Raw genomic sequence first — 55,762 nt, 5'->3', positions numbered from 1 at the left:
CCCGCAGCGGCCACGGCAGGGCCGCCGCGCCGCTGCTCCAGCGGGAGTCCTTGTTGCTGGGGAAGGCGCCGGCGTTGAGGCCCGGAACAAAAACGACGTCCCATTCCAGGCCCTTTGACGCATGGACGGTCAGCAGCTGCACAGCCTCGCGGTTGATATCCGACGGCGGAGCTTCGAGGCCGTTTTCCTCGGCTGTGGCAGCTTCAAGCCAGGCAAGGAACGCGAGGATGTCCACCCGGTGCGAGGTCCGCAGGAAGCCGGCCGCCGCGTCCTGGAAGGCATCCAGGTTTCGGCGGGCCTGGTGGATGCTGGTTCCCGGGCGCGCTGCCACTTCGATGTCGAGCAACATGGCGCGTTCCACCTCGCCGAGCAGGGTGGTGAGGTCGTCCCCGAGGTAGCCTCGCAGCTGCCTGAGTTCCGTTGAAAGCCTGCCGAGGCGGTCGCGGGCCAGCTCGGTCAACGTCCGGCCGTGGGAAGAGGTCCAGTCTTCGCGTGGCAGCCAGTCCAACGCTTCAACCAGGCTGGCACCGTCAGTCAGGTCGCTTTCGATGACGGCCTCGTCGGACGCGTCTGTGGGCCCGTCCTCCGGCGTGGCAGCGTCGGCCGGGCGGCCGCGTCGGCGTGCGAGCTGGCTGGACCAGTCGCGGAAGGCCATCAGGTCTGCCGGCCCGATCCGCCAGCGTGCGCCAGCCAGGAGGCGCATCAGGGAGTCCGAGCGTCCGGGATCAGCGAGCACCCGGAGCGTGGCCACCAAGTCAACGATCTCCGGGGTATCGAGCAGCCCGCCGAGCCCAACGATTTCGTAGGCAATCTCCCGCGCCTCGAACTCCCGCCGGATGGTTTCCATCTGGGCACGTCGCCGGCATAGGACGGCCAGTGCCGGCGGCACCGGTGTGCCGTCGGCCTCCCTTTCAAAGTCCGTGACCCGGTACTTCAGGACGTCCCCGGCCAGGGCGGTAGCTTCGTCGAGGTCTGTGCCGAAGCGGCCTAGGACCACCTGCCCCTCCACAGCAAAAGGGCTGGGCTGCAGTGGGGGTACAGTCGCCGCCGCAGTGGCCGTGCCCGCGGGCATCGTGCCTGCCGCGGCGGTGGCTGCAGGGGCGCTGCCGGCAGGGGCCTTGTGCGCCTCCGCGCGCCCCAACGCCTCTGACATGATGTTGGCGGCGGACAGGATGGCCCGGCCGTTGCGCCACGCCGTCGTGAGGTACGACGTAGGGGCGGGTACGAAGCGTCCCGGCCCGTCGTCCCCGTCCACGCGGACAGGGAATTCACGGACAAAGTGGAAGAGCTGACCTGCCGAAGCACCCCGGAAGCCGTAAATCGACTGGTTGGGGTCCCCCACCGCGGTGACCCCGTGGCCCTCGCCGAAAAGCCGCGAAAACAGGACCAACTGGGCATACGACGTGTCCTGGAACTCGTCGAGGAGCACCACTTTGTAGCGCTGGCGTTCCATGTCCGCAGCGAGGGGGATCTCCCGGGCCACACGGGCCGCCAGTGCCACTAGGTCGCCGAAGTCCAATGCCCCCCGTGACTTCTTGGCGGCGACGTAGCGGCCCACCATGTCAGCCACGCTGGCCCTGGTGCGCAGCATCGCAGCCAGCTCACCGGCTGCCTGGGGGGCGTTCTTGTTCGCTCCGGCCACGTAGGGACGTTCTTCAAACTCAGCCAGCCGCGCCAGAAGCCAGGCCTCGACGTCGGCCGGTTCCTGCAGATGCTCTGCGCACTCCCCCGCGAGCTGGATGACTGCCTTGACCAGCGTGGACTTGGCTGCCTTGAAGTGGCTGTAATCGCCGTCGAACGCTTCCACCACTTCGCTGGCGAGCTGCCAGGCGTGGGCTCCGCCGAGCAGCACAACGTCGCGTTCCACGCCAAGCCGCAGACCGTAGTCAGAAACAATGCCGCTGGCAAATGAGTGGTAGGTGGACACTTTGGGCTCAAGGGCGTCGCTGCTGAGCAGTCCTTCGGGGAACACGTCATGCCGTGTGTCCTGGGCAGCGACCCGCTGCAGTGCGGCCAGCTTGGCCCGGATCCGGGTGGCCAGCTCGCCGGCCGCCTTCCTGGTGAAGGTTACGCCCAGGACCTCCTCAGGCCTGACCCAGCCGTTGGCAACGAGCCAGAGGACACGGTCGGCCATGGTGGCGGTCTTGCCGGAGCCCGCTCCCGCGATCACCAGCCGGGGAGCCAGGGGTGAGGAAATGATTGCGGACTGTTCGGGCGTCGGGGTGTTCTTTTCGCCCAGAAGCCTGGACAGCTGCTCGGGGCTGAACAGGGGCTCTGGAAGCTGGGGGTGGCTCATTCGGTGACCTGCTTTCCGCGGACACAGAGCGGACAGACCTCAGGGAGCCTGCAGCCGTGCCCCCCGTGGCTGCTCTTTGCCGGGTCATGCCTGGCTTCGAAGCTGTTGCCGGACATTACCGCAGCCGCATCGGTGACGATGTCCAGCGCCCAGTTGTCCTTGGCCTCCAACGGATCCTGTTGCTGGACGCCGGGACTCTTGGTGCTTGTTCCGAGCTGCGCCAGCACTGCGCCGCCCGGCACTGCTGAGCCCGGCACTGCTGAGCCCGGCACTGCTGAGCCGGGCAGTCCGTGTACCTCTGCGAAACCGCCTGCCAGGACCGCTGCCTGGTAGGCCCCTAGCTGGGGATGGCGAGACAACTCGGTCTTGCCCGGCTGCCGCTTTCCTGTCTTGAGGTCCACAATGACCAGCCTTCCTTCGGCGTCGATCTCCAGCCGGTCAACCTGGCCGCGGAGCACGGCGGGGCGGGGAAGGTCGGTCCCGCCGGCCAAATCTCCGATGGACCGTGCATCGCCGCCCTGGCCATCGCCCAAGTCCGCCATCATCGGCGCCAGCGCCGGCGGAACGTCGGGCAGCCGGACCTCAAAGTCCTGCTCGACGCCCAGCAGGCTCCGGCCCTCGCTCCGCATCACCAGGACATACTGGGCGAGCTTGCGCACCATTGTTTCGGCACGCTGGAAGTCGAGTTTGCCTTCCCAGTTGTCCTTCATCCCCAGGGTTGGCCACTGGCGGATGAGTTCGGCGACGTACTCGCCCCCGGAGGCTTCCGGCAGGTCCTGCGCGATCGCGTGGACCAGGGTTCCCAGGCTCCGGGCGAAATCGGTGGCGGCCTCTCCCCCGGCCGCCTGCACAAACCAGTCGAGCGGTGATTTCTGCACGGATTCGACCTTCGACGGCGATACGTAAACAGTCCCTCCGGGCGGGACAACCGGCTCCGACGTCGTCAAAGGAGGCAGGCCCCACCAGCTGTCCGGATGCGCTCCCGGGACAGCCGGTTTCACGACGGCAAGTCCGGCCAGGACCCTGGCAGCCTCGGCGGCTTCGGGCTCATACCTTTCATCCAGCTGCGCGTATTGGCGCAGTTCTGCCACCAGTGCGCGAAGGGTCATGGGCCGTTCCACCGGAGTGAACCCCCTGCCCTCGGCACCCGGCTCAAGCGGCGCCACATAATCAAGGAAGGACGACGGCTGATCATCCTCGGACGAAACAGCGGTGCAGATCAGCATCTCGCACGCCCTGGAAACGGCCGTGGAAAAGCTTCGGAGTTCGTCGTAACGGATTTCCCGCAGCCGGCTTAGCGGGTCCAGCTGCAATGCATAGCTGACCCCGTGTTCGACGGCGTCAGCGTACAGGCTGCTGCCCAGAAGCTCACCACGGAGCCGGGTGTTGGGCCAGACGCCTTCCTGCAGCCCCGCCACAATGACCACGGGCCACTGCCGCCCGGCAGCACTGGCCGGGGTCATCAGCTCGACGGCGTCGTCCACCTGAGCCCGCGCGGCCAGAGTATCCATGGGCAGCTCCTGGTTCAGGAGGTACTCGAGGAACTGCTCCGGCCCGGCGCCCGGCATCTGGTCCACGTAGCGCTCGGCTGTGTGGAAAAGCGCCATCATGGCATCGAGGTCCCGGTCGGCGCGGGCTCCGTGGGAACCGCCGGTGAGGGCAGATTCGGTCCACGCGTTGGCCAGTCCGGTGGAGTGCCACAGTGCCCAGAGAACGGTCTCGGCATTGGCTCCGGGCTCGGCGGCGGCGCTCCGCCCGGCCTGGATCATGCGGGCGGTCCGGCGCGCGGAACGGCCCTCCAGGCCCAGCGTCCCCAGTGCGCCCGGCTCCAACAGCGCCTCAACCAGCAGCGCATCGCTGGTCCGTCCGCCGCCGCCCTGCAGTTCCTCCCGCCTGAGCGACTGCCGGAGCCGGCGGAGTTCAATGGACGTGGCGCCTCCAATGCGCGACGTCAGCAATGCGACGGCGGCCTCCGGCGTCAGCAGCTCGGGGTCCAGTGCTATGGCGTAGGCGTCCAACAGCGGGCGCACGGCCACCTCATCGCGGACCGCGGATTCGGCCACCGGAACGCGTACCGGGATCCCCTGGCCCGTGAGGTAGCGCTGCAGCTCACTGAGCTGTCCGCCGTTACGCACGATCACGGCGATCTGGGCCAGGTCGCGGCCACGGTTGACGTGCTGGTCCAGGATCCGCTGGGCAACGTACCGCAGTTCGTGGACCGGGGACGGTACCAGGTGTGCTTCCACCGTGCCGGCGGACTGAGGTTGGGGTTCGACGACGGCGGCGGGGCCGTGCGCGGTTCCGGCGAGGGGTTCGGGCTGCTCGAGCCGCCTGGCCAGCTGGCCGCCCGCACGCTGCGAGATCCGGCCCGCGACGCCGAGCCAGGCCTCGGCGATGGCGGGGGCGTGCCGATGGGTGTGCCAGAGCGGCCGCTCGATGACGCCGGCTTCCGCAGAAAGCAGGCGCGGCAGCTCCGCGACCAGGTCGGGCCTGGCCCCGCGGAAACCCTGCACCACGGTATCCGGGGAGAAGGCGACATAGCAGTCCTTGCCGGCGGCGATATCGGCGAGCAGTTCGAAAACGGCAGGGTTTGCCTCCTGCACATCGTCCACCAGCACCAGCTGGAGACGATCCCGTTCAGCAGCCAGGAAGTCAGGCTCGTCCTGGAAGATCTGGCGTGCCGTGGTGATGATGCCGGCGGGATCGAAGGCCTCCGGCATTCGCAGGTCCAGGACGTCCCGGTACTCGGCGTACAGTGCCGCCGCAGCGATCCAGTCCCGCCGGCCGCACTGATGGCCCAGCTCCTCAAGGTCACCGGCTGTCCGGCCGGATTCGATGATCCGGTCGAAGAGTTGCCGTACCTCGTGGCGGAAGCCCCGTGTCTCCAGTGCCGCTTCGAGGTCCGCAGGCCACGGAAGTTCCAGCCCGGGCATCCGGTGACCCTCCAGGAGCTCGCGGATGATGAGGTCCTGTTCCGGGCCTGACAGGAGGCGCGGCGCGCGCGGAAGCGGAAGGATTCCTTCTGCCTTTGCCCGGCGGATCAGGTCAAACGCATAGGATGCCCAGGTCCGGGCCGGCGTGGTGCTCAGGCTCCGGTCCAGCCGTGCGGTGAACCGGTCGCGGAGTGAGTCGGCGGCGAGGCGTCCGGGTGCCAGGATGAGGATCCGCTCCGGGTCCACGCCGTCCCGCAGTGCCCGTCGGACGGCGGCTTCGATCAGGACTGTTGATTTTCCGGTTCCCGGTGCGCCTGGAACCAGGACCGGCCCGGAGCCGTGGGGGACGTCGACGGCGTCGCGCTGGTCTGCGGACAACGCCGGAAAGTCGGCGTGCAGCTGCCGAGGAGGGAGAAGACGCAGGCCCGCACCGGTGGCACGCCCGGCCGCGGATGCGGGCCTGGCTGATGTGCGTGTGGACTTGGCGGGGTCAACTACGGGGATTGTTACGCTCACACAGACATTTCATCATCAGCCACCGACAATCTATGCAGCCGCCGCTCCAGCTGCTCCGCAAGGGCGTCGATCCGGTCGAAGTCATCCTCGCCCGGGGCCCAGCGTGCCGCCGTCAGGTCCACCCGCCATTTGCCTTCGCCGGTACGCAGGAAGGCATCATAGTTGCCGAGCAGCGGCGTCCCCTCCTGCAGGTAGCGGCGGAGGGCTTCGGCCTCGTGGCCTTCCGGGCCTTGGCCGCTTGCCTTCAGGATGCGCCACCACGCGACCTGGCCGCCGTAGTGGCTCATGGCGTGGCCCACCTGCCGGGGACCGCCGGACCCCAGCAGCTCGGCCACATCGCCGTAGGCCAGTGCGGTGCCGGGTGGAACCAGCTCGACCAGCGCGAGCACCGCCTCAATGTACTCAGTCCGCATACATCAAGATTACCGGCAGTGGCGTTGGCGAATCCTGTCGGTGCTGGCCGGTAGCGTTGAAGCATGACTTCCTGGAGCACCCTTCCCCGCGCAGCCTTCGATCTCGAAACGACCGGACGGAATTCGCGTGCCGCGCGCATCGTCACGGCGTCGGTCACCGTGGTGGACCACAAGGGGGACGTCATCACCGAACACGAATGGCTGGCCGATCCCGGCGTCGAAATCCCTACCGAGGCCAGCGATATCCACGGCGTCACCACGGAGCAGGCCCGGCGTGAGGGACGGCCGGCCCATGAAGTCACCGGGGAGCTCGCAACGGTCCTGCAGGACCTGTTCGACGCCGGCATTCCGGTCATTGCCTTCAACGCCAGCTACGACTTCACCGTCCTGGCCGCAGAGTCCGCCCGCTACGGCGTCCGGCAGTTGAGCCGTTTCCCCGTCCTGGACCCGTTCATCATGAACAAGCAGGTGGACCGATACCGCAAGGGTAAGCGCACACTGACGGCCTTGTGTGAGGAATACGGCATCACGCTGGACAACGCCCATACATCGGCCGCGGATGCTCAGGCCACCCTCCGGATGCTGGATGCCATGGCCATCAAGTTCCCGAAGCTCAAGATGCCGGCCAGCCAGCTTCACGAACTGCAAAAGGACTGGGCGGTCAGCCAAGCGGCGGACTTCCAGAACTACCTTCGTAAGACCAAGCCTGCCGCCGTGATCGAAGGGGAATGGCCCGTCCTTCCACCCGAAGACGCCAGCAGTGAATTCTAGCTGAGAGCTAACTCACAATTAGGCCGGAACCGCGGACTGCCACCGCACGAACCCTCAGATTCGGCCGCAAAGGCAGCATTCAGTCATCAGATGTTCAGGAAGAGTTTCCTTCACCCAATAATTCGGCTTGGAGCGCATTTTGGCAAGTCTTTATTCGCCCGAAAGCGTTGAAAGCCGGAAATGAGATGATTAAGTTCAGCGGTAATCCCGCCCCGGCCGGCCGGCATTGGCGAGCAAGGCGCCAGGCGCCACACGCGCAGCCTTCGGCCCGGTTGAACTTATGACTCTGATGAAAGTGACTTTCTCATGAAGACCAAAGCCATGAAGTGGCTGACCAGCGTTCCCGTCGCGGTTGCCCTTGCTGTCTCGCTGGCCGCCTGCGGCAGCGGAACTGCCCAGCCGAGCGGCACGCCCACCGATGCCCTCGCCGGCAGCGACCAGCAGACGCTGGACAAGTACACCACCGCCAACGTCACGCCGCTGGACCAGATCGACAAGACCAAGCTGGGCCTCAACACCGAAGGCAAGCTGGAGGTCGGCACGCTCTCCGACGCGCCGCCGAACATCTTCATCGACCCCGCCGGCAAGTTCACCGGCTACGACAACGAACTGCTGCGCGCCGTTGCCGGCAAGCTTGGCCTCGAAGTTGAATTCGTGGCCACCGATTTCTCGGCGCTGCTCTCCCAGGTCCAGACCAAGCAGTTCGACGTGGGATCGTCCTCGATTTCCACCACAGAGGCCCGCCGCGCCAATGTGGGCTTCACCAACGGCTACGACTTCGGCTTTATGGCTGTCGTCGCCAAGACCGACAGCGACGTCAAGGGTTTCGCAAACCTGGATGCCAATGTCCGCATCGGCGTCGTCCAGGGCACGGTCCAGGACGACTACGTCACCAACACCCTGAAGCTCGAGCCGGTCCGTTTCAAGGACTACGCCACCGTGTACGCCAACGTCCGCAACGGCCAGATCGATGCCTGGGTTGCACCCTCGCAGCAGGCCACCGGCCAGGTGAAGGAAGGCGACGGAACTGTCATCGCCGAGTCCGTGGTGAACACCCAGAACTTCACCGCCTACGCAGTGAACAAGGACAACAAGGCCCTGATCGATGCTTTGAACTCCGGGCTGGACGCTGTGATTGCTGACGGTACCTGGTCCAAGCTGACCAAGGAATGGTACCCGGACCGCGAGACTCCCGCCGACTGGAAGCCGGGAAGCAAAGCTGCTCCGGCTCCCCAGAGCTGATCTGGGCCTAACCGCTTATGGATCTCCTGGACCAGCTGGGTGAAACGTTCCTCAACTGGGAGGAAATGGCGAAAGTCGTTCCCTCCCTTCTCACGGTGGGCTTGCCCAACACCCTGATCCTGGCCTTGGCCTCGGGCATCCTCGGCTCCCTGCTGGGGTTGCTGCTCGCACTGATGGGTATTTCCCGGAATCCGGTGGCCCGCTGGGCAGCCCGGATCTACACCGACCTGTTCCGCGGCCTGCCCGCCATTCTGGTGATTCTGGTGATAGGCATTGGGCTCAGCCCCATTGCCCGGGAACTCACCGGTAACCGGAACCCGTACCCGCTCGGAATCCTGGCTCTGACCCTGATCGCCGGCGCCTACATCGGTGAGATCTTCCGCTCCGGTATCCAGAGCGTGGAGAAAGGCCAGCTGGAGGCTTCGCGTGCCTTGGGGTTCAGCTACGGCAAGTCCATGCGCCTGGTGGTGGTGCCGCAGGGCATCCGCCGCGTGCTGCCTGCCCTGGTGAACCAGTTCATCTCATTGCTGAAGGATTCCTCCCTGGTGTTCGTGCTGGGCCTGGCTGCCTCCGACCGCGAGATCTTCCGGATCGGAAATGACGCCATGGCCAATACGGGGAACCTTTCCCCGCTGGTGGCCGCCGGCGTTCTGTATCTGATCCTGACTGTTCCGCTGACGCACTTCGTGAACTTCATCGACAACCGGCTCCGTACAGGCCGGCCGGAGAAGAAGGAACCCGACGAGCTGGCGGCACCTATCGGCAAGGGGGCACAGGCATGACGGAATTTACTTCCGGCACCCTGACCGGCAAGAACCTGCACCTTTCGTTCGGGCATAACCATGTGCTCCGCGGCATCGACCTCCACGTGGAGAAGGGCACCACGGCTTCGGTCATCGGTCCGTCCGGCTCCGGAAAGTCGACGCTCCTGCGCGTCATGAACCGGCTGATCGAACCGGACCAGGGCGACATCCTGCTGGATGGCCGGTCGGTCCTGAAGGACAACCCGGACGAGCTGCGACAGCGGATCGGCATGGTGTTCCAGCAGTTCAACCTGTTCCCGCACAAGACAGTGCTGGACAACGTCTCGCTCGCGCTGCGCAAGCTCCGGAAGCTCTCCAAGGACCAGGCGCGCGCCGAAGCCCTGGAGCAGCTGGACCTGGTGGGCCTCAAGCACAAAGCTGACGCCCGCCCGGCCAACCTCTCCGGCGGCCAGCAGCAGCGTGTCGCGATCGCCCGTGCGTTGGCCATGAAGCCTGAGGTGATGTTCTTTGACGAGGCCACCTCCGCGCTGGACCCGGAGCTGGTGAAGGGCGTTCTGGCGCTGATGGCCGACCTCGCCAAGGGCGGCATGACCATGGTGGTGGTGACCCACGAGATGGGCTTCTCCCGCAACGTCTCAGACTCTGTCACGTTTATGGACGCCGGTGTGGTGGTCGAATCGGGTCCGCCCGAGCAGATCTTCACGGCGCCCGCAACGGACCGCCTGAAGAGCTTCCTTTCGGACGTGCTGTAGGCGCACCAACAGAGAATCCCCGTCTCCCGGACTTTTCCCCTACGCATTGTGCGGGGATTTGTCCGGGAGGCGGGGATTTCCTTGCTTAAGCCGTTGCCGGCGCGGGAGGGCTGCCGACGCCGGCGCTAGGCTTGCGCGGCAGCTGCGGCCCTTGCGGCGGCCGGGAGAGCGTCAAAGATCCGGTTCATCGCGGCGTCGTCGTGCGCTGCCGAGAGGAACCAGGCCTCGAAGACCGACGGCGGCAGGTAAACGCCGGATTCCAGCATGGAGTGGAAGAACGGCGCGTACCGGAAGGTTTCCTGGGCCTGGGCGTCGGCGTAGTTGTGGACGCCGTTGGCGGACGTGCCGAACGCGACGGAGAAGAGGTTTCCGGCGAACTGGACGGAGTGGTCCACGCCGGCACTGTCCAGTGCAGCGGACAGCGCCGAGGAGAGCTCCAGCGAGCGGGCGTCCACAAACGAGTAGACGTCGCGGGTGGCGTGCGTCAGGGTGGCTACGCCGGCTGCCATGGCCACCGGGTTACCGGACAGTGTCCCGGCCTGGTACACCGGGCCGAGGGGCGCCAGGTAGTCCATAACGTCGGCACGCCCGGCGAGGGCCGCCGTCGGCATTCCGCCGCCGATGACCTTTCCGAAGGTGAGCAGGTCAGGGGTCCACGGGTCCGCCGCGTCAGGAGCGCCGCCGGTGAGCCCCCAGTAGCCGGAGTAGCCGGTGCGGAAGCCGGTGAGCACCTCGTCCAGGATGAGCAGGGCACCATGCTCGCGGGTGATGCGGGACAGCCCCAGGTTGAAGCCCTCACCCGGTGTCACCACGCCCATGTTGGCGGGGGCGGCTTCGGTGATGACGGCCGCGATGTTCGGCCCGTGCGCGGCAAAGGCGGCTTCGACGGCGGCGAGGTCGTTGTAGGGCAGGACCAGCGTTTCGGCGGCAGTGGCTTCGGTGACGCCGGCCGAGCCCGGCAGCGCCAGGGTGGCAACGCCGGATCCTGCAGCAGCAAGCAGCCCGTCCAGGTGGCCGTGGTAGCAGCCGGCGAACTTGATGATGAGGTTCCGGCCGGTGAAGCCGCGGGCCAGCCGGACTGCCGTCATGGTGGCTTCGGTGCCGGTGGAGACCATGCGGACGCGTTCGGCGGCCGGCACACGCTCCTGGACGATGGCAGCCAGGTTGGCCTCATCCGGGGTGGACGCACCGAAGGAGAGGCCGCGGTCAACCGCCGCATGGACGGCCTCAAGGACGGCCGGGTGGGCGTGTCCCAGCAGCGCCGGGCCCCAGGAGCAGACCAGGTCAACGTATTCCTTGCCGTCGGCATCGGTCAGGTATGGACCCTTGGCCGACACCATAAACCGCGGGGTTCCGCCCACCGAGCCGAAGGCACGGACGGGTGAGTTGACGCCGCCGGGCATCAGGGTCTGGGCACGGGCGAAGAGGTCTTCGGAACGAGTCATGCCCCTATTCTTCCATCCCGTGCGGTGGCATCCGGCGCCACGCCACAGGCGGGGCGCCGGATACGGTGGCCGCCTGGCTCAGCGGTCCGCGTGCATGTCCGCAAGCTTGTCTGCGACCAGTGGCGCCACCTTGGAACCGAACAGTTCGATGGAGCGCATCATCTGCTCGTGGGGCAGCGTGCCGCTGCTGTACTTCATCTCGAAGCGGTCTGCCCCGAGCGTGCCCTTCAGCCGGGCGATCTTCGCCGCCACCGTTTCCGGCGAACCAATAAACAGGGCACCGTCCTCGTCGGCCGCGGCTTCGTACTCGCCGCGCCCGGCCGGTCCCCAGCCGCGCTCCGCGCCGATCTTGTTCCGGGTGGCGAGCCAGTGCGGGTAGTACTCCTCGAGGGCCTGCTCGTCAGTCTCGGCCACATAGCCGGGAGAGTGCACGGAGAGTGCCTGCGGTTCCTTACCGGCTTCGGTGAGGGTGCGGCGGTACAGTTCGGCGTAGGGACGGAAGCGCTCCGGTTCGCCGCCGATGATGGCCAGGACCATGGGGTAACCGTAGGAGGCGGTGCGGACCACGGACTGGGGCGATCCGCCTACCCCGATCCAGGTGGGAAGCAGGCGGCCCTCTACATGCGGGTACACCATCTGGCCCCGAAGCGATGCCCGGGTCCGGCCGTCCCAGTTCACCGGGTTCTGGGACCGCACGCGGTCATAAATGTCCAGCTTCTCCTCGAACAGGGCGTCGTAGTCGCCCAGGTCGTAGCCAAAGAGCGGGAAGGACTCGGTGAACGAACCCCTGCCCAGGATCACTTCGGCGCGGCCATTGGAGACGGCGTCGAGGGTGGCGAAGCGCTGAAAGACGCGGATAGGATCGTCCGAGCTCAGGACCGTGACCGCACTGCCGAGCCGGATGTTTTCCGTGGCCGTGGCGATGGCTGCCAGCACCACGTCCGGCGCGCTGACGGCGAAGTCCCTACGGTGGTGCTCCCCCACGCCAAAGGAGTGGAGTCCGACGGCGTCGGCCACCTTGGCCTGTTCCACCACCTGCTGCAGGACCTCGGCGTGGTGCTTGGGTGCGCCGTCGGCAGCCAGGTCGACGTCGCCGAATGTGCTGACGCCAAGCAGGATGGTGTCCGCCGGGACGGGGGCGGTGGGGTTGCTCGAGGTTGACGGAGTGGTTACGGAAGGCTCGCTATTTTCATGCATACGCATACAAACCACAGAGCGTCCGGAAACATTCCCTGCCGCGTCAGGATTCCTTCAGCCAGCCTGCAACTTCGGAGGCCCAGTAGGTCAGCACGGTGTTGGCGCCGGCCCGTTTGATGCCAAGGATGGATTCCGTGATGGCACCCCGCCGGTCGATCCAGCCGTTGGCGGCGGCGGCCTCGATCATCGCGTACTCACCCGAGATCTGGTAGGCCGAGACAGGCACAGGGCTCATGGCGGCGACGTCGGCCAGGATATCCAGGTAGCTCATGGCCGGCTTCACCATAACCATGTCTGCGCCTTCCTCAAGGTCCAGTTCCACCTCGAGAATGGCTTCGCGGCGGTTGGCGGCGTCCATCTGGTAGGTACGGCGGTCGCCCTTGAGCTGCGAATCCACGGCTTCACGGAAAGGGCCGTAGAAGGCGGAGGCGTACTTGGCCGCGTAGGCCAGGATGACGGTGTTTTTGTGGCCGGATTCCTCGAGGGCCTGGCGGATAACGGCGATCTGGCCGTCCATCATGCCGGAGGGGCCCAGGACGTGGGCGCCGGCGTCGGCCTGGGCCACGGCCATCTGGCCGTAGATTTCCAGGGTGGCGTCGTTGTCCACGTAGCCGTCGGCATCCAGGACGCCGCAGTGGCCGTGGTCGGTGAACTCGTCCAGGCAGACGTCGCCCATGATGACCAGGTCATCGCCCACCTCGGCGCGGACGTCGCGGATGGCCTTGTTGAGGACACCCTCTGGGTCCAGGGAGGCGGTGCCGCGGGCATCGCGCACGGCGGGAACGCCGAAGAGCATGATGCCGCCGACACCCAGTTCCACGGCTTCCGCGGCGGCGCGCTTGAGGGAATCGGTGGTGTGCTGCACAACGCCGGGCATGGAGGTGATGGGCGACGGTTCGCTGAGGCCTTCGCGGATGAACGCGGGCAGAATCAGGTCCGCCGGAGCCAGCCGGTATTCGGCGGTGAGCCGGCGCATGGCGGGCGTGGTGCGGAGGCGGCGTGGGCGGTGGTTCGGAAAGCTCATCGGGTGTTCCCTTCGTTGGCGAATGCGGTGCCCAGGGCGGCAACGATGCCGTCCGGCGTGGGGACTTGGGCGGTGGCCGCCACCGGGATGCCGAGGGCGGCAGCTTCTGCCGCCGTCGGGCGTCCGATGGCGATGAACCGGCAGCGGCCCAGCGGCAGGAGGGTCGCGGCGATGCGGCGGGCAGCGCTGGGTGAGGCGGCGACGACGGCGTCGAGCGTCCCGGCGTCGAGCTCCCTGCGGGTCTGCGACTGACTGAGCTCACGGGGAGAGCCATGGTGGGAGACCCCGACGGCGGACGGCAGTTCCGCCTCCAGGCGGAGTCCCGGCCGGGCCGGGAAATCCACGGTGCGGTAGGCCACGACAGTGGTGACGTTGGCACGCTTGGCTGCCAGGCCAGCGCGCAGTGCAGGCGCAGCGATGTCTGCCTGTGGCAACAGCACGCGCACCGGGGCGGCGGTCCACAGGTCCACGAGCCCTTCGGCGGACTGGATGTCCACCGGGGCCAGCGCCACGGGGATGCCCGCGGCCTCCAGTATCCGCCGTGAGGACGGTCCGATCGTGGCCACGCGCGTTCCCGCCGGAACCAGTGCAGCTGGCGTGGTCCCGCGCTCGGCTGCCTTTTCCACAAGCATGCGCACGGTGGTGATGCTGCTGACCACAAGCCAGTCGAAGCCACCGGCCGCCAGGGCATCCAGGGCGGCATCCAGAGCCGGCTGGTCCGCAGCCCGTTCAAAGTCGATGAGCGGCAGGACCAGCGGTTCGGCCCCCAGGCTGCCGAGCAGCGCGGCCAGCGGCCCGGCACGGTCGGCGCTCCGGGTGATCAGGACGCGCCGACCGCCGAGGGTGCCTGCCGGTGCATCAGGATGCGGCAAGGTCCGCGATCTCCGCGGCGCCGGCAGCCAGCAGGAGCTCGGCCACCTCGATGCCAAGCAGCGTGGCACCGACTTCGGTGAGACCGTCTGTTGCTTTCTTTTCGCGCACCGTCCTGGTGCCGTCCACGGCGCACACCGCTGCCTCGAGGTACAGCATGCTGCCCTTGCGGTAGGCGAAGGCGCCCACGGGGGCGGTGCAGCCGGCCTCGAGGCGGGCCAGCACGGCACGCTCGGCGGTCACGGCGAGGCGGGTGTCCTCATCGTTGAGCGCGGCCAGGGCCTGCGCCAGCACACCTTGCGAACCTTCGGTGGAACCGGCCTTGCGCGGGGCGTCAGCCGTCCTGCATTCAATGGCCAGCGCACCCTGTCCGGGCGCGGGCAGCATCATGTCCGTCTCGAAGAATTCGCTGACGGTGTCCAGGCGGCCGATGCGTTCCAGGCCGGCGGCGGCCAGCACGACGGCGTCGAGGTCGCCTGGTGCGCCTGCTGCGTTGCCGGGCAGGCCGGGCACGCGGCCCAGGCGGGTATCCACATTGCCGCGGATGTCCTGCACGTCCAGGTCAGGGCGGGCGGCACGCAGCTGGGCGGCGCGGCGCGGAGAGCCGGTGCCCACTTTGGCGCCGAGCGGCAGATCAGCCAGTTTGAGGCCGTCGCGTGCGCACAGGACATCCCGCACGTCGGCACGCTTGGGCGTCGCGGCGATGGTGAGGCCCAGTGCGGCGCCCGTGGGGAGGTCCTTGAGCGAATGCACGGCGACATCGCAGGTGTCCTGCAGCAGGGCATCGCGCAGGGCGGCGACAAACACCCCGGTGCCGCCCATCTGGGACAGTGATCCTGTCTTGACGTCGCCCTCGGTGGTGATGTGTACCAGCTCCACGGGGAAGCCTCCGACGGCGGCCAGCTGGTCCGCCGTCTGCTGGGTCTGGGTCAGGGCGAGCTTGCTGGCCCTGGTGCCGATCCGTACGGTCACAGGGATCCCTCTTCCCCGGCAGCGCCCGCGGACGCTGCCGGATATGCGTCATGTCCGGTGCCGACAGTGGTGTCGGCTCCGGCGATGGTGGGCTTCTCGCCGCGGAAATTGGCGCAGCATCCCGGCCGGCAGACGTCGTACCAGGGGCCCAATCCGGTCACGGCGGGCCGGTCGCTGATGTTGTTGGCGAGCGTCCGTTCGGAGATGAGGTCCACCAGTCCGTTCACAAACTTCCGGTGGGTGCCCGGGGTGGGTACACGCGTGGCGTCCAGGCCGAGGTTGCGGCAGGTCTCCAAGGCTTCGGTGTCCAGGTCCCAGACAACTTCCATGTGGTCGCTGACGAAGCCCAGCGGGACGATGACGATGCCTTTGATGCCCTGGTCCGCCAGGTCGGCGATGGCGTCGTTGATGTCCGGTTCCAGCCATGGGACGTGGGGCGCGCCCGAGCGGGATTGGTAGACGAGGGACCAGGGTGCGGTCAGGCCGGATTCGGCCTCCACACGGCTGATGACAGCTGCGCCGGTGGCCAGGTGCTGGGCCACGTACGCGGAACCTTCCTCGAACTCGCGCGGCTCGTCCCCGGACCGTCCGGCGGCCTCGGCATCCCGGGTAGGGATGGAGTGGGTGGCAAAAAGAATGTGCACGGGGGCGTCAGGAGTTCCGGCGGCAGTGAGCTGCGCCCGCACGTCCGCTATCCCGGCTGCGGTTCCTTCAATAAAAGGCTCCACAAAGCCGGGATGGTCGAAGTACTGACGGACCTTGTCCACCTCGAGCCGGCCGTCCAGCCCCGTCTCCGTCAGGGCGATGCCGATGTCCTCGCGGTACTGGCGGCAGCTGGAGTAACAGGAGTAGACACTCGTGGTGACCATCAGCAGTCTGCGGTGGCCGGCGTCGTACGCGTCCTGCAGGGTCTGCGGAATGTAGGGGTCCCAGTTGCGGTTTCCCCACAGCACGGGGAGCTCAATGCCGCGGGCGGTGAGCTCCGCTTCCAGGGCTGTCTTGAGCTCCCGGTTTTGCTGGTTGATGGGGCTGATGCCGCCGTTGGCACGGTAGTGGTGGGAAACCTCTTCGAGCCGCTCATCCGGGATCCCGCGGCCGCGGGTGACATTGCGCAGGAACGGGATGACGTCGTCCTGGCCCTCGGGCCCGCCAAAGGAGGCCAGCAGGACCGCGTCATAGTTTTTGGGCGCCATCCGGCCGGCTTCGGTGGCCGGGTTGATTCCGCTGACCGCGGCGCCCGCCGCAGGATCGGGGGTCATGCCAGGACCTCGGCAACCTCGGCCGGGGTGATGCGGCGGCCGGTGTAGAACGGGATTTCCTCCCGTACGTGATTGCGTGCTTCGGTGGCGCGGAGGTGGCGCATCAGGTCCACGAGGTCCACCAGTTCGGGGGCTTCCAGTCCCAGGATCCACTCCCAGTCGCCCAGGGCGAAGGAGGATACCGTGTTGGAGATGACCTGCGGGAACTCCCGGCCCAGCATGCCGTGGTCGCGCAACATCTTGCCGCGTTCCTCCTCGGGCAGGATGTACCACTCATAGGAGCGCACGAACGGGTAGACGCAGAGCCATTCGGCCGGAGCCACACCACGCGAGTATGCAGGTGTGTGGTTCTTGGCGAACTCGGCTTCCCGGTGGACGCCCATGGCGGACCAGACAATCTCGGTTCCGGCGAAAAGCGTGCTGCGGCGGATGTCGCGGATGGCCTGCTGCAGCGCTTCGGGCTTCGGGCCGTGGAGCCACACCATTACATCGGCGTCGGCGCGCATAGCGGAGACGTCGTAGCTGCCACGGTGCGTCACGCCCGCCTCGGCCATGCGGACCAGCAGGGCATCGAAATCGGCGGCAGCGTCAGCGCTGCGCACCAGCTCCTCAGACCGCTTGAAAACAGTCCAGAGAGTGAAGAACTGCTCGGCTGATTCTTCGGTTTTAGTGACAGATTCGGCAGAAGTGTGGCTCATGGTTACCATTTTGCCCCTTCCATACCGCCAAGTCGAAACCAGCGACTTCTACAAGACGTAGAAGTGCTTAAGGTCACAGGTTCGGCGCAGTGTAGGTCTTGAGCCGATTCGGCACCGAGGTCAGATCCGGCGGATCCGGGCAAAAAGGAGTCCTGCAGCTCCGGCGGACCCCACCAGCCCCACCCCAAGCCAGACCTTTGCAGGTTCGGCCGCCGCGGCTGCCTCCGTGGCCGACGCCATGTCCTCCCGGCTGGCGGGCGCGTTACCGGGGCGCTTTGGGTTGGAGACAGGGGTGGCGTTGTGGGCATCCTGCGTGGGCTGGTCCGCAGCAGGATCGGCTTCCTGCCCGGCATCCTCCGTCCCGCCGGCAGGCGCACCGGGGTGGCCGTTCGGCTGCGTTCCTGCCGGTGAACCGGCATCACGGGACGTGCTGAGCGGCGCCGGAGCGCTCGACGGCGACCCGGGGCTCTGGGGCGCCGTACCCTGCGAAGTTGCGCCCTGCGGCGCTGGGCTGGCAGACGTCGGAGCGGACGACGTCGGCTCGGACGAGGTGGGCGCCGTGGATGTAGGGGCCGGAGACGGGGTAGCCGTGGCCGTCGGAGTGGAAGAGCTTGAGGGCGCGGGAGTCGGCTCGGGTGAGGCTGTGGAACGTCCGCCGGAACCGCCCACGAGTACATTCAGCAGGCCATTGACCCCGTCGAGGTCCCCGTCGGCTGCAACCTCGGCGGACACGGTGGGATCAGTGCTGCCATCAGCCGCCTGGGATGCCGGCACGCCGGCGGACAGGACCAGTACCGCTCCGACGGCAGCCGCTGCAGCGCCACGCCGGAGTCCCCCATGGATACTGGTCCGGGAACGGGAAAATTCGGACCTGTAGATAACCATAGTTATCGACCCTAGCCACATCAGGGGGTGGATTGAAAACCGGAAACCGCACCCCGGGGTGGTCCCTTCAAGGCCCATAGTCCACTGAACAGGGGCGATGGTCAGCTGAGCAGGCTGCGAATTTCTTTTCTCGTATCGGCCACCACGGCGGCGAGTCCGTTGCCTGCCACCCACCCGCCCACAATGCCGAGGCCGGCCTCTGCCGCACAGAGTTTCCTGACCTCGGCCACCCGGGCTTTGTGTCCCACGGCCGCGAACGGCAAGGCCCCTTGCCACCTGACAACATCCCAGCCGACAACGTCGGTCCCCTGCACCGGGACGTCCAACAGGGCCGAAGCGTCATGCAAGGCAGCTGCCAGGAGTTCCGTGTCGAGGGCTGGGGCGGAATCGCCGGCTTCCGGGGTCGCGGCTTCCGAGGCTTCCAGGCGGCCGTAGGAGAGCCGCAGCACGTGTGTCCCGGGACCTGCCGCAGCGCCCAGCCAATCCCACTTCGCGGTTGCATGCGTAAGGGCTTTTGCCTGGATGCCCGGTGTCTGGGGGGATACCAGGATCCCGGTGCCCCGCGGTCGGCGGTCGAGTTCGGGCAGGTCCACCACCAGGGTGACGAGCCGGACGTCCGGCCCGCTTTCCGGGCTCCTGCCGGCGAGGGCGGGTACGGCCTCCTGAAGCAGCCCCACGGCTGCCGGGCCGGGCAGCGCCACCACCAGCAGGCCGCCGTCGTACGTTGTGTCACCGGCGGTGACCCGCCACCCGTCCGCCGTCCGTTCGACGGCGTCCGCGGCTGTTCCACTCATCAGAGTGACCCCGCGGCTGCGGAGATCGCTGAGCAGGGCCACCACCAGGGTGTGCATCCCGCCTTCCAGGCCGGCGACGGCGGAACCCGCCTTTGCGACGGTCGGCTGGGTGGAACCGCGCCGCTGGGCGGCCACCGCGGCTGCGAGGGAACCGTGCTCACGGATTCCGGCTCGGAGGCCGGGGGCCACCATGTCCACGTCCAGGAGACCGGGGTCCGCGGAGTGCACGCCGCCCACCACCGGGACCACGAGGCGATCCAACACGCGGCGGCCCATCCGGGCGCGCACCAGCGCCGCGACGCTGGTGACGTCCGCCGACGCGCCGATCGAAGCCGGCAGGTACTTATCCAAGGACGCCCGGAGCGAGCCCACAAATCCCAACGACCGCCTGACCTCCGGGTCCCAAGGGTTGGCGGGAATGCCCAGGACTCCGGTCTTGGGCAGTTCGCGCGCGCCGTCCGGAAGCTGCACCCAGGCCCCGCCCGGGCGGGGCACCACAACGTTGCCGCCGAGTCCCAGTTCATCAGCAAGGTCAGCCACGGCGGAGGAGCGTGTGGCGAAGGACTCTGCTCCGCTGTCCAGGGTGAGGCCGGCCACCACGTGGCTGCCCACACAGCCGCCCCAGGATGCTGTGGCTTCCAGGACGGTCACTGCGTGTCCGGCAGCCGCCAGCTCCCGTGCGGCCAGCAGGCCGGAGATGCCGCCGCCCAGGACGAGGGCGGCCTGGGCCGGTGTCAAGGAGCTGCCCACGGTCCTACTCCGGGGAAATGGAGTGGATGAGTTCCACAACCCGGGTCAGGACCGTGGGGTCGGTTTCCGGCGGCACCCCGTGGCCAAGGTTGAGCACGTGGCCGGGCGCAGAGGCGCCGGCCGCAATGACCGCACGCACATGGGCTTCCAGCACTTCCCAGGGCGCGGACAGCAGCGCGGGGTCGATGTTGCCCTGCAGCGGCACCGTTCCGCCCAAGCGCCGGTTGGCCTCATCCAGGGGAAGACGGTAGTCCACGCCCACCACGTCCACGCCGACGTCGCGCATCGCAACGAGGAGCTCGGAGGTTCCGGTACCGAAATGGATCAGCGGTGCGCCGAGGTGGCGGACGTGGTCCAGCGCCCGGGCCGAAGCCGGTGCCACGAACTTGGTGTAGTCGGCCAGGCCAAGCGATCCCGCCCAGGAGTCAAACAGCTGTCCGGCGGAGGCGCCGGCTTCCAGCTGGGCTCGGAGGAACATCCCCGAGGCGTCAGCGGCCCAGTTGGCCAGAGCTGTCCAGGTTTCCGGGTCCGCGTGCATCATGGTGCGCGGGCCCAGGTGGTCACGGGAGGGTTTGCCCTCCACCATGTAGGCGGCAAGGGTGAACGGGGCACCGGCAAAGCCGATCAGCGGGGTTTTGCCCAGCTCGGCGACGGTCAGCCGCACGGCTTCGCGGATCGGTTCCAGCGCTTCCCAGGTCAGCTGCGGCAGGGCGGCAACGTCTGCAGCCGTGCGCACCGGCTTGTCCAGCACGGGGCCCACACCCGGCACAATGTCCACGGCAACGCCGGCGAGCTTCAGCGGAATGACGATGTCGGAGAAGAAAATGGCAGCGTCCACGTCATGGCGCCGGACGGGCTGCAGCGTGATTTCGGCCGCCAACTCCGGCCGCAGGCAGGAATCCAGCATGGCCACGCCTTCGCGCACCTTCAGGTATTCCGGCAGGGAGCGGCCGGCCTGCCGCATGAACCACACCGGCCGCCGCGACGGCTTGCCGCCACGGTAAGCGGTGATGAGGGGCGAATCTGCGGTGCGGCCATCCATCAGCGGATGGCCGGCAGCAAGGGCACCGTCGTTAGACAGGACACTAGACACGGCATTGGACACGGCGGAGCTGGAAGTCATGCTTTGATTGTGCCCAAAATCGGCCCTAAAAGATAACGACAGCCTGTCACCTGCAGCCGCCCGGGACGCACCGTGGCAGGAATCACGGCCCTCCACCGCCCGTGGCCGTTTGCCGGGTTGTTCTACCGGGCAACGAAAAAGCTATGATAGGTCTGCTGTGGTTCTATTTTCATTGGTGGCTACACACGCCGACATCGACCTTGAGACCGTTGCTCAACTGAGCAACGGTGCTTCCGGGATCGCTACGTCCGCACTCTCCGGATCGCCGGCAGTGACGGGCGCGGTGGTGCTTGCCACCTGCAACCGCTACGAAATCTACGGCGAAGCTCCCCACGCGGACGATGTTGAGGCTGCCCGGGCGGCTCTCGTGTCCGAGATCAGCGGCCTGAGCGGACTCAACGAACAGCTCGTGTCCCGCTCCTTCAGCACACGCACCGGCCCCGAAGTCAGCCAGCACCTTTTCGCCGTCAGCGCCGGACTGGACTCCGCCGTGGTGGGTGAACGTGAAATCGCCGGCCAGGTCCGCCGCGCACTCATCACTGCCCAGCACGAGGGCACTGCCAGCTCAGGCCTGGTCCGCCTCTTCCAGGCCGCGTCCAAGACGGCCAAGGATGTCGGGGCACAGACCGCCCTCGGTTCCCGGGGCCTGTCCATCGTTTCAGTGGCGCTGGATCTGGCCACAGATCTTTCCGAGAGCCACGACTGGTCGGCGAAGAAGGTCGTGGTGTTCGGCACCGGCGCCTACGCCGGCGCCACCATGGCGCTGCTCCGCGAAAGGGGCTGCACCGACATCTCCGTGTTCTCCTCTTCAGGACGCGCCGAAGCGTTCGTCGCCACCCGCGGCGGAACAGCGCTGGACAGCGATTCCCTGCCGGTAGCCGTGGCGGCGGCCGACGTCATGATCGGCTGCAGCGGCTCCGACACCCGGGTCGAGGCCGGCGAACTTGCCGGGATCCGCGCGGACTCTCCCCGGCCGCTGATCGCGATTGACCTCGCCCTCACCCACGATTTTGACCCGGAAGTCGGCCAGCTCGACGGCGTCGAGCTTCTCACGCTGGAGTCCGTGCGTTTGGCGGCACCCCAGGAACAGGCCGAGTCCCTCACCCAGGCCAGTGGCATTGTGTCCGGCGCGGCCCAGGCCTTCGAACAGGAACGGGAAGCCCGCTCGGTGGATTCCGCCATTGTGGCGCTCCGCCGGCACACCATGAACGTCCTGGACGCGGAAATGGAACGCGTCCGTGCCCGCCACGGTTGCACGGCCGCCGCCGAGGAAGTGGAGTTCGCCCTCCGCCGGATGGTCAAGCAGCTGCTGCACGTGCCCACTGTCCGTGCCCGTGAGCTCGCCGCCAACGGCCAGCAGGACGACTACGTGTCGGCGCTCGAAACCCTCTACGGCATCACCGTGGAGCAGCCGGCCACCGCAGCGCAAGCGGAGTGCCCCGTGGACCACCGGGGCCTCGAAACCGCCTGACGCGACGTTGCCCTATCAGTTTTGGCTCTCAACCCACCGTTTTAGCGACCAAAAGTGATAGCGCAACTGGTCAGTAGACCGGCTTCTGCGGCTCCACGTCGCGCACCCAGGCCAGGATTCCGCCGTCGAGATGGCTGACCCGCTGGTAGCCGGCCTTCCGCGCAGCCTCCAGCACGTTGGCTGACCGAGTACCGGCCTTGCAGTGGAACACAATGTCCTTGTCCTGCGGGAGTTCCGCCCACGCCTCCCCCGCGAGGATCCTGCCCTGCGGGATCAGCACCGAGCCGTCGATTCTCACGATGTTGTGTTCACCGGTTTCCCTGACGTCCACCAGCTCGAAGTCCTTCAGGCCTGCCTTCCGGGACGCCAGCATGGTGGCCAGCTGGGTTGCCGTCACGGTGTGCTCCGTGTCTGCGGAGACGGCAGGGGTGATGCCGCAGAAAGCTTCGTAGTCCGTCAGTTCCGTAATGGGTTCCGCCGCCGGGTCCTTGGACACGCGGATCTCGCGCCAGGTGCCGCCCAGCGCATCAAACAGTGCCACCCGGCCCAGGAGTGAACGCCCGACGCCGGTGATCAGCTTGACTGCCTCGGTCACCATGAGTGATCCCACAGCAGCGCAGAGCATGCCGAAGACGCCACCCTCACCGCAGGAGGGCACGGATCCGGCCGGCGGGGCCTCGGGATAGAGGTCCCGGTAAGTGGGTCCGTGCTTTTCCCAGAACACGCTCACCTGGCCATCGAAGCGGAAGATCGATCCCCACACGTAGGGCTTGCCGAGGATGGCAGCGGCATCGTTGACCAGGTAGCGGGTGGCGAAGTTGTCCGCCCCGTCCAGGATCAGGTCGTAGTCCGCGAACAGCTCCAGTGCGTTGGAGGCATCCAGCCTGACGTTGTGCAGCCGGACCTCCACCAGGGGGTTCAGCGCGGCGATGGCGTCCCGGGCGGATTCGATCTTGGGCCGTCCTACGTCGACGACGCCGTGGATCACCTGGCGCTGCAGGTTGCTGAGGTCAACGACGTCGTCGTCGATGATTCCCAGGGTCCCCACGCCCGCTGCCGCCAGGTAGAGCAGCGCGGGCGAACCCAGTCCCCCGGCACCGATGACCAGCACCTTGGCGTTCTTCAGCCGCCGCTGCCCCACCGCTCCGATTTCGGGAATGATGAGGTGCCGTGAGTAGCGTTCCACCTCGGCCGGCGTCAGTTCACCGGCGGGCTCCACCAGCGGTTTAAGTGATACAGAGGAATCATTTGCGGTCAAAGTCGAAGCCATACTTCAATGTATGCCCCGAGATGCCGCGCGGTCATATTACCGCGCAGTATTGTGTAGGTAACGGCAAGCGAAAGTAGGGCAACTGTGGTCCATGAAGCACGGGCTAACCGGGCGTCCGGCGGCGAACCGGCCGCACCTCAACGGGCCGCGGGCCAGCGGTCCGCCCGGCTTCCCCGGGATGAGCGCCGGGCGCAGCTTCTCGCTGCGGCGCAGGAGGTTTTTGTCGCCAACGGCTACCATGGCGCCGCCATGGATGAAATCGCCGAAACGGCCCATGTCAGCAAACCGGTGCTGTACCAGCACTTCCCGTCCAAACGGGAGCTGTATCTTGCCCTGCTGGACAGCCATCTCGCGTCCCTGACCGACCTGATGCTCGGTGCTTTGAGCTCCACTACTGACAATGACGAACGTGTCCAGGCGGTGATGCGCGCCTACTACCGCTTCATCGCCAGCGACGACCAAGCGCACCGCCTGGTCTTCGAATCAGACCTCATCAACGATCCCGATGTCAGTTCACGCCTCGAGACATTCAACAAGACGTTTGCGGACGCCGTGGCGCGTGTGATTGCCGAGGACACCAAACTGCCCCACCTGGAGGCACAGCTTCTAGGACGCGGCCTGGCCGGCATGGCCCAGGTCAGCGCGCGTTATTGGCTGGAAACGGATGGAAACCTGGACCTCGATGTGGCCAGCGACCTCATTTACCGTTTAGCTTGGCGCGGAATCTCGCGCTTCCCCAAAGAGTCCTAGACTACAAATAAGAGAACCCAAGAAACTTTGATTGGCTGGGAGGCCCCCTTTTGGAAATTAAGATCGGCATTCAGAACATTGGCCGCGAAATCGTCCTGGAATCGGCTCAGGATGCAGACACTGTAGCCACGGTCGTTGAAGAAGCCATCACCAAGGGCACCGATCTCCGTCTCAAGGACGACAAGGGACGCATCATCATCGTTCCCGGCAACGCCCTGGGCTACGTGGAAATCGGTGCCGAAGAGGCCCGCAAGGTCGGTTTCGGCCAGTTCTAGTACGTCAGCGGCCAGCCGCCTTGGCGGTTGGCCGCTGCTTTCCGAGGAGATCCCATGCTTTCGCTGACCATCGTTGTCCTGGTCACAGTAGCCGCAGGCTTTGTTGTCTGGGCCAATGACAGGCGCCACACCCGGTATGGGACGGGGTTGCCCGCAGGGGTTGCCGTTGTGGTGGGTGCGGTCAGCTGGATCATCTTCATCGCGGCAGGTTTTGGCTACCAGCCGGGCCTGACGTGGATTCCCTGGGTCCTGCCCATGGCGCTCGGCACCGTCGCTGCCATCGGGACGGTCCTCTACCTCGGGCGGACGCGCGAAAGCCACGATACGCAGCGGCTGACGCAGGCGCTCAAGCTGTAGGCCGGTCCCGTTTCCTTAAGAACCGGTGACCACTACCCAGCAGGGTGCGTGGTCACCGTCCTTTAACCCGCCGGCTGGGCGGTGGCGCCAAGCCGGGCGGCAGCAGCACTCACCGCCGCCGCAGCAGCGGCATCCCGCTCAGTGACCTCGCCGCCGGCGTCGTGGGACGTATAGCGGAGATGCACCTTGTTGAAGCGCCAGTCAAGGTCCGGATGGTGGTTCTGCTCTTCCGCCAGGCGTCCGACGGCGGCAATCAGCTCCAGTGCGGCGGCCGCCGTCGGCGTCTTATAGACAGCGACCAGCCCGCCCAGCCTGTACTGCCAGTCAGGCAGCGCGGCGAGGACGGCCTCGATCCGCTCACGCGTGAGAGTGTCTTGCTTGCCGGTCATAGCGGCCTCCTTGGCTCGTCTGGTGAGCCCGCCCCGGCGTTTGGTCGAGGGCGCCCGGCCTGGAGAAAACGGCCTAGAGAAACTCTGCCCGGCCTTCCATGGCCGATGACGCCAGGGCGTGCTCGCGGCGCGGAATCCTGCCGGCCGCTTTCGCCAGCCTACCGGCGATGACGGCGTGTTTGAAGGCCTCCCCCATGAGTGCCGGGTTCTGCGCACGCGTGACTGCAGTGGCCAGCAGCACGGCATCACAGCCAAGCTCCATGGCCAGTGCGGCGTCGGATGCCGTGCCGATGCCGGCGTCCAGCACCACGGGCACCGAGGCGCGCGAGACGATCAGTTCGATGTTGTGTGGATTCAGGATTCCCAGGCCGGTGCCGATGGGCGCTCCGAGCGGCATGACCGCGGTGGCACCCAGGTTTTCCAGCCGCAGGGCCAGGACCGGGTCATCGTTGGTGTAGGCGAACACTTTGAAGCCCAGGTTTACAAGCTGTTCCGTTGCATCCACGAGCTCCACGGCGTCCGGCAGCAGGGTCTGTTCGTCGGCGATGACTTCCAGCTTGATCCAGTCGGTTTCCAGCGCTTCGCGTGCCAGTTCCGCCGTCATGACCGCGTCCCGGGCGGTGAAGCAGCCGGCGGTGTTGGGTAGGATCCGGATCCCGTGGTCCACCAGGAGCTGGAAAAGGGACCCCGATTCAGCCGGCGAATAGCGCCGCATGGCCACCGTGGTCAGTTCGGTTCCGGACGCCAGCAGGGCAGCGCCCAGCCCGTCGAGGCTCGGTGCGCCACCCGTGCCCATGATGAGGCGGGAGCCGAGCTCGACGCCGTCGATGACCAGCCTGTCTGCAGCCTCGGGCCGGTTCTGTGTACTGATGTTGCCGGTTACTGTCATGGTGTCAGCCTCCCTGGACTGCTGTGACCAGTTCGACGTCGTCACCTTCGGCGAGCGCCGTGACGAACCACTGGCTGCGGGGTACTACTTCGGAGTTATGGGCGACGGCGACGCCGAGTTTCTGCCCGTCTGTCGCCTGGCCGTTGGCTGCTAGGGGACGGCCCGTGATCTGGCTGATGAGGGTGGTGATGGAGGCGTCGGCCGCCACGGAATGGCGAGAGCCGTTGAGGGTGATGTTCATGCTGATTCCTTCTGTGGGTCGAGGTCCTTCGTACCGCTAATGTCCTTGCGTGGGGACGGTGTGCCGGCTACCAGGTGCTTTCCTGAAAAGCGGGCCGGGCTGAGGGCCCCCCATCGAGGATCCGTCGGGCCGTCCAGCAGGTCCCGGCAGATGGCCGCCGCCGCCGGAGCAAGCAGCACTCCGTGGCGGAAGAACCCGGTGGCAACAATCAGCCCGGCAATGTTCCCCGTGTTCCGCGTCCTTGGTGCGGAAACCGGTACGCGGCCGAGGAGAGGTGCGTTGTCCGGGGTCGCCGGTCTTGCCCGTGCCGTGCATTCCAGGAGTTCAAGCTCCAAGACGGCCGGCACCAGGACCTGGGCGTCACGCAGCAACTGGTAGACGCCACCGGCCGAGACAGCAGCGTCGCCTGTCCCGGCGAGCGCGTCCTCCCGCTGCGTTGCCCCGATCACCACCGTGCCGTCCTGCCGGGGAACGATGTAGACCGGCACACCATGGACCATTCCGCGGACCGTCGAGGTGAGGAGCGGGCGCAGGTGCTGCGGAACAGCCAGTCGAAGAATGTCACCGTAGACAGGCCGCAGGGGCAGGTGCAGTCCAACCGGGAGCCCATCCAGCGACGCCGCCTCCAATCCGTTGGCCACGATAGTCTCCCCTGCCTGGACACTTCCGCCGTGTGCGAGGGTCACGCCGCTGACGCGGCCGTCCTCCCAGATAAGGGCAGCGGCGCGTTGGTCAACGGCGAATCCCGCGCGGGCACCTGCCACGGCGGTTCCTGCCCCCGGTTCGTGGAGGGCAAGGACTTCCTGGAGGCACGCCACCAGTTTCCGGGGATCCACCTGGTGGTCGGCGGGGATGTCCAGGGCGCAGGATATGGCCGGGCTGAGCAGGGATTCCCTCGTCCTGGCCTCACGGACAGTCAGGGGTTCCACCACCAGGCCGCTGGCCTGCTGCACGGCCCGGAGGTCCATCAGCGCCCGGCGGTCCGCAGCGTCCGCGCCGATGGCGAGGGTCGGCGTCGTCAGATATCCGGTATCTCCAGCCCCGGCCAGGGCAAGGGCTGCCGCGAAGGCAGGCCACAGGCCGGAGGATGCAAGCATCAGCTCAAGGAGGTCTTCCTCCTGGTAATGCAGTTCGCTCACAGGGGCAAGCATGCCGGCGGCTGCCCAGCTGGCGCCGTTCCCGGGCGCGTCATCGATCAGCACAACGGAACGGCCGGATCGCCGAACTTCCCAGGCTATGGCGTGGCCGATGACTCCGCCGCCGATGACTGCCACGTCGGCGTGCAGGCCTGCGGCCGGGCTGGCTGATGCAGTCTCAGGTGGGCTGCTTATTGCGGGGGGCACATGGTTCCTTCCCTACGCCGGTACTAGCCGGATCAGGTCAAGCGGTCGGCTCTGACGCCCTCTCAGCCCGGCCGCTTTGTGACGGCTGCAACGGGCTCCCGCAGTACCCGCCCAGTTTAGGGGAATTAGGCTGGTTTCCATGAACGCGCAATCCTTCGCCGCTGCAGGCACGTCCTCCGCCAGCTCTTCCGCCCCCGCATCCTTGACCGAAACAGACCCCACCGGCGGCATAGGCGCCGGACTCCCCCACAGCGCCAGGCTGTACCTGTGCACCGACGCGCGCCGGGACCGTGGGGACTTTGGCGAGTTTGTGGACGCGGCTTTTGCCGGCGGCGTGGACATCATCCAGCTCCGCGACAAGGCCATCGAGGCGGAGGAGGAGCTGGAGCTGCTGGCCGTGCTTCAGGCGGCGGCCGAACGCCACGGAAAGCTGTGGGCAGTCAATGACCGTGCCGATATCGCGATGCTGTCCGGCGCCCCCGTCTTCCACATCGGGCAGAAGGACCTGCCGGTCGCTTCCGCCCGCACCCTGCTCGGCCCACGCGCAGCGATCGGCCTTTCCACGCACACCGCCGAGCAGATCGAAGGCGCCATCCGGCTGTCCGGTGGGCTGAATGCCCAAGGCGGCCTGGACTACTTCTGCGTCGGACCGGTCTGGGCCACTCCCACCAAACCCGGTCGTGCCGCCGTCGGCCTTGACCTGGTGCGGTACGCAGCGGGGGCGGTCGGCGCTGCCGGTGGCACCCAGGCCACGCTGCCCTGGTTTGCCATCGGAGGCATCGATCTCGGCAACGTGGAGCAGGCGGTGGAGGCCGGTGCCGGCAGGATTGTTGTGGTGCGTGCCATTACCGAAGCCTCCGATCCCGCAGCGGCGGCCGCGGCACTCCTGGCGGCCCTGGACGCAGGCGCATCCTGACAATCCCCCGCGTGGCGGACGTTGGGCGTGCACGTTCCGTGGAAATCGGGCTAACCTGACTTTCGTGTCACATCATAGGTTGGCCCCCAACGTCCACGAGCAGACGAACGACCTCGCGGCGGCGCTGAGCGCCCTGCGGACAGAGCTGGAACTGCCGGGGCCCTACCCGGCGGAGGCGGTCCGGGACGCGGAAGCGGCAGTGGCCGCACACGAGTTGCCGGGCGCTGACCTGACGGATGTGGACTTCCTCACCATCGATCCGGCGTCGTCCACTGACCTGGACCAGGCGCTGTTCATCGAACGCGCGGGCACTGGCTACCGGGTGCTTTACGCCATCGCTGACGTGCCGTCCTTTGTCCGCCCCGGCGGCGGACTGGACGCAGAGACCCGCCGCCGGGGCCAGACGTTCTACGCCCCTGACGGCCGTATCCCGCTGCACCCGGAGGTCATCAGCGAAGGGGCCGGCAGCCTCCTGGCCGGGCAGCTGTGTTCCGCCTATGTTTGGGAGTTCGGGCTGGACGACGCGGCGCAGGTCTCCACTGTGACTGTCCGGAGGGCCTCCATCCGCAGCCGGGCCAAGCTGAGCTACAAGGGAGTACAAGCCGAACTCGACGCCGGGACGGCTGGTCCCGTCCTGCAGCTCCTGAAAGAAGTAGGGCTCAAGCGCGTCGAGCTGGAGCGCCGCCGCGGCGGTGCGAGCCTGAACATGCCTGAGCAGGAAATCGTCCAACTACCCGACGGCGGCTACCGGATTGCCGCGGCGCCGCAGCTTCCGGTGGAGGACTGGAATGCCCAGATCTCCCTGATGACCGGGATGGCGGCGGCAAACCTGATGTTGGCGGGAAAAGTGGGCATCCTGCGCACCATGCCCGCGCCGGACGAGCGCTCCCTGCGTCATTTCCGCCTCCAGACCGAGGCCTTGGGCAAGCCGTGGGACGGCAAAATCAGCTACGGCGAATACCTCCGCAGCCTTGATCCGACCGAGCCCCGGCAACTGGCCATCCTGCACTCCGCCGGTATGCTGTTCCGCGGCGCCAGTTACACGGCGTTCGACGGCACAGTCCCGGAAGACGCCATCCAGTCCGCCATCGGCGCCGCCTATGCCCACACCACAGCACCACTCCGGCGTCTTATCGACCGCTTTGTCCTGGTGATCTGCGAAGCCCTGAGCAACGGCAAGCAGGTACCGGACTGGGCACGGGTAGCCCTGCCGTCCCTGCCGGAGATCATGGCCGGCTCCGACCAGCTCGCATCGCGGATGGAACGCATGGCGCTGGACACCGTAGAGGCCGCGCTCCTGGTCAACCATGTGGGCCAGGAATTCGATGCGATCGTCATTTCCGGCGCCAAGCCGCAAAAAGACAACGGCAACGGCGGCGGGAAAAACGGCAACGGCACCAAGAACGGTGCTGCAAAAAACGGGAACGGCCCCTCGGGGATCATCCAGATCGCCGAACCCGCCGTGACAGCCCGGTGCGGCGGCGACCTGGAATCCGGCACCAAGGTGCGGGTCCGCCTGATCTCCTCCGATATTGCCGCCCGCGAGGTCCACTTCGAGCTGCTGGCCTGAAGGTTTTGCGCCCCGCCCGATCGGCCCAAAGCCGGGATTCAGGGTCCGTACGGCTAGACTGAAGAAGTAGATATGGATGCCCGGTCGTTGATTTCCTTGATTTTGAATTCAACAAGCCCGCCCCTACGCGATCTTGAGATGCACCCGTTGGTCACCAGTGCCAGCATTTTGATAGCCCGCGATCGGCTTCCACTGGATTTGCTTGCGCGCCAGAGCGTGCTCCGGAACGGCCACGTTGGCCGGCCCGTTGAGCAGGCAGCGCCAATGCCCAAATGAATAAGGAAACTCCCCTGTGAGTGAATTGCATACCCACCAGATCCTGACTGACGACTCCGGCATCGAGACGATCGAACCCGAAGAAACCATCATCTCGGACGAGAAGCCGCACGAGATCGAGGAGAAATCCTTCGCTGACTACAATGTCCGCGCCGACATCGTGGAGTCCCTCGCCGACGCCGGGATCACCCATCCCTTCCCCATCCAGGCCATGACCCTGCCGGTGGCGCTTTCGGGCCACGACATCATCGGGCAGGCCAAGACCGGCACCGGCAAGACCCTCGGCTTCGGCATTCCCGCGCTGCAGCGTGTGGTGGGTCCGGACGACGTCGGCTTTGACAAGCTCGCCGTTCCCGGCGCACCGCAGGCCCTGGTCATTGTGCCCACCCGCGAACTGGCCGTCCAGGTAGCCAACGATCTCCAGAACGCGTCCCGCAAGCGCAACGCCCGCATCACCACCATCTACGGCGGCCGTGCCTACGAGCCCCAGGTGGAGGCCCTGCAGAACGGCGTCGAGGTTGTCGTCGGTACTCCCGGCCGCCTTATCGACCTCTACAAGCAGAAGCACCTCGTCCTGAAGAACGTCAAGATGGTCATCCTTGACGAGGCCGACGAAATGCTGGACCTCGGCTTCCTCCCGGACGTGGAAACGCTCATCGCCGGTACCCCAGCGGTCCGCCAGACCCTGCTGTTCTCCGCCACCATGCCAGGGCCGGTCATCGCCATGGCCCGCCGCTACATGACGCAGCCCACCCACATCCGGGCCGCCGATCCGGACGACGAAGGCCTCACCAAGCGCGACATCCGCCAGCTTATTTACCGGGCCCACAGCATGGACAAGATCGAAGTTGTTGCCCGCATCCTGCAGGCCCGCGGCCGCGGCCGGACCATCATCTTCACCAAAACCAAGCGCACCGCCGCGAAGGTTGCCGAGGAACTCGTGGACCGCGGCTTCGCCGCCGCCGCCATCCACGGTGACCTGGGCCAGGGCGCCCGCGAACAGGCCCTGCGTGCCTTCCGCAACAACAAGGTTGACGTACTGGTTGCCACCGACGTGGCCGCCCGCGGCATCGACGTTGATGACGTCACGCACGTCATCAACTACCAGTGCGTTGAAGACGAAAAGATCTACCTGCACCGCGTGGGCCGCACGGGCCGCGCCGGCAACAAGGGCACCGCAGTGACCTTCGTTGACTGGGACGACATGCCGCGCTGGGGCCTGATCAACAAGGCACTTGGGCTGAGCGTCCCCGAGCCCGTGGAGACGTACTCCTCCTCGCCGCACCTGTTCTCCGAACTGGACATCCCCGAGGGCACCAAGGGCCGGTTGCCGCGTAACAAGCGCACGCTGGCCGGCGTCGACGCCGAGGTCCTTGAGGACCTGGGCGAGACCGGTAAGAAGAACACCCGCCCCAGCGGTGGCCGTGACGGCGGGCGCGATGGCGGCCGCGACAGCAACCGTGACGCCGGCCGCTCCACCAGCCGCCGCGCCGGCGAGACCGGCGGACGCTCCGGCGACCGCCGTCGTCGTACCTCTGATGCGGCGACCGCCGGCACCGGCCCCGCCCCGGAACCGGCCACTGCGGCTCCGGCCGACGGCGAAGTGGACCCCCGTGCCCGCCGCAGCCGGACCCGCACCCGCCGCCGCAACGGTGAAGTGGTGGCTGGCGCCGAAAACGGCGCGCAGCCCGGCAGCACCGAGGCATAAAAGCCTCGATGACTGACACCGTCTGGGCGCCGGACGGCAGCAACCTGGTGGTTCACGCGGACAACGCGGAGTTCCTCCCCTCGCTGCCGGACGGCGCCTTCACCTTGATATACGTTGACCCGCCGTTCAACACCGGGAGGGTCCAGAAGCGCCAGGAAACGCGGATGGTGCTGAACACCGACGGTGGCGGCGACCGCGTGGGCTTCAAGGGGCGTTCCTACGACACCATCAAGGGCGCCCTGCACCGGTACGATGACGCCTTCAGTGACTACTGGTCATTCCTGGAACCCCGGCTGGTGGAAGCCTGGCGCCTGCTGGCGGACGACGGCACGCTCTACCTCCACCTGGATTACCGGGAAGTCCATTACGCCAAGGTGATGCTTGACGCGATCTTCGGCCGCGAGTGCTTCCTCAACGAGATCATCTGGGCCTACGACTACGGTGCCCGCGCCAAGTACCGCTGGCCCACAAAGCACGACAACATCCTCGTGTACGTCAAGAATCCAGCGAAGTACCACTTCGACAACGCCGAGGTGGACCGGGAGCCGTATATGGCGCCCGGCCTGGTGACACCGGCGAAGCGGGAGCTGGGCAAGCTGCCCACCGACGTCTGGTGGCACACCATCGTCTCCCCGACGGGCAAGGAAAAAACCGGCTACCCCACGCAGAAGCCCGAGGGCCTCATCCGCCGTGTGGTGTCGGCGTCAAGCCGGCCCGGTGACTGGTGCCTGGACTTCTTCGCCGGTTCCGGAACCCTGGGCGCTGTGGCGGCCAAACTGGACCGGAAGTTCGTGTGTGTGGACCAAAACCAGCCCGCCATCGACGTGATGGCCAAGCGCCTGGGTGCCCACGCCGAATTTGTCTCGGTGCCGCCCAACTGACTCGCATTTAATGTCGTTTTGACGCTCCAAAACGACATCTATTGCGAGTCAGTTGGGTCTGGAATTGCCGCGCTAGTGCACCCCGCAGCCGCTCTGAATACCATGGCTGGTTTGGCGCGCCGTGTTGCCGTTGGCGCAGACGCCATTCTCCAGCAGCCACGAGAATCCGCCACTTTGGTTGAGGTAGTTGCCGTTGCTGCCGGGGAAGCCGAAGCCGACGGACGGCACGGAGCCCGGCGTCGCGAACCCCCAGCCCCATTCAGGAACACCGATGCTGGGAAGCCATACCCAGTTGCCCTCCACCACAGGCCCCTGACAGGTCCAGCCGCAAGCGGCCGCGGCACGACTGACATTGACGCAGTCGTCCGCAAACGCCGCAGAACCTACTAACATCAGTGCCGCCGTCGCTCCGGCAACAGCAAAAACTTTCTTGAACATGGTGACTCCGTCGGCCGTAGTTTGAACTTCATTTCGACGAGACCTTGATTGGATCCGGTTCCTGTCCGGAGTCCCCATGCCGGAAACGATACTCAGCAGCGGTTATTAGTCAATATCCTGCCGCTACCCGCCGCCCGATGTGGTCCAGCATCCCGCTCAGGGCCGGCGCGACGGCGGGCGGACAATCGGAGTGCCCGTACCAAGATCCTCAATCCGGGCCAGAACCTCCGGTGCCGTCAGATTCTCCCCCAGACGATTGGGTTTGCCCGCACCGTGGTAATCGGAAGACCCCGTCACCAGAAGCTCGTGCTCGGCGGCAAGCCCGCGCAGAAAGTCCCGTCCCTCCTCCGGGTTGTCACGATGCTCGATCTCGAGCCCCAGCAGGCCGGCGTCGATCATTTCCCGGTACGTGCGCTCCCCCACGATCCGCCCGCGGGCGGATGCCACAGGATGGGCAAACACCGGAACACCACCGGCAGCACGAACCAGTTCGACGGCGAGCGCCGGGTCAGGCGCATAGTGCTGCACGAAATACCGGGAATGGGACGTCAGGATGGATGCGAAAGCCTCGCTCCGGTCGGCCACCACGCCCGCAGCCACCAGGGCATCCGCGATGTGCGGCCGGCCAAGGGTGGCGCCCGGCGCCACGTGATGGATGACATCGTCCCAGCTCAGAGGGTAGTCCTCGGCCAGGAGTGTGACCATGCGTTCGGCACGCGTCAGGCGGGCAGCCTTGGCTTTGGTGATCTCCTCCAGCAGGCCGGCATGGGAAGGGTCATGAAGGTAGCTCAGCAGGTGAACGCTGATCCCCTCCGCGGTGCGGCAGGAAATCTCCATGCCCGGCACCAGTGCCACGCCACATTTCAGCGCGGTCCGCGATGCCTCCTCCCAGCCGTCCGTGGAGTCGTGATCGGTCAGGGCGATGACATCCAGCCCTGCCCTGGCGGCGGATGCCATGACTTGGGCGGGCGTTTCCGTGCCGTCGGAAACATTGGAGTGGGCATGCAGGTCAATCCTCACCTGCCCAGCCTAGTTCAAGCTGCCGCAGTCAGTCCCCGGGAAGGTGGATCACTCCGAGTTGCTGCATCAACCCCAGGTCGTCCCTGTTTGACCAATGCTCAACGATGCGCCCGTGTTCGATACGGTGGACGGCCACCGCGGTTTGGTGCAACTTCGCACCTGTGGCAGGGAGCGGGCCGGGAAGTTCGCCGTCGTGGGTTCCGGATGCCGTCAGCCGGGTAACCACCATGCCCCCTTCGGCGATTTGGTCCTCGATCTCGTGCCGGCCCGGAGTAGCCTTCCAAAAGATGAGGAAGGCCGCCTTCAGGCCCTCGCGTCCGCCCGGCATCCCCGGGAACGGCGGATTATGGTCAAGATAGTCCTCGGCGACCAACTCATTCATCGCTTCAATATTTCCGGCGTCGATTTCTTCGTAGAACCGCCTGATCAGAGCCTTGTTGTCGTCGGTTTCCATGGCCCTCTTCCCGGTTGTCCACGGAAGCCTATTTGGTCGATCATTCCCCGTGGGAGGCAATCGTAGCGCCAAAGCTGGTGATGCGGGAAGGCAGCTGATTCGAAACGCCCGGCCGTTCTCCCGGCAATTGGTTCCTTTTTGCCACAAGTCCGGTTGCTGGTGAGACGATGGTGCCGTGAACGATGCCGAAAACACCCCTGACTCTGCCTCCCAGCCCCTCGACGTGCGCGTCAACAACCGCTCGCAGCGGCCCAGTTCCGCTGCCTTCAAGGCCTTTATGGCCAGCAACTGGGCGCCTTCCGAGCAGCAACTGCCAGCGCTCGACGCCGTGGCCAACTACGCCGCGGCCCGGCGCAAGGCCATCTCGGAGAAGTTCAAAGGCGAACGCCTGGTCATCCCCGCCGGTCCGCTGAAGGTCCGCTCCAACGACTGCGACTACAGGTTCCGTCCGCATTCGGGGTTTGCGCATCTCACCGGCCTGGGCCTGGACCACGAGCCGGACGCAGTGCTCATTCTGGAACCCGCCGGTGAAGGAAAGGGCGACGGCGGCAGTCACCACCGTGCCACGCTGTACTTCCGTCCGCTGGCCGGCCGGGATACAGAACAGTTCTACGCTGACTCCCGTTCCGGCGAGTTCTGGATCGGTGCACGGCCCACACTTTCCGAGTTCGAAGCGCGCCTGGGCCTGGCCACGGCCCATATCGATGGACTTGAATCCGCGATCACCAAGAACGTGGGCGCCCCCGAGATCGGCGGCATCTCCATCCGGCTGGTCCGCAAGGTGGACGAGAACATCGACGCCCTGGTGGATACTGCCCGGTACAACACCGCCAAGGACCCGGACAACCTGGACCTCGCTGTCCTGGATGCACTGGATGAAAAGCTTTCCGAAGCGCTGTCCGAACTCCGCCTCCTGAAGGATGAGTGGGAAATCGAACAAATGATGACTGCGGTAGCTGCGACTGTCGAGGGCTTCGTGGAGGTCGTCAAGGCCCTGCCCCGCGCCCTGACCCATGCCCGCGGCGAGCGCGTCGTCGAAGGCGCGTTCTTTGCCCGTGCCCGCGAGGTAGGCAACGAACTGGGCTACGACACCATCGCGGCCGCCGGCAACAACGCCACAGTCCTGCACTGGACGCGGAACACCGGCAGGATCAACGCCGGCGAACTGCTGCTGCTGGACGCCGGCGTTGAAGCGGACTCGCTCTACACCGCAGACGTCACCCGGACACTGCCCGTCAACGGCACGTTCACCGCAGTCCAGCGCAAGGTCTACGAGGCAGTCCTGGATGCTGCCGACGCCGGATTCGCCGCAGCCCAGCCAGGTGCGAGGTTCGGTGACATCCACACGGCCGCCACCACGGTGTTGGCGGAACGTCTCGCCGAGTGGGGGCTGCTCCCTGTGAGTGTCGAGGAAGCCGTCAGCCCGGAAGGCCAGCAGCACCGCCGCTGGATGCCGCACGGCACCAGTCACCACCTTGGCCTGGATGTCCATGACTGCGCCCAAGCAAAACGCGAACTGTACCTTGACGGCATTCTCACGGCGGGCATGGTCTTCACCATTGAACCCGGCCTGTATTTCAAGAACGAGGACCTGGCCATCCCGGCTGAGTACCGCGGCATCGGAGTGCGGATTGAAGACGACATCCTGATGACCGCCGATGGTCCGGTGAACCTCAGCGCCGCGCTGCCCCGCAAGGCCGACGACATCCAGTCCTGGATGGCAGGCATCTACCAGGAGCTGGACGGCGGTTTGGCAAGCGGCGCTAACCGCTAGAGGACGTTGCGTCCAGCGCATCTCCGCAGGGACGCGCTGGATGTCCATACCCCTTGGTGAAGCTCTCATAGTTTTTGGCAATCGCTTGCCAAGGATTGGCGCTGATGAATACGCTAGCCGCGGAGAAAGAAAATCGTAGACTGCCGCAGTTGCGCTGCAGGTCTTCGCGTCCGCTGTTGAGGGTGGAGCAATCCCCGTGTGTTCGCAGATGATGGCGGCTTCGCTGGTCTGTGCCGTCCCCGTGGTGGTGCTGTACTTCATGTTCCAGAAGTACCTCGTTGGCGGCCTGACAGCCGGCAGCGTCAAGTAGACACCTTCGAAGCACGAACAACTCCGCCCGGTACAGCAACTGCTGTACCGGACGGAGTTGTTTGTCTATTGCGGACCTGGCCCCTTGGGCCGTGGTTAACCAGGCCTCAGGCGGCGCCGCCTAAGGTGTGGATTCGCCGGAGTCCTTGGCGGAGTCAGGCTGGGACTGCGTCCGGGACCGATCTGCGGCGGGCTGTTCTGTGCCGGACTGGCCTGTGGTGTCCTGGTCTGTAACTCGGACACCGTACTGGGGCCGGCCGTCAGGGAGGTCCGGGTAGCGGACGGCGGCAACGGGAGCCTTCGCCGGCTGGGCGGCGGCCTCCGGCTGCGTGACCTGGTCCGGCCCGGCGGCGTGGACCTGGCCGACGCCTTGGGCTGCCCCCTGGCCCGAGGTGCCGGCACCCTGCTGTCCGTAGGGGTCATTCCAGCTGGCAGGGCGTGCGGGTGCCGGACCCGGCTGATTGCCCGGCTGGCCCGACTGGCCGGGCTGCTGACCCTGCTGGCCCGTCTGGCCGGACGGCTGGTTCTGGTAGCCCTGGGGATTGTATGGGGCGGCTGCCGCGTCCGAGCGGGTCATGGGCAGTTGCTGGAGCAGCCGGCGCGCATCATGGGCGACTTCCACCGACACCACAACATCGTAGTTGGTGGCCACCACCTGGCTGGTGGAGGTAAAATCCCGCTTTCCGCGTTGCATGGCATACGTGACGATGCCGAACAGCATAAAGAAGGCAGCCCCCATCAGCACAGATGCCAGGATGGAGAAATAGCCGGGCGATGGTGCGAAGAAGGAAAGCATGACGCCAACGAAGAGGCCGAACCACATACCGCTGAGCGCCCCTGAGAGAGCCACCCGAGGGTAGCTGAGGCGGCCGGTCACCCGCTCAACCATTTTAAGTTCGTTGCCCACGATGGAAACCATCTGGACCGGGAACTGCTGGTCGGCGAGGTAGTCCACCGCCTTCTGGGCATCCAAGTATGAGGTGTACGAGCCTACGGTGTCACCGGTGGGCACCGTGCGGGCGTCGTCGGGCCCACTGGGGCCACCGGCCTTGGGAGCACCAAAAATGTTTGACATACACCCATTCTTGCCCATCAGCATGTATGCCGCCTGTAAATTCAGCTAAAAGAGAGCAGACTCGGTAGCCTGTAGACGTGAGCACAAATCTTTCGCGCGTCTTCGTGGCACGTCTGCTGGGTCTTGACGTCTTCGACCCGTTGGGCGACCGCCTGGGCAGGCTGCGCGACGTGGTGGTGCTCTCGCGCGGCAGCCGCGGTGCCCCGCACGTGGTGGGTATCGTCGTCGAAGTTCCCGGCAAAAAGCGGGTCTTTGTGCCGATGACACGTATTACCTCCATCGACCAGACACAGATCATCTGCACGGGCCTGGTCAACCTCCGGCGCTTTGAGCAGCGCGGCGCGGAGACGCTGGTGGTCGCGGAAATGTTCGACCGCCGCGTCACTCTCCGGGACGGCAGCGGCGACGCCACGATCGAGGACATCGCCATGGACCAGCATCGGTCCCGCGACTGGTTCGTGAGCAAGCTGTTTGTCCGCCGTGGCCACTCCCTGTCCCCGCTCAGCCGGCTGCGCCGGAACGAGACCATGATCATCGACTGGGCCGATGCCCTCCAGGGTGCCCGCACTGAACCTCAGGCAGCCACCCAGTTCGTGGCCAACCACGAGGACCTCAAACCCGCAGACTTCGCCGAGGCGCTGCAGGAAATGAGCGACAAGCGCAGGTTCGAAGTGGCCAGCGAACTCCAGGATGAAAGGTTGGCTGACGTCCTGCAGGAGCTGCCCGAGGACGATCAGGTGGAAATCCTGTCCGCCCTTGACGTCCAGCGCGCAGCCGACGTCCTGGAGGAGATGGATCCGGACGACGCCGCCGACCTCCTCGGCGAACTGCCGACAGCCCAGGCGGAACAACTGCTCCAGCTCATGGAACCCGAAGGCGCCGAGGACGTCAGGCGGCTCCTCGAATACGACGAGGATACCGCCGGTGGCCTGATGACGCCTGTTCCGGTGATCCTGCCCCCGGAGGCAACTGTCGCCGAGGCACTGGCCCACGTCCGCCGTGAGGAACTCTCCCCCGCCCTCGCCTCGTCCATCTTCATCACCCGGCCTCCGTTGGAAACCCCCACTGGACGCTTCCTGGGTGTGGTCCACATCCAGCAGCTGCTGCGGTTCCCGCCCTTCGAGCCCCTGGGCAATCTTGTGGACAAGAACCTTGAGCCGTTGTCCGACCAGGCCCACATCAGCGAAGTAGCCCGCACCCTGGCGACGTACAACCTGAACTCCCTTCCGGTGGTCAACGACGCCGGCCGGCTTGTAGGGGCGGTGACTGTTGATGACGTTTTGGATCATCTGTTACCGGATGACTGGCGCGCCTATGATGGCGAAGCCCCGATAAGAAAACTGGGAGGCCGCATTGGCTGACACCGGCGCCCCCAAGAATCCCAATAAGAAGGCCGCGGCCAAGGGCGGACTCGACACACCCCTGAGCGGCCGCCAGCGCATCCTGCCCAAGTTCTCGCCTGATCCGGACGCGTTCGGCCACGCCACGGAAGGCTTCGCCCGGTTTATGGGCACGCCGCAGTTCCTGGTCTACATGACGGTCTTCGTTGTTATCTGGCTGGTCTGGAACACGTGGGCACCGGGGGAATGGCAGTTCGATTCGCGCCTCCTGGGCTATACCCTCCTGACGCTGATGCTTTCGCTGCAGGCCTCGTACGCGGCCCCGCTGCTGCTGCTTGCCCAGAACCGGCAGGATGACCGCGACCGGGTTTCGCTCCAGCAGGACAGGCAGCGCGCCGAACGCAACCTCTCCGACACCGAGTACCTCACCCGGGAGCTGGCTTCGCTGAGGATCGCGCTGCGCGAGGTTGCCACCCGCGACTACGTCCGGGCCGAGCTGCGCACACTCCTCGAGGACATGCTGGAGGCGCAGGAGGAACTGCGGACCCACGATCACGCCGGTGCCGGCAGCCATGAGTCACCGCGCGAGAAGATCAAGGACAGGCTCAAGGAAAAGCGCGATAAGCAGCGGAATCCCCGCACGCAGCAGCTTCCGAAGCTCAAGCCCGGCCACGCCGCCAAGGACCAGGCCGCGAAGGAGTCATCCGTTCAGGACCCGGCCGTCCCAAAGCACAACCCCACCACCGAAAGCTGAGCCCTGCCCGCATGAGCGACCCCCTGGAGCAGGCAGTCCACGCTGCACTGGCAACCGTGATCGATCCTGAGCTCCGCCGTCCCATCACGGAACTGGGCATGGTGGAGTCCGTGGACATCTCTGCGGACGGCCAAGTCAGGCTGGCCGTCCTGCTGACCATCGCGGGCTGCCCCCTGCGCGGGACCATTACTGCCGACTCCGAAAAGGCGCTGTCCGCAGTTCCGGGTGTGACCGCCGTCGAGGTTGAACTGAAAGTGATGAACCAGGCACAGCGCGATGCGCTGAAGGAACAGCTCCGCGGCGCCTCCGGCCAACGCGGGATTCCGTTCAACGAGCCGGGGTCGCTGACCAAGGTGTTTGCGGTGGCCAGCGGAAAGGGTGGCGTGGGCAAGTCATCGCTGACGGTCAACCTGGCCTGCGCCCTGGCCGCCAAAGGGCTCCGTGTGGGCATCGTGGACGCCGACGTCCATGGCTTCTCGGTTCCGGCCCTGATGGGCATAACGCAGGCACCCACCCGAGTGGACGACATGATCCTGCCGCCGGTGGCCTACGGCGTGAAAGTGATTTCCATCGGCATGTTCGTCGCCGGAAACCAGCCGGTTGCCTGGCGCGGGCCGATGCTCCACCGGGCCCTGGAACAGTTCCTTACCGACGTCTACTTCGGCGACCTCGACGTCCTTTTCCTCGACCTGCCGCCCGGCACCGGTGACATCGCGATTTCGGTGGCCCAGTTGCTGCCGAAGGCCGAGATCCTGGTGGTCACCACGCCGCAGGCAGCAGCCGCCGACGTCGCCGAGCGCGCCGGCGCAATCGCCACTCAAACGGGACAGACGGTGGCAGGCGTCATCGAGAACATGTCATACCTGGAAATGCCCGACGGCGGCAGGATGGAGCTGTTTGGAAGCGGCGGCGGGGCGGTCCTCGCCGAAAGGCTCACAACTACGGTGGGCACCGAGGTGCCACTCTTGGGACAGATCCCGCTGGACATCCTGCTGCGGGAAGGCGGCGATACCGGCGCGCCTATAGTGCTTGGCCGGCCAGAGACACCGGCGGCCATTGCCCTGACCGAAATCGCCGGAAAACTAGCCGCCAGGCCAAGAGGCCTGACGGGGATGAAGCTGGGCCTGCAACCCCGCTGACATCATTGCCCACCAGGGGCGACGTGGCCTAGGGCGTGTCTCCTAATGCTGGGGGTGGCTTGTTGGCAAAATTGAGTGGTGAGTTCGCGTTATGCCTTGTTGTCCGATGCCCAGTGGGAGTTCATTGCCCCGTTGATGCCTGATTCCTCGGGGAAACCGGGGCGGCCGTTCAATGACCACCGGTTGATGACAGAGGGCATCATTTACCGCTACCGGGCAGGTATTCCATGGCGGGATCTCCCTTCCCATTTCGGGTCGTGGAAGACCGTATGGAAGCACCACCGCCGCAACAGCGCCAGCGGGATCTGGGACAGGGTACTGGCTGCGTTGTTGACCCGTGCCGACGCGCAAGGGCTGATCAACTGGGAGGTGTCAGTGGACTCCACGGTGAACCGTGCCCACCAGCACGGCACGAACCTTCCCCGCCACACAGGGGGACCTCTCGAATTACAGGAATCTGCTTGATGAGCCGGATGATCATGCCATCGGACGCTCCCGCGGCGGCCTGACAACCAAGATCCATGCCCTGGTTGACGGCAACATGCGCCCCTTGGTCCTGCTCCTGGGGCCCGGTCAGGGCGGGGACTCGCCCATGTTTGAAAACCTCATGGATGCCCTGAAAGTCGAACGGGAAGGTCCCGGACGGCCCCGCGGCCGCCCGGACCGGGCCATGGCTGACAAAGCCTACTCATCCAAAGCGATCCGGAGCTACCTGCGCGGGCGGGGCATTGAATGCGTCATCCCAGAAAAGGAAGACCAGAAAGCCAACCGGAAACGCAAGGGCTCCTCCGGCGGCCGGCCCGTCACCTACGACAAGGACGCTTACAAGCGCCGCAATGTCGTCGAACGCAGTTTCAACACCCTCAAGCAATGGCGCTCCCTGGCCACCCGCTACGACAAACTGGCCCTCACCTACCGCTCAGCGGCCGTTCTGCACACCGTCATCATCTGGAGCGCACTATTAGGAGACACGCCCTAGGTTGCTTCTGTATCGAACGGGGCGGGTTCGCCCGGAGGCAGTGACTGGACCACTCGTTCCGGACGGGAGGGAGCTGTCCCGCCTGCGGCAATGGCCCCGGCACCGGCGACGGCAGCTACCGCGGCTGGCGCGCCGGGACTGACGGGTTTGGCGTCGTCGTCCAGGAGGGCTTCCTTGATGATGCGCCGCGGATCATATTGGCGGGGATCGTATTTCTTCCAGTCGACATCGTCGATGTCAATACCGACTTCTTCCTTGATCTGCTCCCGCGCACCGGAGGCCATCCGGCGGACTTCCTTCACGAGATTCGCAAGTTTCTGGGTGTATTCGGGCAGACGCTGAGGACCGATCACCAGGATGCCGATGATCAGCAGGAGGAAGAACTCCGGGCCGTTGATTCCAAACACTTTAGGAAGATTACCCTCTCCGGAGCCCCGCTGACGATTCCTGCCCACCAGCGTCGCAAAGTGCCTGCATCACGGAGCCAGCATCTCCCCGAGTTTGCGGATTCCCCGCTCCAACCGGGCCGCGGGAGAGTCGTCCGCTGCGGTCACCGGCGAGGCGTCAGGCGCCGTGCTGACACCCGCGTTAATTCCTTCAACGGCGAGGACGCTGAGCCGCTTCAGCACTGGAACGGCGTCATCAGCCTGCTCCGCCGGGAGGTCGGACTCAACCGTGAAAATGCCTCCCGTCGTCTCAACGGTGGCCGTCCAGGGCGCCAGGTTGCTGACCAGCAGCTTCCCCTCGTTCTGACCGTTGTTCTGGGCGGAGTTCCGCTCGGCGTCCGCGGGATGTTGTTCCACGATGGTGGCATAGTGCCGCCCATCGGACAGGTGCATTTCCACCGCCGGCCGCCCATTGAGTGTTATGGCATTGGCGCTCCGGACGTGGAAGCCGAGTGACTCCAGTTCCGGACAGACCCAGCCTTCAGAGCGAAGGGCCAATAGCTGCGGGGCACTGAGCTCCCTGCCGTCGGCTGGCAGCTGGGCCGTATGCTGCACCAGGCTCCCATTAATGGCTGTTTGGGCGACGGGCAGGCTGTCCCCCGCCAGCGCGAACGCGCTGACAGCAAGAATTCCAGCGGCTGCGGCTGTCCCGCCGGCGGCGAATACCAGGACTCTCGCCGCCCGGTACGAGCTCGGCGCCGGCTCCGCCGCGGCCGCGAGCAACTGGGTCCTGACCAGTAGCCGGGCCGTCAGGTCCTCGCTGGCAGGCGGCACGGCCGCGTCACGGAGCCGCTCGATGTACTGGCGTTCACGCTTCAGCGCCGCTGCACATTCTGCGCAGGTCTGCACGTGGTCGGCGCCGCGGTGATGCCGGCGGCCGAAGGGGTTCTGGGGCGTCATGGTGCCGATCAGAGGATGCTGGCGATGCGTGGCAGCGAAAGCTTCGGCTTTCGTTCTTGCTGTGGCCGGGGGTCGCGGTGGGCCAGCTTTTCGCGCAGCATGGTCCGGCCCCGGTGGATACGGGAACGGACGGTACCCAGTTTGACGCCGAGTGCAGCGGCCACTTCGTCGTAGGACAGGCCTTCCAGGTCGCAAAGCACGACGGCGGCGCGGAAGTCCGGGGGCAGCTCCTCCAAGGCAGCCTGGACATCGAGGTCCAGGTTGTTCAGCTCGAAGCTCTGTTCCGGTCCGGGCTCCCGCCCGGGAATCCGGGATTCGGCGTCATCGGCCAGCGCGTCAAACCGGATGCGGGTTTTCCGGCGCGCCTGGTCAAGGAACAGGTTGGTGGTGATGCGGTGCAGCCAGCCGTCGAGTGTCCCTGGCTTGAAATTCTCCAGTGACCGGAAGACGCGGACAAACACCTCCTGGGTGAGGTCCTCGGCGTCGAACTTGTTCCCGGTCAGACGGTAAGCCAGCCGGTAGACCTTGGCGGAGTGGTTGGCCACCACTTCCTCCCAGGTCGGCCTGACCCACACAGCGGCGGAAACTTGCGTTGCAGGGACAGGCGCCACACCTGATGCTGACATCGTCCACTCCCATCGTGGATTGCTATCGCCCGGATACTGTTGACATCTCTGGTTCGGCGCCGATCACCTCACGGATGAGCGGATATCCATCATTTCAAAGTTGGCTGGGAATTTCCTGACCGGGGCGGTTCTTCAGCCAGAGGCGCAACGATTCCCTTCCGCGGCTGGCACCCCCGCACACAGTAGGCTGTACAAAACACTCCACTGCCGCCCAGAAAGCGAATCACATGAGCGCCGACAAATCCACGAGCTGGTCCTATGCAGAAGATCTGCCCGCAGAGGATGAGGTCATGCTTCGTGCCAGGGAGCGCTCCTTCGAACTGGGCGTGACGCCCATCGGCGCAGGCGTTGGTGCGGTCCTGACGGTGTTGGCTGCGGGTTCGAAGGCCCAGACCGCCGTCGAAATCGGGACAGGCGCAGGCGTCTCGGGGGTCTGCATCCTGCGGGGGCTTGGACCGCAGGCCGTGCTGACCACCATCGACGTGGACGTGGAACATCTGAAGGCGGCACGTGAAGCGTTTTCGGAGGCTGGCAGTCCGGCCAACCGCACCCGTACTATTTCCGGCCGCGCCGGCGATGTCCTGCCGCGCCTGACCGACTCCGCTTATGACCTGGTGTTTGTCGACGCCGACAAGCCCGGCCTGCCCGGCTACGTGGAACAGTCCGTCCGGCTCCTGAAGGCCGGCGGGCTGCTCATCATCAATGACGCGCTGGACAAGGACCGCGTGGCCAACCCGGCCGTCCGGGAGGCCAACACTGTTGTGCTCCGCCAGGTGGGCAGGGCAATCCGCGACGACGACCGCCTGGCGTCCGCGATGCTTCCCACCGGTGACGGACTGCTGGTCGCGGTTAAGAAGTAAATCCGCAAGAAATAAGCCAGGGTCCGCAGCCGGTTGGCTGCGGACCCTGGCCCTGCGGGATTATTCGGCAACGCCGAACAGGATTATTCAGTCACGCCGACGAGGCATTCCTTAAGGTTGGCCGCCTCCGCAGCGTTCAGTTCCACCACAAGCCGTCCGCCGCCTTCGAGCGGTACGCGCATGATCAGGCTGCGGCCCTCTTTGGTGACTTCCATAGGGCCGTCGCCGGTGCGTGGTTTCATAGCCGCCATGAGGAATTTCCCCTCCATTTAGTCCCAGGACATATCAGCCCGGATGGGCTGTGTCCGCATGGTCAAATCAAGCCGCTATGGCGGCCCGTCCTGATGCCGCCATGGCTGAACATTTCTGAATGCTTTTTGTCCCTGCTTGCTTACTATTATCCCGTAATGACCCGCACGTAGCTAATCGATGGACATTTACGGCCGCGTCGGATTCCCCAATCCGCTGGCCAGGCGCCGCCCGCGATCATGGCGGATAATCGCCGCCGCCCGGAAGCTGCGCCCATGCCCACAGCCAGACGATCCACACGATCTGGAGCAGGACGAACATGGTCAGGACTGTGCCGCGGTAGGCCTTGGACCGGGACAGCAGCGCGGCAGACAGGGCCAACGGAAACAGCGGGAGCAGCATCCGGAAAGTACTGGTCTGGGGGTGGAGGAACAGCAGGAGGTAACCCATATAGCAGGCGCACCACAGGCGCATTTCCACACCAAGCCGGACCACCGGCGGGGAGAAAAGCAGGAGCACAAAAAGGCCTGCAAAGACGAAAGGCGCCACGATCCCCAGGACGGGACCAAAGAGGTCGACGCCGGTGTCGAACCAGGGTTTGAAGGGCACCAGGTCGTGGCCGCGCCACACTGTTTCGGTTTTGGTGTACGCCTCGATGTCCCCGGTGGCGGCCCAGGCCGTTGCCGGCCACAGCAGGGCCGAGGCGCCGCACACAAGCGTAAGGCCCGCGAGGGAGGCCAGCTCCCCCAGGCTGTGGGTGCCCGGCCGCTCCTCGCGCCCCCGTTCCACGAGCCGCCAAAGAAAGAGAAGTCCCACCATGGCGGCAAAGGGAACGCCCATGGGGCGGGAAAGGCACAGCAGCAGTACCGCCGGCATGGCCCGGACATAATGACGCCTGATGACGAGCAGCAGCGCGGCAGCCAGCAGGAAAATGGTCAGGGGCTCCGCATACGGGACCTGGAGAATAGCGGACACCGGAAAGGTCGCGAAGAAGGCGACCCCCCAAAGCGCCGCAACGTGCGAAGCCTTGTGTCTGAACAGGCCGTACACAGCCAGCGCCGCCCCCAACCCCGAAAGCATGGCGATAACCGTCAGCGCCGCGGCAGGGGTGATTCCGGTCAGGCCTGCGAGCGCACGGCCCAGGGCCGGGAAGAGCGGGTAGAACGCCCACGCATTTTCCTGCACGTTGCCGGCGGCGTCCGTTGGAAGAGATGCGGGATAGCCGTCAGTGATGATCCGGCCGTACCATCGCGCATCCCAGATATTGATGAAGTTCCAGTACTCGGGGACGGCCGGAAACCATGGGTTGGGCCCTTGGTGCAGGGCGGCTGCCATGAAGATGCATGCGCTGACCAGCCGGGCAGCGGCATAGAGGACGGCAACCTGCAGCCACCATGGCCAGCGTTGGACCGCGCCCGCGGCGCGGGCGCCGAATGCGGTGATCAACGCCGTCGGGCCCGTCCGGTCCCCCGTGTCAGTGCTCAAACGCCGGCCTCCGGGCGCGCCGCCCGTTCAACTTCCAGCAGCCGTGCCCGGAGTCTGCCCATTTCTTCGTCTTTGGCGGCGATCTGGTCCCGCAGTTCGTCGAGGACCTGGTCCACCTGGTCCATCCGATACCCACGCAGGCCGAGGGAAAAACGAACACGGTCGACGTCGGCCGGTGCAGCGTCCGCGGGCAACAGCACCGGCGGAAGGTTTGCCGGCGGCTGCCCGAACCCCGGGTAGAGAATCGAATTCTCCGGGACCTCGGCGCCGGCGGCAGGTTCGCTGCCCCGACGGAGGCTGCGCAGGATGCCGCGGCGGCCACCGGCGCCCGCCCACAGGGTGGCGGCGATCAGCACGATGGCGAGGTAAACCAGGAAAAAACTCACAGCACCCATCGTGCCAGATATGGGCCGGAGGGCTATTCGGGCCGTTGCTCGCCGTTGGTGGGAACCGGGGCTGTCCCGTGGAGCACGAGGTCCACCGCTTCGGCGGGATCGTCCACCACCTGGATGAGGTCCAGGTCCTTTTCGGAGACCATTCCTTCGGCCACGAGGGTGCCCCTGATCCATTCGATCATCGGCCCCCAGAAGTCGACGCCGAGGAGCACGATCGGGAACGAGGTCACCTTCCGGGTCTGGACCAGGACCATGGCTTCGAAAAGTTCATCCAGTGTGCCCAGCCCGCCGGGAAGAACGATGAAACCCTGGGCATATTTGACGAACATGGTCTTGCGCGCGAAGAAGTAGCGGAAGTTGATGCCGAGGTCCACCCACTGGTTCAGGCCCTGTTCAAAGGGCAATTCAATCCCCAGGCCCACGGAGACGCCGTTGCCTTCCACGGTGCCGCGGTTGGCGGCCTCCATGGAACCCGGACCGCCGCCAGTGATGACGGCCACACCGGCGGCTGCCAGCTTCCGGCCTACTTCCATGCCCATTTCGTAGTACTGGCTCCCAGGCTTGGTGCGCGCCGAGCCGAAAACACTGACGGCAGGCCCCAGATCGGCAAGCGCGCCGAACCCCTCGACAAACTCGCTCTGGATCCGGAGGACACGCCAAGGGTCTGAATGGACGAACTGTCCGGCGCCCTTGGTATCGAGCAGATGCTGGTCGGACATTTCCACAGCCGCCTGCTTGCGGCGGAGTTCAAGGGGCCCCTTACGGCGCGGCTGGGAGGTTTTGGCCGGATCTGCGTTGATGCTCATCCCCCAAGGCTAATGCCAAGTCCAGCGTGCCCGCCGCAGGTATCTCTTGAATCACGATCCGCGGGAACTTGGCATGATTCGCCTCATAACCAGCCAATGTTCGCTAGATTCTTCTTATGACTACTCCTGTGCCCGGCGATGCGCTCGTCTCCCTGAATGGTGTGAATAAGCATTACGGTCAGTTGCACGTTTTGAAGGACATCAATCTCCACGTCCGTAAGGGCGAAGTGGTGGTGGTCATTGGCCCGTCAGGCTCAGGGAAGTCCACGTTGTGCCGTGCCATCAACCGTCTGGAAACCATCGAAGGCGGCACCATCAGCATTGATGGAAAGGTGTTGCCGGAGGAGGGGAAGGAGCTGGCTAAGCTCCGCGCCGACGTCGGCATGGTCTTTCAGTCGTTCAACCTCTTCGCTCACAAGACCATCCTTGAGAACGTGAGCCTTGGTCCCATCAAAGTCAAAGGCGTTGCCAAGGCCCAGGCCGACAAGGAAGCCATGGCATTGCTTGAGCGCGTGGGTGTGGGTCACCAGGCCCCCAAACTCCCGGCGCAGCTCTCCGGCGGCCAGCAGCAGCGCGTGGCCATCGCCCGCGCCCTGGCCATGAAGCCAAAGGTCATGCTCTTTGATGAGCCCACCTCTGCGCTGGACCCCGAGATGATCAACGAGGTCCTCGACGTCATGATCCAACTGGCCAAGGAAGGCATGACCATGGTTGTGGTCACGCACGAAATGGGCTTCGCCCGGAAGGCCGCCGACCGCGTGGTGTTCATGGCTGATGGCCAGATCGTGGAGGATGCCAAGCCGGAAGAATTCTTCACCAATCCGAAGAGTGACCGTGCGAAGGACTTCCTGTCCAAGCTGCTCACCCACTGATTTTCCATCACGAGCACACACTCCAGTTCGCACCTAGGCCGTGACCCACGGCCGACCAATGAAAGGAATGTCATGAAGGCATTTATGACCCGCCGGAAGTCGTTCTTCGTGGCGGCTACTGCTGCCCTGGCGTTGTCCCTGAGCGCGTGTGGCGGCACCACTCCCGGCACCACCGGCGATCCCACTGTTGCCGCCAAGCCGACGTTTGCCGCCGGCACCACCATGGAGAAGCTGGCCACTGCCGGAACCATCAAGATCGGCACCAAATACGATCAGCCGCTCTTCGGCCAGGTGGGCCTGGACGGCAAGCCGGTGGGCTTCGACGTCGAGATGGGCAAGCTGATCGCAGCCAAGCTGGGCATCGCTGCGGACAAGATCGAATGGTCCGAAACTGTCTCAGCCAACCGCGAACCCTTCATTGAGCAGGGCAAGGTGGACCTTGTCATTGCCACCTACACCATCAATGACAAGCGCAAGCAGGTTGTCAGCTTCGCGGGCCCGTACTACGAGGCTGGCCAGGCGCTGATGGTGAACAAGGACAACACGTCCATCACCAAGCCTGAAGACGTCGCAGGCAAGAAGGTCTGCTCCGTCACTGGTTCAACGCCTGCCGCGACGATCGTGGACAAGTACAAGGCCGTGCTCGTTCCGGCAGCCACTTACTCCGCTTGCCTTGAGCCGCTGCGCAACAAGCAGGTCGAAGCGATCACCACCGACAACGTGATCCTGGCCGGCTTTGTGGACAAGGAACCGGACGCCTTCAAGCTGGCCTCGGATAAAACCTTCACCAAAGAGCCCTACGGCATTGGCCTGAAGAAGGACGACACCGAGTTCCGTAACTGGATCAACGACCAGCTCGAGTCGTTCGGCAAGGACGGGTCCTACAAGAAGGCCTGGGAAGCAACTGCAGGTTCGGTCATCAAGACCGCCCCTGAAGTTCCTGCCATCAACCGCTACTAGGTAGCAACGGCGGCTTCCGGGGAAATCGTTGAAACGTGTTCCCCGGAAGCCGCCAGCCTGCTTTTTGACCCCCCACGCCAGAGCCGAAGGATCCTATGGAAGTCATCATTGAAAACCTCCCCCTTTATTGGGAAGGCCTTCTCCGCACCCTTTTCCTATCCGTCGTCTCCGGGATCATCGCCCTTATCCTCGGAACACTCCTGGCAGCAGCCCGCGTTTCCCCCGTTGCGGCCCTCCGGGGATTCAGCACCGTCTACGTGGAAATTCTCCGGAACACTCCACTGACCATTGCCTTCTTTTTCGCGGCGATCGTCCTGCCCCGCCTCGGCGTGACCTTCCAGCAGTTCGAGGTCGCTGCGATCATCGCCCTCAGCGCCTACACAGCGGCCTTCATCGCTGAAGCTGTCCGCTCAGGCGTTAACAGTGTCCCGCTCGGCCAAGCCGAGGCCGCCCGCAGTATCGGCATGAATTTCGGCCAGGTGCTTTCCCTCATCATCCTGCCGCAGGCGCTTCGGACGGTGATCCCGCCGCTGATCAACATCCTGATCGCCCTCGTCAAAAACTCCTCCGTCGCCGGCGCGTTCTTTGTCCTGGAACTGTTCGGCTACGGCCGCCAAATGGCCAACGCCAACGGTGACCAGGTCATGGCAGTTCTGCTGGGCGTAGCGTTCTTCTATCTGCTCCTCACCATTCCGCTGGGCGTCCTTGCCAGCACGGTGGAACGAAAGGTGGCGATTGCCCGATGACTTCGGTCCTCTACGACGTTCCCGGCCCCAAAGCGCGCCGGGTCTCGCTGATCGGTTCCGTGGTTGGAACCGTGCTGATCCTGGGCCTCCTGGCATGGATCGTCATGACTCTCGCCCAGCAGGGCATTTTTGAAGGTCGCCGCTGGGCTATCTTCACCCGAGGCGACGTCTGGATGCTGCTCGGCAACGGCATCGGCGCCACGCTCAGCGCCGCCGCCCTCGCCGCAGTCATCGCGTTCCCCCTCGGCCTGATGTTCTGCCTGCTACGCATCTCGCTGGTCGCCTGGATCCGGATTCCCATCCGCGTGGTCCTGGAATTCCTGCGCGGCATGCCGGTTGTCCTGATGATGCTCTTCGTCCTGCTGGTATTCGGGACGAGTTCCTTCGTCGCGGTGGTGACGGGGCTTGTCCTGTACAACCTTGCGATCTTCGCGGAGATCATCCGTGCCGGCATCCAATCACTGCCTAAGGGCCAGCGGGAGGCGGGCCTGACCATCGGCCTGACCAGCTTCCAGTCCCGGATGCTCATCGAACTGCCGCAGGCAGTCCGCCGCATGATGCCATCGCTGGTTGCCCAACTGGTGGTGCTCCTGAAGGACACCTCCCTGGGCTACATCGTGGCCTACGGCGAGCTCCTGCGGGCAGTGCAGGTCATGGCGGACTTCCTGGGTAACGCGTTCCTGTTCCCCATCTTCTTTGTCGCCGCCGCCATCTACATTGCGATCAACATCTGCGTCTCCCGCATCGCAATCTGGATCGAGCGCCGCGGTTCCAAGAAGGCCGCGGGCGGAGTTGCTCCGCCCGCACTGCAAACGGGACTCGCAATGGGGGCCGGCAACGATCCCGTTGCCAAAGATACGCTGCCCGGAGCCAAGTAGCCCCACACCACCGCCAAACGAAAAGGTCCGCAACGCGTTGCGGACCTTTTCGGTTTCCGGCGTTCAGGCGGCGAGCCAGCTCCGCAGGACCCGCAGGCATTCGCGGATGGCGGCCGCGTCCACGTGTTCTTCGTCCTTGTGCGCCAGCAGCGGGTCCCCGGGGCCGAAGTTCACCGCAGGGATCCCCAGCTCACTAAAGCGTGCGACGTCGGTCCAGCCGTATTTCGGTTTCGGCTCCGCTCCGACGGCGGCCACGAAGGACGCGGCGGCAGGGTGATTCAGTCCCGGGCGCGCACCAGCGGCAGCGTCGGTACGGACCACAGCGAAGCCCGCCAAAAGTTCGCGCACATGCGCCTCCGCCTGGTCCGGCGTCTTGTCCGGGGCGAAGCGGTAGTTGATTTCCACGACGCAGCGGTCCGGGATGACGTTGCCGGCTGTGCCGCCGTGGATCTTCACCGCATTCAGGCTCTCGCGGTAGTCCAGGCCATCCACGTTGATGGTCCGCGGCTCGTAGTCCGCAAGCCGGGCCAGGATGGGTGCCGCCGCGTGGATGGCGTTGCTGCCCATCCATGCACGGGCGGAGTGCGCTGCCTCGCCCACCGTGGTGGCCTCAAAACGGCTGGTGCCGTTGCAGCCGCCCTCGACGGTGCCATGTGTCGGCTCCAGGAGGATGGCAAAATCGCCGCCCAGGAGGCTGCCGTGGTTCCGGACCAGACGGCCCAGACCACTCTTGACCGCTTCCACTTCCTCGTGGTCGTAGAACACGAAGGTGACGTCCCGCTCGGGCGCCGCGCCGCCGTCGAACATTGTGGCCGCCAGCGCGAGCTGCACGGCGACGCCGCCTTTCATGTCAGTGGCTCCGCGCCCGTAAAGCACGCCTTCCCCCGGGACACCTGATTCCCAGGTGGCCGGGACGGTTCCGCGTGCTCCCTCGGTGACCGGCAACGGCACCGTGTCCAGGTGTCCGGCGAGGATGACTCGTTCCGCCCTGCCCAGTTCCGTGCGGGCGATGATGGAATCACCATCGCGGACCACCTGGAGCTCGGGGATGGCCCGCAGCGCGGCCTCGACGGCGTCAGCGAGCTCAGTCTCGTTTCCGGACACACTGTTGATGTCCATCAGGGCGGCGGTCAGCACGGAGACGTCCTGACGGAGGTCCAAAGGCACGGTGATCGATTCAGGGGCGGTTTCGGCAGTCACGTTGCCAGTCTAGTTCGAACGCGATGCCCGCCTCTCGCTAGACTGAGGCCATGACTGAGACCGCTACCTCCGCCGCGCCCGAGAACCAGAACGTAAATTCCGAAGCCCGCTCCGCCTACGGCTTCGGCTTGGCAACCATCGCCACTGCCAGCGGCAAGGAAAACGGCGAGGAAAATGCCGAAGCCACAGTCCTTGACGTCTGGTTCCCTGCGCCCGCCCTGGGCGTTGCGGCCGATAACCTGCGCGCCGTGGAAAATGCGGACGATTCCTTGGTCCAGCTCGCCGAAAGCGGCACCGACGCTGACCGCGGGACCGAGCAGAAGGTGGTCTTCGTACAGATCAACCTTGATGAAGCTCCGGCCGACACCGCCGACGCTTACCTCCGGCTGCACCTGCTCTCCCACCGGCTGGTCCGGCCCAACACCATCAACCTGGATGGCATCTTTGGCAAGCTCCCCAACGTGGTGTGGACCAACTTCGGCCCCGCCGCCGTGGAAGGCTTCGAGCTGACCCGCGCCAAGCTTCGCCGCCGTGGCGCCGTCACCGTCTACGGGGTCGACAAGTTCCCCCGCATGGTGGACTACGTGGTGCCCTCCGGTGTCCGGATCGCCGACGCCGACCGCGTCCGTCTCGGCGCCCACCTCGCCGAAGGCACCACCGTGATGCACGAAGGCTTTGTGAACTTCAACGCCGGCACCCTGGGCGCTTCCATGGTGGAAGGCCGTATCTCGGCCGGCGTCGTCGCCGGCGACGGCAGCGACGTGGGAGGCGGCGCGTCGATCATGGGCACCCTCTCCGGAGGCGGCAAGGAAAAGATCGTCATCGGTGAGCGCGTCCTGCTGGGGGCCAACTCCGGCGTCGGCATCAGCGTCGGCGATGACTCCGTGGTGGAGGCAGGCCTCTACGTCACCGCTGGAACCCGCGTGCTCGTTCCCGGGCCCAAGGACGAGAATGGCGAGGACACCGCAAAAATCGTAAAGGCAGCCGAGCTGTCCGGTGTCTCCAACCTCCTGTTCCGGCGTAACTCCACCACCGGCGCCGTAGAGGCGTTGCCGCGCAAGGGCCAGACTGTGGAACTCAACGACGCCCTCCACGCCAACTAACCCGTCCGTGGCCCGTGGACGCAGTTTCGTTCGCCCCACCGTGCTGCTGCTTACCCTGGCGCTGGCGGGCGCCGGCATCTACACAGTGGTCTCCTTCCTGCAGCGCTCCGAAACCCTGGTCTCGGAGCGCTGCACGGCCGACGCGGGGACCCAGAGCGTGGAGCTTGCAACGGACCAGGCGGTTAATGCCTCACTGATTACAGCCGTGGCGGTGCAGCGTGGGCTGCCTCCCCGGGCAGCCAGCATCGCCCTCGCCACCGCCATGCAGGAATCCAAGTTGCGCAACATCGCCCATGGCGACCAGGCCGGCCCTGACTCCCGCGGACTGTTCCAGCAACGTCCCTCGCAGGGGTGGGGAACCGAGGCCCAGGTCATGGACCCGTACTACGCTGCCAATGCTTTCTACGATGCCCTGGTCAAGATTCCCGGCTATGAGTCCTTGGAGATCACCGACGCCGCCCAGCGTGTCCAGGGCTCGGCCTACCCCCTCGCCTACGCACAACACGAAGATATGGGCCGCTCCTTCGCGTCCGGCCTGACCGGCCAGACGCCCGCCTCTGTTCTGTGCACTTTGCGCGCCCCGCAGGAGCCGGGCGTCCCCGCCGCCGTCGAGTCCGAGCTCGCCCAGGCGTACGGGCCGCTCGCAATCACCACGGAGAATGAATCCCTCGTGGTGGAAGCTGACGGCACTAAGGCGTGGTCAGTGGCGCAGTGGGCAGTTGCCAACGCCAAAGGCCTGGCGGTGACACGCGTGGATGTTGCCGGCCGGAGCTGGGACCGTGAGGATCAGGGCGGCTGGCAGGAATCCGACGCGCCAGCCGGCCAGGTCCGCATTACACTGGCACCGGCCGGCACCGGCAGCTGACCGCGCAACCTCAGACCAGGATGTCCACTACCGGCTGGACGTAGCTGCGGAAGAGCTCCGGCGCGGACATGAGGTTATGGCTCATGATGATCTTGTCCGGTTCCAGGTACCACGCCCGCTGTTCGTTCAGCGGCAGTTCGATGATGGTGAGGGTGAAGTCCCGTGACCCCCGGCCCACCTCCAGCAGGCGGTCATCCACCAAGTCGCCCAATAGCTGGTCCGAGCCGCTGGCCACCCGTTCGGCTTCCAGCCTGACGTACTCACTGCGGCGCTCCCGTGCCCAGGTCAGGGCTGACCCGAAATGCGCCTGCAGGACACGCTGGAGGGCAGGGGAGTTTCCGAATTCCCCAAAATCCGGAGGGGACAGCTCCGGTGATGTCTGGGGGTGCGCCTTCAGCAGCTGCTCCCACCAGGCTTCCCATTCGGTCTTGAGCGCGCTCTGCCCGCCGACGTCGGCGGTGAGGTGCGAGTGGTCGGCATGGTGGATCTTCGGCGCAGCATGCGACAACGCAGGGTGGCCGGCGCCGTCGAGTCCTGCCGCATCACGGACAAAGAGCGCGATCATCAGAGGCCCGGACGTATCCGTGGTGATCTGCCAGCCGGAACCACCTGTGTGATGCATCCCTACTCCTCCTGTGGCGTGCCTGTACCGGCCTGACCAGCCGGTTCCGCTCCCCCGGCTCCCAGTCTATTCCCGATGCCACAAGACGGTAGTGTCAGGCGGCCAGGCTCCTCAGGTGCCGGTCCAGGACGTCATGGCACATCTGCGCCGTCATCCAGGCGGGCTGTAGCAGGGCGTGCATGCACAGCCCGTCCAGCGTAGCCAGCAGCCTCTCGGCCTCGACCGCCAGCGACTGCTGCCCGTCGCCGTCGTCCGTTACCAGGGCCGTGATTACCTGCCCGACGACGGCGGCCACCTCCCGGTGGCTCCGATCGGCCTCAGCTACGAGGAAGGGACGGATCCTGGCCGCGTTCTTAAAGGCCATCCACACACAGACGTCCACGGCTCGTTCCTCGTCGAGCGGCAGAAATTCACTCAACAGGGTTAA

At 65.9% G+C, this 55,762-nt stretch carries 55 protein-coding genes, 2 pseudogenes and 1 riboswitch (2 of these 58 running past the window's edge); of the genes and pseudogenes, 25 read left to right on the top strand and 32 right to left on the bottom strand.

Features of this window, described 5'->3' with window-relative positions; genetic code table 11:
- The 3 genes from ACQCSW_RS07585 to ACQCSW_RS07575 form a co-directional block, all read right to left on the bottom strand.
- On the bottom strand, window positions 1–2,296 hold the 5' portion of the coding sequence (locus ACQCSW_RS07585; protein WP_426990194.1) for an ATP-dependent helicase. Its footprint begins 1,247 nt before the window's first position; the window shows 2,296 of its 3,543 coding nt (coding positions 1–2,296); its start codon is at window positions 2,294–2,296; the stop codon falls past the left edge of the window.
- Window positions 2,293–5,652: an ATP-dependent helicase gene (locus ACQCSW_RS07580; protein ID WP_426990645.1), complete on the bottom strand. Its 3,360-nt coding sequence runs from the start codon at window positions 5,650–5,652 to the stop codon at window positions 2,293–2,295. Before ACQCSW_RS07580 ends, ACQCSW_RS07585 begins: the two co-directional genes overlap by 4 nt.
- A gap of 89 nt (window positions 5,653–5,741) precedes the next feature.
- Entirely contained in the window at window positions 5,742–6,158 is a 417-nt protein-coding gene (locus tag ACQCSW_RS07575) for an MGMT family protein (RefSeq protein WP_426990193.1), read from the bottom strand.
- A gap of 63 nt (window positions 6,159–6,221) precedes the next feature.
- Between ACQCSW_RS07575 and ACQCSW_RS07570 the strand changes: the two genes are divergently transcribed.
- The 4 genes from ACQCSW_RS07570 (at window position 6,222) to ACQCSW_RS07555 (ending at window position 9,687) form a co-directional block, all read left to right on the top strand.
- The gene (locus ACQCSW_RS07570; RefSeq protein WP_426990192.1) at window positions 6,222–6,929 is read left to right on the top strand and encodes a 3'-5' exonuclease; all 708 of its coding nucleotides are present in this window, start codon (window positions 6,222–6,224) and stop codon (window positions 6,927–6,929) included.
- Between the two features lie 306 nt (window positions 6,930–7,235).
- Window positions 7,236–8,171, top strand: coding sequence for an ABC transporter substrate-binding protein (locus ACQCSW_RS07565; RefSeq protein ID WP_426990191.1), 936 nt, complete (start codon window positions 7,236–7,238; stop codon window positions 8,169–8,171).
- Window positions 8,172–8,188: 17 nt separating this feature from the next.
- Complete coding sequence (locus ACQCSW_RS07560) at window positions 8,189–8,953, top strand: amino acid ABC transporter permease (RefSeq protein WP_056343886.1); 765 nt, start codon at window positions 8,189–8,191, stop codon at window positions 8,951–8,953.
- Window positions 8,950–9,687, top strand: a complete 738-nt coding sequence (locus ACQCSW_RS07555; RefSeq protein ID WP_426990190.1) for an amino acid ABC transporter ATP-binding protein — start codon at window positions 8,950–8,952, stop codon at window positions 9,685–9,687. The genes ACQCSW_RS07560 and ACQCSW_RS07555 overlap by 4 nt, the downstream gene beginning before the upstream one ends.
- Before the next feature lie 125 nt (window positions 9,688–9,812).
- Here the strand turns inward: ACQCSW_RS07555 and hemL are convergent, their stop codons facing one another.
- The 10 genes from hemL to hemE all read right to left on the bottom strand — a co-directional run bounded on the left by hemL (window position 9,813) and on the right by hemE (window position 20,704).
- A complete protein-coding gene (hemL, locus tag ACQCSW_RS07550; protein WP_354251320.1) occupies window positions 9,813–11,132 on the bottom strand; it encodes a glutamate-1-semialdehyde 2,1-aminomutase in 1,320 nt (439 codons plus the stop codon).
- 78 nt (window positions 11,133–11,210) lie between these two features.
- The gene (locus ACQCSW_RS07545) at window positions 11,211–12,329 is read right to left on the bottom strand and encodes an LLM class flavin-dependent oxidoreductase (RefSeq protein ID WP_426990189.1); all 1,119 of its coding nucleotides are present in this window, start codon (window positions 12,327–12,329) and stop codon (window positions 11,211–11,213) included.
- A 43-nt stretch (window positions 12,330–12,372) separates the two neighbouring features.
- Window positions 12,373–13,353 (bottom strand): porphobilinogen synthase, encoded by a 981-nt coding sequence (gene hemB / locus ACQCSW_RS07540; protein ID WP_426990188.1) that lies wholly within the window; start codon window positions 13,351–13,353, stop codon window positions 12,373–12,375.
- Window positions 13,350–14,225, bottom strand: a complete 876-nt coding sequence (locus ACQCSW_RS07535) for a uroporphyrinogen-III synthase (RefSeq protein ID WP_426990187.1) — start codon at window positions 14,223–14,225, stop codon at window positions 13,350–13,352. The genes hemB and ACQCSW_RS07535 overlap by 4 nt, the downstream gene beginning before the upstream one ends.
- Window positions 14,212–15,195: a hydroxymethylbilane synthase gene (hemC, locus tag ACQCSW_RS07530; RefSeq protein ID WP_426990186.1), complete on the bottom strand. Its 984-nt coding sequence runs from the start codon at window positions 15,193–15,195 to the stop codon at window positions 14,212–14,214. The genes ACQCSW_RS07535 and hemC overlap by 14 nt, the downstream gene beginning before the upstream one ends.
- Window positions 15,192–16,454 carry a ferrochelatase gene (locus tag ACQCSW_RS07525; protein WP_426990185.1) on the bottom strand — a complete coding sequence of 421 codons (1,263 nt, stop codon included), beginning with the start codon at window positions 16,452–16,454 and terminating at the stop codon, window positions 15,192–15,194. The genes hemC and ACQCSW_RS07525 overlap by 4 nt, the downstream gene beginning before the upstream one ends.
- Window positions 16,451–17,152, bottom strand: a complete 702-nt coding sequence (gene hemQ / locus ACQCSW_RS07520; protein WP_354251326.1) for a hydrogen peroxide-dependent heme synthase — start codon at window positions 17,150–17,152, stop codon at window positions 16,451–16,453. Before hemQ ends, ACQCSW_RS07525 begins: the two co-directional genes overlap by 4 nt.
- Before the next feature lie 120 nt (window positions 17,153–17,272).
- Window positions 17,273–18,037 carry a hypothetical protein gene (locus ACQCSW_RS07515; protein ID WP_426990184.1) on the bottom strand — a complete coding sequence of 255 codons (765 nt, stop codon included), beginning with the start codon at window positions 18,035–18,037 and terminating at the stop codon, window positions 17,273–17,275.
- Window positions 18,038–18,138: 101 nt separating this feature from the next.
- Entirely contained in the window at window positions 18,139–19,581 is a 1,443-nt protein-coding gene (locus ACQCSW_RS07510) for a protoporphyrinogen/coproporphyrinogen oxidase (RefSeq protein ID WP_426990182.1), read from the bottom strand.
- 4 nt (window positions 19,582–19,585) lie between these two features.
- Window positions 19,586–20,704 (bottom strand): uroporphyrinogen decarboxylase, encoded by a 1,119-nt coding sequence (hemE, locus tag ACQCSW_RS07505; protein ID WP_426990181.1) that lies wholly within the window; start codon window positions 20,702–20,704, stop codon window positions 19,586–19,588.
- Window positions 20,705–20,861: 157 nt separating this feature from the next.
- Here hemE and ACQCSW_RS07500 point away from each other — a divergent pair, with 157 nt between their 5' ends.
- On the top strand, window positions 20,862–22,175 hold the full coding sequence (locus ACQCSW_RS07500) for a glutamyl-tRNA reductase (RefSeq protein WP_426990180.1): 1,314 nt from the start codon (window positions 20,862–20,864) through the stop codon (window positions 22,173–22,175).
- A gap of 70 nt (window positions 22,176–22,245) precedes the next feature.
- Here the strand turns inward: ACQCSW_RS07500 and moeB are convergent, their stop codons facing one another.
- Complete coding sequence (moeB, locus tag ACQCSW_RS07495; protein ID WP_426990178.1) at window positions 22,246–23,445, bottom strand: molybdopterin-synthase adenylyltransferase MoeB; 1,200 nt, start codon at window positions 23,443–23,445, stop codon at window positions 22,246–22,248.
- 84 nt (window positions 23,446–23,529) lie between these two features.
- Between moeB and ACQCSW_RS07490 the strand changes: the two genes are divergently transcribed.
- From ACQCSW_RS07490 to ACQCSW_RS07480, 3 genes are read left to right on the top strand one after another with little or no spacing between them, the layout of a single operon-like run.
- Window positions 23,530–24,195: a TetR/AcrR family transcriptional regulator gene (locus tag ACQCSW_RS07490; protein ID WP_426990177.1), complete on the top strand. Its 666-nt coding sequence runs from the start codon at window positions 23,530–23,532 to the stop codon at window positions 24,193–24,195.
- Window positions 24,196–24,245: 50 nt separating this feature from the next.
- Window positions 24,246–24,470, top strand: a complete 225-nt coding sequence (locus tag ACQCSW_RS07485; RefSeq protein ID WP_354251332.1) for a DUF3107 domain-containing protein — start codon at window positions 24,246–24,248, stop codon at window positions 24,468–24,470.
- Window positions 24,471–24,524: 54 nt separating this feature from the next.
- Window positions 24,525–24,827 (top strand): hypothetical protein, encoded by a 303-nt coding sequence (locus ACQCSW_RS07480; RefSeq protein WP_426990176.1) that lies wholly within the window; start codon window positions 24,525–24,527, stop codon window positions 24,825–24,827.
- 62 nt (window positions 24,828–24,889) lie between these two features.
- On the opposite strand, the gene ACQCSW_RS07475 is transcribed toward ACQCSW_RS07480, so the two are convergent.
- From ACQCSW_RS07475 to thiO, 4 genes are all read right to left on the bottom strand, one after another.
- The gene (locus tag ACQCSW_RS07475; protein ID WP_426990175.1) at window positions 24,890–25,216 is read right to left on the bottom strand and encodes a 4a-hydroxytetrahydrobiopterin dehydratase; all 327 of its coding nucleotides are present in this window, start codon (window positions 25,214–25,216) and stop codon (window positions 24,890–24,892) included.
- Between the two features lie 73 nt (window positions 25,217–25,289).
- Window positions 25,290–26,105, bottom strand: coding sequence for a thiazole synthase (locus tag ACQCSW_RS07470; RefSeq protein ID WP_426990174.1), 816 nt, complete (start codon window positions 26,103–26,105; stop codon window positions 25,290–25,292).
- Between the two features lie 4 nt (window positions 26,106–26,109).
- Window positions 26,110–26,346 carry a sulfur carrier protein ThiS gene (gene thiS / locus ACQCSW_RS07465; protein WP_426990173.1) on the bottom strand — a complete coding sequence of 79 codons (237 nt, stop codon included), beginning with the start codon at window positions 26,344–26,346 and terminating at the stop codon, window positions 26,110–26,112.
- Window positions 26,343–27,689: a glycine oxidase ThiO gene (thiO, locus tag ACQCSW_RS07460; RefSeq protein ID WP_426990172.1), complete on the bottom strand. Its 1,347-nt coding sequence runs from the start codon at window positions 27,687–27,689 to the stop codon at window positions 26,343–26,345. The genes thiS and thiO overlap by 4 nt, the downstream gene beginning before the upstream one ends.
- A riboswitch (TPP riboswitch) is annotated at window positions 27,682–27,801 on the bottom strand. (Overlaps the previous gene by 8 nt.)
- 27 nt (window positions 27,802–27,828) lie before the next feature.
- Between thiO and thiE the strand changes: the two genes are divergently transcribed.
- The 4 genes from thiE (at window position 27,829) to ACQCSW_RS07440 (ending at window position 33,040) form a co-directional block, all read left to right on the top strand.
- On the top strand, window positions 27,829–28,605 hold the full coding sequence (gene thiE, locus ACQCSW_RS07455) for a thiamine phosphate synthase (protein WP_426990171.1): 777 nt from the start codon (window positions 27,829–27,831) through the stop codon (window positions 28,603–28,605).
- 64 nt (window positions 28,606–28,669) lie between these two features.
- A complete protein-coding gene (locus tag ACQCSW_RS07450) occupies window positions 28,670–30,175 on the top strand; it encodes an RNB domain-containing ribonuclease (protein WP_426990170.1) in 1,506 nt (501 codons plus the stop codon).
- Between the two features lie 292 nt (window positions 30,176–30,467).
- On the top strand, window positions 30,468–32,159 hold the full coding sequence (locus ACQCSW_RS07445; RefSeq protein ID WP_426990169.1) for a DEAD/DEAH box helicase: 1,692 nt from the start codon (window positions 30,468–30,470) through the stop codon (window positions 32,157–32,159).
- An 8-nt stretch (window positions 32,160–32,167) separates the two neighbouring features.
- Window positions 32,168–33,040, top strand: a complete 873-nt coding sequence (locus ACQCSW_RS07440; protein ID WP_426990168.1) for a DNA-methyltransferase — start codon at window positions 32,168–32,170, stop codon at window positions 33,038–33,040.
- A 72-nt stretch (window positions 33,041–33,112) separates the two neighbouring features.
- On the opposite strand, the gene ACQCSW_RS07435 is transcribed toward ACQCSW_RS07440, so the two are convergent.
- From ACQCSW_RS07435 to ACQCSW_RS07425, 3 genes are all read right to left on the bottom strand, one after another.
- The gene (locus tag ACQCSW_RS07435; RefSeq protein WP_426990167.1) at window positions 33,113–33,478 is read right to left on the bottom strand and encodes a hypothetical protein; all 366 of its coding nucleotides are present in this window, start codon (window positions 33,476–33,478) and stop codon (window positions 33,113–33,115) included.
- Between the two features lie 156 nt (window positions 33,479–33,634).
- Window positions 33,635–34,498, bottom strand: a complete 864-nt coding sequence (locus ACQCSW_RS07430) for a PHP domain-containing protein (protein ID WP_426990166.1) — start codon at window positions 34,496–34,498, stop codon at window positions 33,635–33,637.
- Between the two features lie 28 nt (window positions 34,499–34,526).
- Complete coding sequence (locus ACQCSW_RS07425; RefSeq protein WP_426990165.1) at window positions 34,527–34,952, bottom strand: ester cyclase; 426 nt, start codon at window positions 34,950–34,952, stop codon at window positions 34,527–34,529.
- Window positions 34,953–35,127: 175 nt separating this feature from the next.
- Between ACQCSW_RS07425 and ACQCSW_RS07420 the strand changes: the two genes are divergently transcribed.
- Together ACQCSW_RS07420 and ACQCSW_RS07415 are read left to right on the top strand one after the other, a co-directional pair.
- Window positions 35,128–36,726 carry an aminopeptidase P family protein gene (locus tag ACQCSW_RS07420; RefSeq protein ID WP_426990164.1) on the top strand — a complete coding sequence of 533 codons (1,599 nt, stop codon included), beginning with the start codon at window positions 35,128–35,130 and terminating at the stop codon, window positions 36,724–36,726.
- Between the two features lie 139 nt (window positions 36,727–36,865).
- Window positions 36,866–37,036 (top strand): annotated as a pseudogene (locus tag ACQCSW_RS07415) (carbohydrate ABC transporter permease); the annotation flags it as partial.
- Window positions 37,037–37,156: 120 nt separating this feature from the next.
- On the opposite strand, the gene ACQCSW_RS07410 reads toward ACQCSW_RS07415, so the two are convergent.
- Window positions 37,157–38,110 (bottom strand): general stress protein, encoded by a 954-nt coding sequence (locus ACQCSW_RS07410; protein ID WP_426990163.1) that lies wholly within the window; start codon window positions 38,108–38,110, stop codon window positions 37,157–37,159.
- A gap of 77 nt (window positions 38,111–38,187) precedes the next feature.
- Between ACQCSW_RS07410 and ACQCSW_RS07405 the strand changes: the two genes are divergently transcribed.
- From ACQCSW_RS07405 to ACQCSW_RS07390, 4 genes and pseudogenes are all read left to right on the top strand, one after another.
- A complete protein-coding gene (locus ACQCSW_RS07405) occupies window positions 38,188–39,471 on the top strand; it encodes a magnesium transporter MgtE N-terminal domain-containing protein (RefSeq protein WP_111908491.1) in 1,284 nt (427 codons plus the stop codon).
- Complete coding sequence (locus tag ACQCSW_RS07400) at window positions 39,464–40,204, top strand: DUF1003 domain-containing protein (RefSeq protein WP_426990162.1); 741 nt, start codon at window positions 39,464–39,466, stop codon at window positions 40,202–40,204. The genes ACQCSW_RS07405 and ACQCSW_RS07400 overlap by 8 nt, the downstream gene beginning before the upstream one ends.
- Before the next feature lie 11 nt (window positions 40,205–40,215).
- Complete coding sequence (locus ACQCSW_RS07395; RefSeq protein WP_426990161.1) at window positions 40,216–41,343, top strand: Mrp/NBP35 family ATP-binding protein; 1,128 nt, start codon at window positions 40,216–40,218, stop codon at window positions 41,341–41,343.
- 135 nt (window positions 41,344–41,478) lie between these two features.
- A pseudogene (locus ACQCSW_RS07390) lies at window positions 41,479–42,322 on the top strand (IS5 family transposase).
- Here the strand turns inward: ACQCSW_RS07390 and ACQCSW_RS07385 are convergent.
- From ACQCSW_RS07385 to sigE, 3 genes are all read right to left on the bottom strand, one after another.
- Window positions 42,319–42,729: a Sec-independent protein translocase TatB gene (locus ACQCSW_RS07385; RefSeq protein WP_111908488.1), complete on the bottom strand. Its 411-nt coding sequence runs from the start codon at window positions 42,727–42,729 to the stop codon at window positions 42,319–42,321. The pseudogene ACQCSW_RS07390 and the gene ACQCSW_RS07385 overlap by 4 nt on opposite strands.
- 69 nt (window positions 42,730–42,798) lie before the next feature.
- Complete coding sequence (locus ACQCSW_RS07380) at window positions 42,799–43,668, bottom strand: anti-sigma factor (RefSeq protein ID WP_426990160.1); 870 nt, start codon at window positions 43,666–43,668, stop codon at window positions 42,799–42,801.
- Between the two features lie 8 nt (window positions 43,669–43,676).
- Window positions 43,677–44,294 (bottom strand): RNA polymerase sigma factor SigE, encoded by a 618-nt coding sequence (gene sigE / locus ACQCSW_RS07375; protein ID WP_426990159.1) that lies wholly within the window; start codon window positions 44,292–44,294, stop codon window positions 43,677–43,679.
- A gap of 227 nt (window positions 44,295–44,521) precedes the next feature.
- On the opposite strand from sigE, the gene ACQCSW_RS07370 reads away from it, so the two are divergent.
- Window positions 44,522–45,154 (top strand): O-methyltransferase, encoded by a 633-nt coding sequence (locus ACQCSW_RS07370; RefSeq protein WP_111908485.1) that lies wholly within the window; start codon window positions 44,522–44,524, stop codon window positions 45,152–45,154.
- Window positions 45,155–45,237: 83 nt separating this feature from the next.
- Here ACQCSW_RS07370 and ACQCSW_RS07365 read toward each other — a convergent pair whose 3' ends face one another.
- The 4 genes from ACQCSW_RS07365 to ACQCSW_RS07350 form a co-directional block, all read right to left on the bottom strand.
- On the bottom strand, window positions 45,238–45,405 hold the full coding sequence (locus ACQCSW_RS07365) for a DUF3117 domain-containing protein (protein WP_009357720.1): 168 nt from the start codon (window positions 45,403–45,405) through the stop codon (window positions 45,238–45,240).
- Between the two features lie 235 nt (window positions 45,406–45,640).
- Entirely contained in the window at window positions 45,641–46,888 is a 1,248-nt protein-coding gene (locus tag ACQCSW_RS07360; protein ID WP_426990158.1) for a hypothetical protein, read from the bottom strand.
- A complete protein-coding gene (locus tag ACQCSW_RS07355) occupies window positions 46,885–47,283 on the bottom strand; it encodes a DivIVA domain-containing protein (RefSeq protein ID WP_426990157.1) in 399 nt (132 codons plus the stop codon). The genes ACQCSW_RS07360 and ACQCSW_RS07355 overlap by 4 nt, the downstream gene beginning before the upstream one ends.
- A gap of 23 nt (window positions 47,284–47,306) precedes the next feature.
- A complete protein-coding gene (locus ACQCSW_RS07350) occupies window positions 47,307–48,089 on the bottom strand; it encodes a TIGR00730 family Rossman fold protein (RefSeq protein ID WP_354252397.1) in 783 nt (260 codons plus the stop codon).
- A gap of 116 nt (window positions 48,090–48,205) precedes the next feature.
- Here ACQCSW_RS07350 and ACQCSW_RS07345 point away from each other — a divergent pair, with 116 nt between their 5' ends.
- From ACQCSW_RS07345 to ACQCSW_RS07330, 4 genes are all read left to right on the top strand, one after another.
- The gene (locus ACQCSW_RS07345; RefSeq protein ID WP_426990156.1) at window positions 48,206–48,961 is read left to right on the top strand and encodes an amino acid ABC transporter ATP-binding protein; all 756 of its coding nucleotides are present in this window, start codon (window positions 48,206–48,208) and stop codon (window positions 48,959–48,961) included.
- 72 nt (window positions 48,962–49,033) lie between these two features.
- On the top strand, window positions 49,034–49,921 hold the full coding sequence (locus tag ACQCSW_RS07340) for a glutamate ABC transporter substrate-binding protein (RefSeq protein ID WP_426990155.1): 888 nt from the start codon (window positions 49,034–49,036) through the stop codon (window positions 49,919–49,921).
- Window positions 49,922–50,016: 95 nt separating this feature from the next.
- A complete protein-coding gene (locus tag ACQCSW_RS07335) occupies window positions 50,017–50,667 on the top strand; it encodes an amino acid ABC transporter permease (RefSeq protein ID WP_354252400.1) in 651 nt (216 codons plus the stop codon).
- On the top strand, window positions 50,664–51,545 hold the full coding sequence (locus tag ACQCSW_RS07330) for an amino acid ABC transporter permease (protein WP_426990154.1): 882 nt from the start codon (window positions 50,664–50,666) through the stop codon (window positions 51,543–51,545). The genes ACQCSW_RS07335 and ACQCSW_RS07330 overlap by 4 nt, the downstream gene beginning before the upstream one ends.
- 63 nt (window positions 51,546–51,608) lie before the next feature.
- Here ACQCSW_RS07330 and dapE read toward each other — a convergent pair whose 3' ends face one another.
- Entirely contained in the window at window positions 51,609–52,745 is a 1,137-nt protein-coding gene (gene dapE, locus ACQCSW_RS07325) for a succinyl-diaminopimelate desuccinylase (RefSeq protein ID WP_426990153.1), read from the bottom strand.
- A gap of 50 nt (window positions 52,746–52,795) precedes the next feature.
- Between dapE and dapD the strand changes: the two genes are divergently transcribed.
- Window positions 52,796–53,848, top strand: a complete 1,053-nt coding sequence (dapD, locus tag ACQCSW_RS07320) for a 2,3,4,5-tetrahydropyridine-2,6-dicarboxylate N-succinyltransferase (RefSeq protein WP_426990152.1) — start codon at window positions 52,796–52,798, stop codon at window positions 53,846–53,848.
- Between the two features lie 7 nt (window positions 53,849–53,855).
- Window positions 53,856–54,713, top strand: coding sequence for a hypothetical protein (locus ACQCSW_RS07315; RefSeq protein ID WP_426990151.1), 858 nt, complete (start codon window positions 53,856–53,858; stop codon window positions 54,711–54,713).
- 10 nt (window positions 54,714–54,723) lie between these two features.
- On the opposite strand, the gene ACQCSW_RS07310 is transcribed toward ACQCSW_RS07315, so the two are convergent.
- Both ACQCSW_RS07310 and ACQCSW_RS07305 read right to left on the bottom strand, forming a co-directional pair.
- The gene (locus ACQCSW_RS07310) at window positions 54,724–55,335 is read right to left on the bottom strand and encodes a hypothetical protein (RefSeq protein ID WP_426990150.1); all 612 of its coding nucleotides are present in this window, start codon (window positions 55,333–55,335) and stop codon (window positions 54,724–54,726) included.
- Window positions 55,336–55,429: 94 nt separating this feature from the next.
- On the bottom strand, window positions 55,430–55,762 hold the 3' portion of the coding sequence (locus ACQCSW_RS07305; RefSeq protein WP_426990149.1) for a TetR/AcrR family transcriptional regulator. Its footprint extends 279 nt past the window's final position; the window shows 333 of its 612 coding nt (coding positions 280–612); the start codon falls outside the window, past its right edge — the gene reads right to left on this strand; the stop codon is at window positions 55,430–55,432.

The sequence above is a fragment of the Pseudarthrobacter sp. Y6 genome (genome assembly GCF_050156205.1).
Lineage (GTDB): Bacteria > Actinomycetota > Actinomycetes > Actinomycetales > Micrococcaceae > Arthrobacter.
Note: the sequence above shows the minus strand (reverse complement) of the source record. Positions and strands in the feature narration are given on the sequence as shown.

What these genes read in the sequence shown, in the direction of transcription:
- ACQCSW_RS07575 (WP_426990193.1), bottom strand. Translation starts at nt 6,158, where the DNA reads ATGCGGACTGAGTACATTGAGGCGGTGCTCGCGCTGGTCGAGCTGGTT.
- ACQCSW_RS07570 (WP_426990192.1), top strand. Translation starts at nt 6,222, where the DNA reads ATGACTTCCTGGAGCACCCTTCCCCGCGCAGCCTTCGATCTCGAAACG.
- ACQCSW_RS07565 (WP_426990191.1), top strand. Translation starts at nt 7,236, where the DNA reads ATGAAGACCAAAGCCATGAAGTGGCTGACCAGCGTTCCCGTCGCGGTT.
- ACQCSW_RS07560 (WP_056343886.1), top strand. Translation starts at nt 8,189, where the DNA reads ATGGATCTCCTGGACCAGCTGGGTGAAACGTTCCTCAACTGGGAGGAA.
- ACQCSW_RS07555 (WP_426990190.1), top strand. Translation starts at nt 8,950, where the DNA reads ATGACGGAATTTACTTCCGGCACCCTGACCGGCAAGAACCTGCACCTT.
- hemL (WP_354251320.1), bottom strand. Translation starts at nt 11,132, where the DNA reads ATGACTCGTTCCGAAGACCTCTTCGCCCGTGCCCAGACCCTGATGCCC.
- ACQCSW_RS07545 (WP_426990189.1), bottom strand. Translation starts at nt 12,329, where the DNA reads ATGCATGAAAATAGCGAGCCTTCCGTAACCACTCCGTCAACCTCGAGC.
- hemB (WP_426990188.1), bottom strand. Translation starts at nt 13,353, where the DNA reads ATGAGCTTTCCGAACCACCGCCCACGCCGCCTCCGCACCACGCCCGCC.
- ACQCSW_RS07525 (WP_426990185.1), bottom strand. Translation starts at nt 16,454, where the DNA reads ATGACCCCCGATCCTGCGGCGGGCGCCGCGGTCAGCGGAATCAACCCG.
- hemQ (WP_354251326.1), bottom strand. Translation starts at nt 17,152, where the DNA reads ATGAGCCACACTTCTGCCGAATCTGTCACTAAAACCGAAGAATCAGCC.
- ACQCSW_RS07515 (WP_426990184.1), bottom strand. Translation starts at nt 18,037, where the DNA reads ATGGTTATCTACAGGTCCGAATTTTCCCGTTCCCGGACCAGTATCCAT.
- hemE (WP_426990181.1), bottom strand. Translation starts at nt 20,704, where the DNA reads ATGACTTCCAGCTCCGCCGTGTCCAATGCCGTGTCTAGTGTCCTGTCT.
- moeB (WP_426990178.1), bottom strand. Translation starts at nt 23,445, where the DNA reads ATGGCTTCGACTTTGACCGCAAATGATTCCTCTGTATCACTTAAACCG.
- ACQCSW_RS07480 (WP_426990176.1), top strand. Translation starts at nt 24,525, where the DNA reads ATGCTTTCGCTGACCATCGTTGTCCTGGTCACAGTAGCCGCAGGCTTT.
- ACQCSW_RS07475 (WP_426990175.1), bottom strand. Translation starts at nt 25,216, where the DNA reads ATGACCGGCAAGCAAGACACTCTCACGCGTGAGCGGATCGAGGCCGTC.
- ACQCSW_RS07470 (WP_426990174.1), bottom strand. Translation starts at nt 26,105, where the DNA reads ATGACAGTAACCGGCAACATCAGTACACAGAACCGGCCCGAGGCTGCA.
- thiS (WP_426990173.1), bottom strand. Translation starts at nt 26,346, where the DNA reads ATGAACATCACCCTCAACGGCTCTCGCCATTCCGTGGCGGCCGACGCC.
- thiE (WP_426990171.1), top strand. Translation starts at nt 27,829, where the DNA reads ATGAACGCGCAATCCTTCGCCGCTGCAGGCACGTCCTCCGCCAGCTCT.
- ACQCSW_RS07440 (WP_426990168.1), top strand. Translation starts at nt 32,168, where the DNA reads ATGACTGACACCGTCTGGGCGCCGGACGGCAGCAACCTGGTGGTTCAC.
- ACQCSW_RS07435 (WP_426990167.1), bottom strand. Translation starts at nt 33,478, where the DNA reads ATGTTCAAGAAAGTTTTTGCTGTTGCCGGAGCGACGGCGGCACTGATG.
- ACQCSW_RS07425 (WP_426990165.1), bottom strand. Translation starts at nt 34,952, where the DNA reads ATGGAAACCGACGACAACAAGGCTCTGATCAGGCGGTTCTACGAAGAA.
- ACQCSW_RS07410 (WP_426990163.1), bottom strand. Translation starts at nt 38,110, where the DNA reads ATGTCAAACATTTTTGGTGCTCCCAAGGCCGGTGGCCCCAGTGGGCCC.
- ACQCSW_RS07395 (WP_426990161.1), top strand. Translation starts at nt 40,216, where the DNA reads ATGAGCGACCCCCTGGAGCAGGCAGTCCACGCTGCACTGGCAACCGTG.
- ACQCSW_RS07380 (WP_426990160.1), bottom strand. Translation starts at nt 43,668, where the DNA reads ATGACGCCCCAGAACCCCTTCGGCCGCCGGCATCACCGCGGCGCCGAC.
- sigE (WP_426990159.1), bottom strand. Translation starts at nt 44,294, where the DNA reads ATGTCAGCATCAGGTGTGGCGCCTGTCCCTGCAACGCAAGTTTCCGCC.
- ACQCSW_RS07370 (WP_111908485.1), top strand. Translation starts at nt 44,522, where the DNA reads ATGAGCGCCGACAAATCCACGAGCTGGTCCTATGCAGAAGATCTGCCC.
- ACQCSW_RS07365 (WP_009357720.1), bottom strand. Translation starts at nt 45,405, where the DNA reads ATGGCGGCTATGAAACCACGCACCGGCGACGGCCCTATGGAAGTCACC.
- ACQCSW_RS07355 (WP_426990157.1), bottom strand. Translation starts at nt 47,283, where the DNA reads ATGGGTGCTGTGAGTTTTTTCCTGGTTTACCTCGCCATCGTGCTGATC.
- ACQCSW_RS07350 (WP_354252397.1), bottom strand. Translation starts at nt 48,089, where the DNA reads ATGAGCATCAACGCAGATCCGGCCAAAACCTCCCAGCCGCGCCGTAAG.
- ACQCSW_RS07345 (WP_426990156.1), top strand. Translation starts at nt 48,206, where the DNA reads ATGACTACTCCTGTGCCCGGCGATGCGCTCGTCTCCCTGAATGGTGTG.
- ACQCSW_RS07340 (WP_426990155.1), top strand. Translation starts at nt 49,034, where the DNA reads ATGAAGGCATTTATGACCCGCCGGAAGTCGTTCTTCGTGGCGGCTACT.
- ACQCSW_RS07335 (WP_354252400.1), top strand. Translation starts at nt 50,017, where the DNA reads ATGGAAGTCATCATTGAAAACCTCCCCCTTTATTGGGAAGGCCTTCTC.
- ACQCSW_RS07330 (WP_426990154.1), top strand. Translation starts at nt 50,664, where the DNA reads ATGACTTCGGTCCTCTACGACGTTCCCGGCCCCAAAGCGCGCCGGGTC.
- dapD (WP_426990152.1), top strand. Translation starts at nt 52,796, where the DNA reads ATGACTGAGACCGCTACCTCCGCCGCGCCCGAGAACCAGAACGTAAAT.
- ACQCSW_RS07310 (WP_426990150.1), bottom strand. Translation starts at nt 55,335, where the DNA reads ATGCATCACACAGGTGGTTCCGGCTGGCAGATCACCACGGATACGTCC.